Below are 56,655 nucleotides of genomic sequence, written 5' to 3' on the forward strand. Positions count from 1 at the left end.
GTGGGGGCCTCGTGCGCCCCCCCCCGCCCCCCCGCGGGCGGGCCCCCCGTGCGGGTGGGGGCGGCCGTCGTCGTCCGCGGGACCGGAGCGGTGCGGCGGGCGGCGCCGCGGACCACGGGCGCCGGCGCCGGACCCGGGGTGCCGCGGATCAGGGCGTGGCGTCGCCCGGGCCGCCGAGCGCCGCGACGAGGTCGTGCGGTCGGCGCGTCGAGACGATCCAGTACGGCGTCGGGTCCTGCGGGTCGCGGACCTCGACGCGCACGGCTGTGCCGACCCACGCGCGCAGGCACGCGTAGGCCCGGGCGTCGAGCGCCGGGCCGAGCTCGACCCGCACCTCCTCGCGCGTGAGGGCGCGCGGCTGCGCGACGAGACGGACGGGGATGCGCGCCGTGCCGGCGCGCAGCGTGCCGCGCTCGACCTGGACGACCGGCGTGGTCAGGACGGCGACCGCGAGCCCGCCCAGCACCGCGAGGACCGCCACGACCAGCGCGAGCAGGTCGTCGACGGGCAGCAGCGCCACCCCGAGCACGGTGCCGAACAGCACCACGCCGACCCAGCCCAGCGGGCCGGGCCACAGCCGCTCCCGGAACACGGGACGGGCCGGGGAGGTCGCGGGCGTGGCGGCGGTGCCGTCGGTCTCTGCGGGCATGGCCCCAGGATCTCACCGCCCGCACGGGGGTGGCGTCCCGGCGACCGCGCGGTAGGGTCGGCCCCCGTGACCGAGACCGCCCGCGAGCCCGCGGCGACAGCGGACGCCGGTCCGGGGTCGTCCCACGGCGCCGTGCCGGTGCTGCTGCGCCGGCTGGACCCCGACCTGCCGCCCCCCGCCTACGCGCACCCGGGCGACGCCGGTGCCGACCTGCTCGCCCGGGAGGACGTCGTCCTGCCGCCACTGGGGCGCCGCACGGTGCCCACCGGGATCGCGATCGCGCTGCCGGAGGGGTACGCCGCCTTCGTGCACCCGCGCTCCGGTCTCGCGGCGAGGCACGGCCTCACGGTGCTCAACGGGCCGGGGACGGTCGACGCGGGCTACCGCGGCGAGATCGCCGTGACGCTGCACAACACCGACCCCGAGCACGCCGTCGAGCTGCGCCGGGGGGACCGGATCGCGCAGCTCGTGGTGCAGCGCGTCGAGCACGCCCGGTTCGTCGAGGTCGACGAGCTGCCCGGGTCGGTGCGGGGCGCCGGCGGGTTCGGGTCGAGCGGCGGCTGGGGGCAGGCGACGCCGCGGCCCGGCGACGTGCCGGGCTGATCGGGCGCCCGGACGGAACTACCGTCGTCGTCGACGACGTTCATGATGGACGAGGGCGCGCACCGCGCCGGTCGGAGGAGTGGGGATCGTGGGTCTGTTCCGTCGGGGTCCGAAGAAGGCCGAGGGGTCCGAGGCGGCCGACGTCGTCGAGGCCCCGGCCGCGTCCACGGCCGGGCAGGACGACGCGCCGGCCGACGACGCGCCCGCGCCGACGGCGGGAGCGCCGACCGGGGACGCGGCCCGTGTCGGTCCGTGGGACGCCGGTGACGCGCTGCCCGAGCTCCCGCGCGTCGACCTGGGCGCGATCCAGCTGCCCGGGGTGGCCGGCATGGAGGTGCGGCTCGAGGTCGACAAGGCGACGAACGTCGTCTCCGCCGCCTCGGTGCTGCTCGAGGGCTCGTCGCTGCAGGTGCAGGCGTTCGCCGCACCGCGCACCGAGGGCATCTGGGACGAGATCCGCGAGGAGATCGCGCAGTCGATCACCCAGCAGGGCGGCACCGTCGACGACCTGCCGGGGCCGTTCGGCCGTGAGCTGCTCGCACGCCTGCCCGTCCGGACGCCGGAGGGCCGCACCGGCCACCGGCCGGCCCGCTTCATCGGCGCCGACGGCCCGCGCTGGTTCCTGCGCGGCGTGCTCACCGGCAAGGCGGCGGTCGAGCCCGACGCGGCCCGGGCGCTCGAGGACCTGTTCGGCCAGATCGTCGTCGTGCGCGGCCAGGACCCGCGCCCGCCGCGCGACCTCCTGGCGCTCAAGCTCCCGGAGGGCGCGCCGACGCCGCCCGCACCCCAGGACGCCGGCACGCCCGCCCCGCAGGGTGGCCAGGCGCCGCGCTTCCAGCCCCCGGCGCGGGGCCCCGAGATCACGGAGATCGGATGACGCTCAAGGACCGGGTCCGCAAGGCGCTCGCCTCCCAGGCGGAGATCGAGGCGGACGAGGAGCGCGCGGACGCCCTCAACGTGCCGGGCTGCTGCCCGGTCGACCAGCTGACCGAGCGCACGCGCGCGTCGGTGACGGGCGTGCTGCGCTCGGTGACGCTGCGCCCGCGCGAGGGCGTGCCCGCGCTCCAGGCGGAGCTGTACGACGGGACGGGCACGCTCGAGCTGGTGTGGCTCGGGCGCCGGCAGATCGCCGGCATCGAGCCCGGCCGGCGCCTGCGGGTCGACGGGCTGGTGTGCCGCGTCGACGGGCGCCGCACGCTGTTCAACCCGCGGTACGAGCTGCGTCCGCGGCCGGGGGAGTGACGCCGTGAGCGAGAGCCACCGCGAGCGGCCCGCCGAGGAGGCGTCCCTGCTCGACGCGGCCGACGGCGTCGCACCGCCCGAGGACGGCGGCGCGCGCGGCCTGCGCGCCATCACGGCGGACGAGTTCTCCGCCCTCGACGCCGTGGGCGGCGTCCGCGGCATGGTCGAGGCCGTCGCGCCGGGCCTGCTGTTCGTCGTGGTGTACCTCGCGACCGGGCAGCGGCTGACGCCTGCGCTGGTGGCGGCCGGCGGCGCCGCGGTGCTCGCCGTGCTCGCGCGGCTCGTGCAGCGCACGCCGGTGACGCAGGCGTTCTCGGGCGTCGTCGGGGTCGGCATCGGCGTCGTCTGGGCGTGGCGCACCGGCGACGCGTCCGACTACTTCGCCTACGGGCTCTGGGTCAACGCGGCGTACCTCGTCGGCACGCTCGTCACGATCCTCGTCGGCTGGCCGCTCGTGGGTCTGGTCGTCGGCATGTTCCGGAACGACGGACCGCTCACCGGCGGTCCGTGGTCGGCCGTCGTGGACTGGCGGCAGGACCCCGTGCGTCGCCGCCGGTACGCCCTCGCGACGTGGCCGTGGGTCGGCATGTTCGGGCTGCGGCTCGCGGTGCAGCTGCCCCTGTACTGGGCCGGCGAGGTCGCGTGGCTGGGCACCGCGAAGCTCGCGATGGGGCTGCCGCTGACCGCCCTCGTGCTCTGGCTCAGCTGGATGCTGGTCCGCGGGTCAGGAGCTCCTCGAGAGCAGCCTCGTCCGCGTCACGACCCGTGACGATGAGGAGCTCGTCGCGCCCCTCGAGCGTGTCGTCGGGGCTCGGCGCGATGGGCCGCGCGTCGCGGACGATCGCGGCGAGCACCGTGTCGGCGGGCCACGGCACCTGACCCACGCGCACGCCCGCCAGGGGCGAGTCCTCGGGGAGCGTGAGCTCGAGGATGTCGGCCTTCGACTGGTGGAACGTGAAGATGCGCACGAGGTCGCCGACGGCGACGGCCTCCTCCACCATCGCGGTCATGATGCGGGGCGTGGAGACCGCCACGTCGACGCCCCAGGCGGCGTCGAACATCCACTCGTTCTTCGGGTTGTTGACGCGCGCGACCGTGCGCGGCACGCCGAACTCCGTCTTCGCGAGCAGCGAGATGACGAGGTTCGCCTTGTCGTCGCCGGTCGCGGCGACCATGACGTCGCACTCGTCGGCCCGCACCTGGCGCAGCGTCGGCAGCTCGCACGCGTCGGCGAGCAGCCAGTCCGCGTCCGCGACCTGCGCGATGCGCATGGCCGACGGCTGCCGGTCCACCAGGGTGACCTCGTGCTCGTGCAGCAGCAGCTCGCGGGCGATCGACCGGCCCACGGAGCCGGCGCCGGCGATGACGACCCTCACGCCGTCACCGCCGGGGCCGAGGTGAGCACCCGCTCGACGGCGGGCGCGTCGTCGGCGCGCAGCAGCATGTGCACGGTGTCGTTCTCCTGGAGGACGGTCGCGGCGGTCGGCAGGACGCCGTCGCCGTAACGGGTGAGGTAGGCGACGCGTCCGCCGGACGCGTCCTCGAGCGCGCGGACGGGCAGCCCGACCCAGCCGGGGTGGACGTCCACCTGCGACAGCTGGATCTGGCCGGACGCGTCGCGGTACTCGTCGGTGGTGCCCATGGGCAGCATGCGCCGCAGCACCTGGTCCGCGGTCCACCGCACGGTCGCGACGGTCGGGATCCCGAGGCGCTGGTAGATCTCCGCGCGGTGCGGGTCGTAGATCCGGGCGACGACGTTCTGCACGCCGAACGTCTCGCGCACGACGCGCGCGGCGAGGATGTTGGAGTTGTCGCCGTCCGAGACGGCGGCGAACGCGTACGCGTCGTCGATGCCCGCGGTCCGCAGGGTGTCGCGGTCGAAGCCGAGGCCGGTGACCTTGTTGCCGCTGAAGTCGGCGTCGAGGCGCCGGAAGGCGTCGGGGAACTGGTCGATGACGGCCACGGAGTGCCCGCGGGACTCGAGCGACTGCGCCAGCGTGGCGCCCACGCGGCCGCAGCCCATGATCACGAAGTGCACAGCCGGTCACGCTATACCCGACCGCCCGGGCGCACCGCCGGTCGACGGTCAGGGCATACGATCGCTGATCGTGTCCGACCTCGCTGACGCCGCCAAGCGGCTCGTGCTCGGCCGCCCGGTCCGCAGCGACCGGCTCGGCCACACGCTGCTGCCCAAGCGGGTCGCACTCCCGGTGTTCGCGTCCGACGCCCTGTCGTCCGTCGCGTACGCGCCCGACGAGATCCTCCTGACGCTGTCCATCGCGGGGCTCGCCGCGCTGACGATCTCGCCGTGGGTCGGTCTCGGCGTGGTGCTCGTGCTGCTGACCGTGGTGGCGTCGTACCGGCAGAACGTGCACGCCTACCCCTCGGGCGGCGGCGACTACGAGGTCGCGTCGGTGAACCTGGGGCCGAAGGCGGGCGTGACCGTCGCGAGCGCGCTGCTCGTCGACTACGTCCTGACGGTGGCCGTGTCGATCTCGTCCGGGGCGCAGTACGCCGCGACGGCCGTGCCCGCGCTGCGGGGCCACGAGACGACGTTCGCGATCGGGCTGGTCGTGCTGCTCACGCTCGTGAACCTGCGGGGCGTGAAGGAGTCGGGCACGGCGTTCGCGATCCCCGTGTACCTCTTCATGGCCGCGATGGGCTCGCTCGCCGTGGTGGGCGCGTTCCGGTACTTCACCGGCACGCTGCCGCCCGCCGAGAGCGCCGGCCTCGAGGTCGCCGCCGAGGCCGGGTTCGAGCAGGGGCTCGTGGGCCTCGCCGGCGGCTTCCTCGTGCTGCGCGCGTTCGCGTCCGGCTGCGCCGCCCTCACGGGGGTCGAGGCGATCAGCAACGGGGTGCCGGCGTTCCGCAAGCCGAAGTCGCGCAACGCGGCGACGACGCTGCTCCTGCTCGGCGGGCTGTCGATCACGATGATCATGTCGATCCTGCTGCTCGCGCAGGCCACGGGGGTGCGGTTCACCGACCGGCCCGCGGAGCAGCTGCTGCGGGACGGCGTGCCGGTCGGCGAGAGCTACGTGCAGCACCCGGTGATCAGCCAGCTCGCGGCCTCGGTGTTCGAGGGGCTCGACGTGCTCTTCGTCGTCGTGGCCGTCGTGACGGGGCTGATCCTCGTGCTCGCGGCCAACACGGCGTTCAACGGGTTCCCCGTGCTCGGCTCGATCCTGGCCCGGGACGGGTACCTGCCCCGCCAGCTGCACACCCGCGGCGACCGGCTCGCCTTCTCGAACGGCATCGTGTCGCTCGCGGCCGCGGCGATCGCGCTCATCTGGGTGTTCGACGCCCAGGTCACACGCCTCATCCAGCTGTACATCGTCGGCGTGTTCGTGTCGTTCACGCTCTCCCAGCTCGGCATGGTGCGGCACTGGACGCGCGCGCTGCGGACGGAGCCCGAGCCGCGCGCCCGCGCCCGCATGATCCGCTCGCGCGTCATCAACGCGGTCGGCCTCGGGATGACCGCGACCGTGCTCGTCATCGTCCTGGCGACCAAGTTCCTGCTCGGCGCGTGGATCGCGATCCTCGCGATGGCCGCGGTCTTCGTCGCGATGCAGGGCGTGCGCCGGCACTACGAGCGGGTCCGTGCCGAGCTCGCGCTGGGCGACGACACCCAGGCGGCGCGCGCGCTGCCGAGCCGCGTCCACGCCGTCGTGCTCGTCTCGCACCTGCACCGCCCGACGATGCGGGCGCTCGCCTACGCCCGCGCCTCCCGCCCGCACGTGATCGAGGCCGTCACCGTCGGCGTCGACGCGGACGACGTGGCCGCGCTGCGTGCGCAGTGGGACGCGGCGGACCTGCCCGTGCCGCTCAAGGTGCTCGACTCCCCGTTCCGCGAGATCACGCGCCCGGTGCTCACGTACGTGCGCTCCATCCGGCGCGACAGCCCCCGCGACCTCGTCGTGGTCTACATCCCCGAGTACGTCGTCGGGCACTGGTGGGAGCAGCTGCTTCACAACCAGAGCGCGCTGCGGCTCAAGAGCCGCCTGCTGTTCACGCCCGGCGTCGTCGTGGCCTCCGTGCCGTGGCAGCTCGCGTCGAGCGAGGGGCAGACAGGTCTGGAGGACAGCGTGCGAGGACAGGTGAACCGTGGCGTCTGACACCACGCCCGAGGTGGGCGACGTCGTCGAGGTCGAGGTCGGGCCCGTGGCGCACGGCGGCCACTGCGTGGCCCGGCACGAGGGGCGCGTCGTGTTCGTCCGGCACACCCTGCCGGGGGAGCGCGTGCGGGCACGGCTCACCGAGGCGGGGGAGACCGCGAAGTTCTGGCGTGCCGACGCGGTCGAGGTGCTCGAGGCGTCGCCCGACCGGGTGCCGTCGGCGTGGCCGGAGGCCGGCCCGGGCGGGGTCGGCGGCGGCGAGCTGGCGCACGTCGCGCTGCCCGCGCAGCGGGCCTGGAAGGCGACGGTGCTCGCGGAGCAGCTGCAGCGGCTCGCGAAGGTCGACCTCGCGCCCGAGGTGCGTGCCGCGCCCGGCGACGACGAGCGCGGGGGCCTCGGCTGGCGCACGCGGATCGAGCTCGTCGCCGACGCGACCGGGCGCGCCGGCATGCGCCGGCACCGCTCGCACGACGTGGTGGCCCTGGACGCCATGCCGCTCGCGAGCGACGACATCGCCGCGCTCGACCTGTTCGGCGCGCGCTGGCCCGCGGGCAGCCGCGTGGACGCCGTCGCGCCGGCCGACGGGTCCTCCGCGCTCGTGCTCGTCGACGGCGCGCCGTTCGACCGGCACCGCGGCCGCCCGGACCCGCGCCCCAACGCGCGTGCGGCCGTGCGGGAGCAGGTGCTGCTCGGCGACCGTCGGTACGAGTACCGCGTCGCGGGCGCGGGCTTCTGGCAGGTGCACCGCGAGGCGCCGGCGCTGCTCGTGCGCGAGGTGCTGCGCGGCGTCGGCGACGTCGCGGGCGCGACGGTGCTCGACCTGTACTCGGGCGCCGGCCTGTTCTCGCTGCCCCTCGCCGACGCGGTGGGGGAGTCGGGCCGCATCGTGGGGGTCGAGGGCGACGCGCGCGCCGTGCGGGACGCGCGGCGCAACGCGCACGACCGGCCGCAGGTCGAGCTGCACGCCGGCGACGTCGCGGACGCCCTGCGCGGGCGCGGCGGTGCGCCCGTGGCGGCGCACGCCGACGTGGTCGTGCTGGACCCGCCGCGGACGGGGGCCGGGCGCGGCGTCGTCGACGCGGTCGCCGCGCTCGGGCCCGAGCGGGTCGTGTACGTGGCCTGCGACCCCGCGGCGCTGGCCCGCGACGTCGCGCTGCTCGCCGCGCACGGGTACACGGGCCTCGAGGTCACCGGTCACGACCTGTTCCCGCACACGCACCACCTGGAGACCGTGGCGGTCCTGACCCGCTGACCGGCCCGCACGTCGCTGCGACGGCGGGCCCGGGGAGAGGTCTCGCGGACCCGCCTGCGCAGGCCTAGCGTGGGGACGAGGCCCGTGCCCCGCGGGCCCGGACGACGGGAGTGGACCCATGACCGACTCGCAGGACGCGCGACGCCGGCTCGCGGAGGCCAGCCGGATCGTGACGCAGGAGCTGTACAAGCAGGGCACGCCCGACTACGACCACCGCGCGCACGAGCGGGCGGTGGAGGCGGAGCGCCGGGCGGCCGAGGCCGTGCGGGCCGCCGAGGCCACGTCGCCACGCTGAGGGACCGTGCCACGCTGAAGGACCGTCGCGGGACGCCCCGGACCGGCGGCGGCCCGTCCGCGAGGGGCGGCCCGCACCCCGGGCCGCCCCTCGCGGCGCGCCGGTCACGGCGTCGGCGGCGCGCGGTGCGCGGCGGACCGGGTAGGATCTATCTCGACATCAAGATATCTGGACGGGCGTCGGCTGCCGGTGGCAGCGGCCGCACGTCACGCGGTCGCGCCGCCCGGTCCTAGGCTGGACGCCGGCCGCCCCCGCCGGGCCCCGAACCGCCCGGCCACTCGCCAGCGAAGGAGCCCACGTGAGCAGCGTCGACAGCTTCGGATCGAAGGGAACGCTCGAGGTCGGTGACGACTCGTACGAGATCTTCCGACTCTCCGCGGTCCCCGGTGTGGAGCGGCTGCCGTACAGCCTGAAGATCCTCGCCGAGAACCTCCTGCGCACGGAGGACGGCGCCAACATCACCGCGGACCACGTCCGCGCGATCGCCGGCTGGGACCCGACGGCGCAGCCCGACACCGAGATCCAGTTCACGCCCGCGCGCGTGATCATGCAGGACTTCACCGGCGTGCCCTGCGTCGTCGACCTCGCCACGATGCGCGAGGCCGTCGGTGACCTCGGCGGCGACCCGTCGCGGATCAACCCGCTGGCGCCGGCGGAGCTCGTCATCGACCACTCGGTCCAGATCGACGTCGCCGGCCGTCGGGACGCCTTCGAGCGCAACGTCGAGCTCGAGTACGAGCGGAACCGTGAGCGCTACCAGTTCCTGCGCTGGGGCCAGACGGCGTTCGACGACTTCAAGGTCGTCCCGCCCGGCACCGGCATCGTCCACCAGGTCAACATCGAGTACCTCGCCCGCGGCGTCATGGTCCGCGACGGGCGCGCGTACCCGGACACCTGCGTCGGCACGGACTCGCACACGACGATGGTCAACGGCCTCGGCGTGCTCGGCTGGGGCGTCGGCGGCATCGAGGCCGAGGCCGCCATGCTGGGCCAGCCGGTGTCGATGCTGATCCCGCGCGTCGTCGGCTTCAAGCTGACCGGCACCATCCCGGCCGGCGTCACGGCCACCGACGTCGTCCTGACGATCACGCAGATGCTGCGCCAGCACGGCGTGGTCGGCAAGTTCGTCGAGTTCTACGGCGACGGCGTCGCGTCCGTGCCGCTCGCCAACCGCGCCACCATCGGCAACATGAGCCCCGAGTTCGGCTCGACCGCCGCGATCTTCCCGATCGACGGCGTGACGATGGACTACCTGCGCCTGACCGGCCGGTCCGAGCAGCAGCTCGCGCTCGTCGAGGCGTACGCCAAGGAGCAGGGCCTCTGGCACGACCCGAGCGCGGCGTCCTACGTCGAGCCCGTGTTCTCGGAGTACCTCGAGCTCGACCTGTCGACGGTCGTCCCGTCGATCGCGGGCCCGAAGCGTCCGCAGGACCGGATCGAGCTGTCGGCGGCCAAGGAGTCGTTCGCGACCTCGATCCTCGACTACGTCGACCCGCACGAGGCCGCGTCGTTCACGGGTCTCGACGAGTCCGTCGCCGAGACGTTCCCCGCCTCCGACCCGATCGCCGCCGGCGAGCACGCCGACGGCTCCGACAAGCCCTCGCACGTCGAGGGCGGCGACTCGGCCCGGCGCCCGCACAAGCGCGTCCCGGTCACGCTCGCCGACGGCACGACGACCGAGCTGGACCACGGCCACGTCGTCATCGCGTCGATCACGAGCTGCACCAACACGTCGAACCCGTCGGTCATGCTCGCCGCCGCGCTGCTCGCGAAGAACGCGGTCGAGAAGGGCCTCACGGCCAAGCCGTGGGTCAAGACGTCGATGGCGCCGGGCTCGCAGGTCGTCACGAACTACTACGAGAAGGCGGGCCTCTGGCCGTCCCTCGAGAAGCTCGGCTTCCACCTGGTCGGCTACGGCTGCGCCACGTGCATCGGCAACTCCGGCCCGCTCGCGGACGAGATCTCCGCGACGGTCAACGAGCACGACCTGTCGGTCGTCTCGGTGCTGTCCGGCAACCGCAACTTCGAGGGCCGCATCAACCCCGACGTGAAGATGAACTACCTCGCGTCGCCGCCGCTCGTCATCGCGTACGCGCTGGCCGGCACGATGGACTTCGACTTCGAGAACGAGCCGCTCGGCACCACGGAGGCCGGCGAGCCCGTGTTCCTGCGGGACATCTGGCCCGCGCCGGAGCAGGTGCAGGCGACGATCGACGCGTCGATCGACCGCCAGATGTTCGAGTCGGACTACGCCGACGTCTTCGCGGGCGACGACCGGTGGCGGTCGCTGCCGACGCCCGAGGGCGACACGTTCGCGTGGGACGCCGAGTCGACCTACGTCCGCAAGCCCCCGTACTTCGAGGGCATGGGCGCGCAGCCGGAGCCGGTCACGGAAATCTCGGGCGCGCGCGTGCTCGCGAAGCTCGGTGACTCGGTGACGACCGACCACATCAGCCCGGCGGGCTCCATCAAGGCGGACAGCCCCGCGGGCCTGTACCTCGCCGAGCACGGCGTCGACCGCCGCGACTTCAACTCCTACGGCTCGCGCCGCGGGAACCACGAGGTCATGATCCGCGGGACGTTCGCGAACATCCGGCTGCGCAACCAGCTCGTGCCGGGCGTCGAGGGCGGCTTCACGGTCAACCACCTGACCGGCGAGCAGACGACGATCTACGACGCCTCCGTCGCCTACCAGGACGCCGGCATCCCGCTCGTCGTCCTCGGCGGCAAGGAGTACGGCTCGGGGTCGTCGCGCGACTGGGCCGCGAAGGGCACCCGCCTGCTCGGCGTGCGCGCCGTCATCACCGAGTCGTTCGAGCGCATCCACCGCTCGAACCTCATCGGGATGGGCGTGCTGCCCCTGCAGTTCCCCGAGGGCGAGACGGCCGACTCGCTCGGCCTGGACGGCACGGAGACCTTCGACATCGCGGGCGTCACGGCGCTCAACGAGGGCACCACGCCGCGCACGGTGAAGGTCACCGCGACGAAGGGCGACGGCTCGGTCGTCGAGTTCGACGCGGTCGTCCGCATCGACACCCCCGGCGAGGCGGACTACTACCGCAACGGCGGCATCCTGCAGTACGTGCTGCGCTCGCTCGTCGGCTGACGACGGCGCGGCGGACGGCCCGTCGGCCCCGGCATCCCCGGGGCCGGCGGGCCGTGCCGTTTCCCGGGTGCTCGCGTACGCCCGCGACCGACGGCCGCGCGCGTTGCCGTCAGCGCGCCGACCAGCCGCCGTCCGACGCGATGGTCTGGCCGGTCACCCACGCGGACTCGTCCCCCAGGAGCCAGGCGACGAGCCGCGCGACGTCCGTGGGCCGCCCCCAGCGCCCGCCGGGACTCGCGGCCGCGACGGCGGCCTGCGCGTCCGCATCGGCGTAACCGGTGTCCGTGGGACCGGGGTCGACGCAGTTCACGGTGATGCGGCGCGGGGCGAGGTGCACGGCGAGGCTCTTCGTCACGCCCTGGAGGGCGGCCTTCGACGTGACGTACGGCAGCTCGGCGGGCATGGCGCCGTGGTACTGCCCGGACGTGAACAGCACGATGCGACCGCCGTCGCGGGCGTCGTCGTGCTGCGCCGCGAACGCCTGCGCCAGCAGCAGCGTCGCACGCGTGTTCACCGCGTGGCAGCGGTCGAGCTCGTCGGCGGTCAGGTGCTCGAGGTCCTGCGCGGCGGAGCGCGCGTGGTTGGCGACGAGCGCGTCGACGTGGCCGAAGGCGTCCCGCGCGGCCCGGACCAGCGCGCCCGGTGCGTCGGGCGCGGCGAGGTCGCACGCGACGTGCTCCACGCGCCCACCGCCGGACCGCAGCTCGTCCAGGAGCGCGTCGGCACCACCGGCGTCCGCGCCCCACGGCTGCTCGGCGTCGTGCGGGGACCACGAGTGCAGCAGCACCGCCGCCCCGTCCGCCACCGCACGGCGCGCCAGGGCCGCTCCGATCCCGATCCGCCGGCTGGCACCGGTGATGACGACGACGCGGTCCTGCAGCGGCTGGGGGTGCACGGCGCGAGTCTGGGGCCGTCGGCCGCCCGTGGACGACCTCTTTACGGCTGCGCCGGTCAGCGCCGGTCCGCGGCGACCTGCGCCGCGGCGTGCCGGCCGACCGCGGCCATGAGCGGGTACTCCACCGGGTGGGCGAGCAGGACGGGGACGAGGGCGGCCGCCCAGGCGCGGGCGCGCACCCACGTGGCGTCGTCCCACCCGCGCAGCGCGTCGGTGCGGGCGCGGAACGCCGCGCGGCCCGTCGCGTCGAACGTGAGCCACGCCGTCGCGAGGTCGGACGCCGGGTCGCCGGAGGTGAGGTCGCCGAAGTCGAGCAGGCCCGCCAGGGCGCCGTCCCGGCTCACCAGGTTGCCGGGGTGCGGGTCGCCGTGCAGCCAGACCGCCGGCGCGGCCCACGGCGGGGCCGCGAGCCCGTCGTCCCACGCGGCCCGCAGCGCGTCGACGTGCGGGACGGCGTCGGTGAACCGGGGGGCGACCACCTCGTCGCGCTCGGCCAGCGGCACGCCGCGGTAGGGGTTGGGCGGGGCGTCGGCCGGCGCCGGCACGTGCAGGGCGGCCAGGGCGTCGGCGAGAGCCGTCGCCCACGCCGTGCGCGACGTGGGCTCCGTGGCCGCGGCGACGTCGCCGTGCAGCCACGGCACGACGCTCCACGTCCACGGGTAGCGGTCACCCGGGCGGCCGGCCCGCACCGGGACGGGCAGGGGCACCGGCAGGCGCCCGGCGAGCACCGGCAGCCACCGCTGCTCGCGCTCGACGAGCTCGGACGACAGCGCGCGCACCGGGAACCGCACCGCGAGGTCGTCGCCGAGCCGCCACGTGAGGTTGTCCCAGCCGTTGGTGCGACCGTGCAGGGGCAGGTCGGCGAGGTCGGGGTGCTGCTCGCGCAGGAGGGCCCGGGCGAGGTCCACGTCGACGTCGACCTCGATCAGCGGGTGCCGGGGGAGCGGCGCGGTCACGGGGTGACGGTCCGGGTGTCGTCCCACGGCACGGTCCAGCCGAGGGCGTCGAAGATGCCCGACAGCACGATCGCGGTGAAGCCCCACACGAGCACGTCGCCGTCCAGCTGGAACGCGGGCGTGCGCACGCGCCCGCGCCGGACGGGGTGCACGACGACCGCGCGTCGCGCCGGGTCGAGCAGGTCCGCCACGGGGGCACGGAAGACGTCGACGGCCTCGCGGTGGTCCACGGCCGCGACCGCCGACGGGCGCGTCCACCAGCCCACCACCGGCGTCACGAGGTTGTCGCTGACGGGCAGCGCGATCTCGGCCAGCTCTCCCAGGACGTCGACGCCGCTCGGGTCGAGGCCGGTCTCCTCGACGGCCTCGCGCAGCGCCGCACCGACCGGCCCGTCGTCGTCGGGGTCGATCCCGCCGCCGGGGAACGCGACCTGGCCGGGGTGGTGCCCGAGGGTCGCCGCGCGCCGCTGCAGCAGCACGTCGAGGTCGGCCGGCACGTGCCCGTCCCCGCGCCCGTGGGCCGGCACGGCGTCGAGCACGCCGAAGAGCACGAGCACCGCGGCCCGCCGCACGCGCGCCGGGTCCATGGCGAGGCCCGTCGGGTCGCCCGGCCAGCGCACGCCCGCGCCGACCATGCGACGCAGCTCGGCGCGCGCGTCCGGCGACGCGGTCACCCGCGCGCCCGCACCCGGTCGGCGAACGCGCCGAACGCCTTCTCGGCCGCCGGCACCAGCGTCGGCAGGTGCCGCGCGCCGGCCGCGCGGATCGCCTCCGCCTCGCCGTCGTCGAGGTCGCCCGTCATGTCCGGGGTGGCGAGCCACAGGTCGAGCATGGCCGTGTCGAGCTCGGGGTGGAACTGCAGACCGACGGCGGAACCCGCGCGGAACGCCTGCACCCGGGTGACGTCCGACGACGCGAGCAGGGTCGCGCCGTCGGGGAGGTCGACCTCGTCGGAGTGCCAGTGCAGGACGGTGGGACGCGCGCCGACCGCGCCGAGCGCCGCGACCACCGGGTCGTCCGCGACGACCTCGACCGGCGCGAAGCCGACCTCGTGCGCGGTGCGCCGGTGCAGCCCGGCGCCGAGCGCCAGGGCCAGCAGCTGCGCACCGAGGCACACGCCGAGGACGGGCACGTCGGCGTCGACCGCCGCGCGCAGCAGCGCGCGCTCGGCGGCGAGGCCGGGGTGCCCGGCGACGTCGTCGGCGTCCATCGGCCCGCCCATGACGACGAGGCCCGCCAGCCCGGCGGGGTCCGGCAGCCGCGGCTCGGGCAGGTCGAGGACCGTCCGCACGCGGTGCGGCACGCCGGCCAGCGCGCGGCCGATCAGCCCGGGGCCCTCGTGGGGTGCGTGCGTCAGCACGAGGACGGGTCGCGACCCGCCCCCGGGCTCGCGGACCGGCCCGGTCACCAGCCGTCCGGCAGCGGCCGGCCCTCGTCGTACCCCGCGGCGGACTGGATGCCCACGACGGCGCGCTCGTGCAGCTCCTCGAGCGTCGTCGCGCCGACGTACGTCGCGGCCGACCGCACGCCCGCGGTGATGTGGTCGACGAGGTCCTCCACGCCCGGGCGGCGGGGGTCGAGGTACATGCGCGACGACGAGATGCCCTCCTCGTACAGCGCCTTGCGCGCGCGGTCGAAGGCCGAGCCGCCGCGCGTGCGGGCGGCGACCGCGCGCGCCGACGCCATGCCGAAGGACTCCTTGTACAGGCGCCCCTGGCCGTCGGTGTGCATGTCGCCGGGGGACTCGTGCGTCCCGGCGAACCACGAGCCGACCATCACCTGCGAGGCGCCGGCGGCGAGCGCGAGCGCGACGTCGCGCGGGTGCCGCACGCCGCCGTCGGCCCACACGTGCCGCCCGAGCCGGCGCGCCTCGGCGGCGCACTCCAGCACGGCGGAGAACTGCGGGCGGCCGACGGCGGTCATCATCCGCGTCGTGCACATGGCGCCGGGGCCGACCCCGACCTTGACGATGTCCGCGCCGGCCTCGACGAGGTCGCGCACGCCCGCGGCGGTGACGACGTTGCCGGCGACGACCGGGACCTGCGGGTCGACGGCGCGGACCGCGGCGAGCGCGTCGAGCATCTTGCGCTGGTGGCCGTGCGCGGTGTCGACGACGAGCGTGTCGACGCCCGCCTCGAGGAGCGCGGCCGCCTTGGCCTTCACGTCGCCGTTGATGCCGACGGCCGCGGCGATGCGCAGCCGGCCCTGCGCGTCCAGCGCGGGCGCGTAGATCGACGAGCGGAGCGCGCCGACGCGCGTGAGGACGCCGACGAGCCGGCCGTCGCGCACGACGGGGGAGAACCGGCGCCGCTCGCGGTGCAGCTGCTCGTACGCGTCCTCGAGGCCGCGCGCGCCGTGCTCCTCCACGACCGCGAGGTCGAGCGTCGTCGGGTGGGGCGTCATCACCTGCTCGACCTGAGTGAAGAGGTCGACGCCGCGGCAGTCCGCCTCGGTGACGACGCCGACGGGACGCCCGTCGTCGACGACCACGGCGGCGCCGTGCGCACGCTTGGCGATGAGCGTGAGGGCCGCGTGCACGGTGTCGTGCGGGCCGACGACCGTCGCGGTCTCGACCACGGCGTGGCGACCCTTGACGTCGGCGACGACCTCGGCGACCACCTCGGTCGGGATGTCCTGCGGCAGGACGGCCATGCCGCCGCGGCGCGCGATCGTCTCGGCCATGCGGCGGCCGGCGACGGCGGTCATGTTGGCGACGACGAGCGGGACCGTGGTGCCCGTGCCGTCGGCGGACGTCAGGTCGACGTCGAAGCGGGAGGTGACCTCGGAGCGGGACGGGACGAGGAAGACGTCGCCGTACGTGAGGTCGGAGGTGGGCGCGTGGCCCGGGAGGAAGCGCATGGGTGTCCCCTTTCCGACGCAGTCTACCCGGCACGGGCCGGTCGGGACCGGCGCCGGTATCGTCCGGCGCATGCTCGTCGCGCTCACCGGCATCGGCCTGTCCGCGGCCGCGGGGCTCAACGCCTACGTGCCGTTCCTGGTCGTGGCGCTGCTGGCCCGCCTCACGGACGTCGTGCACCTGCCCGAGGCGCTCACGTGGATGGAGAGCTGGTGGGCCATCGGCGTGGGCGCGGTGCTGCTGCTCACCGACGTCGTGCTCGACAAGGTGCCGCTCGTCGACACGGTCAACGACGCCGTGCAGACGGTGATCCGCCCCGCGACGGGCGGCGTCGTCTTCGCCGCCACGGCGGCCGCGGAGGACCTCGAGGGCTCGACCTGGGTGCAGGACCACCCGTGGGTCGCGGTTGTGGTGGGCGTCGTCGTGGCCGCGCTGGTGCACGCGGGCAAGGCGACCGCGCGCCCGGTGGTCAACGCCACCACGGGCGGCGTCGGGGGACCGGTCGTCTCGACCGTGGAGGACGGCGTGTCGGTCGGCCTCAGCCTCGTGGCGGTCTTCCTGCCGGTGCTCGTGGTGGTGGTGCTGGGTCTGCTGGTCGCGGCGTTCGTGGTCGTCCTGCGCCGCCGGCGTCGCCGCGCGCAGCCCACGGGCCGGCCCGGGTCGCCGCCCGCCGTGCCCTGAACGGCGCCCACGCACCCCGGACCTGCACCGTGCCGCGACAGAGCCGCCACTGAGCCGACACTGAGGCCGCACGCCGGCGGGACGACCCCGCGCCCGCGGACGCCTAGACTGATCGGTCACTGAGGACGTCCCGTCGCCGCGCGGCAGGGTCGCCGCACCGGGAGGAGACCTCGTGGGACTGCTGGACCGCATCACGTCGCCGCAGGACGTGCGTGCCCTGCCCGCGGGCGACGTCGACCGCCTCGCCGCGGAGATCCGCGACTTCCTGGTCGAGCAGGTCTCCCGCACCGGCGGTCACCTCGGTCCGAACCTCGGCGTGGTGGAGCTGACGATCGCGATGCACCGCGTGTTCGAGTCGCCGCGCGACACCATGGTCTTCGACACGGGCCACCAGGCGTACGTGCACAAGCTGCTGACCGGCCGCCGCGACTTCTCGGCGCTGCGTCGCCGCGGCGGGCTGTCCGGCTACCCGAGCCGGGCGGAGTCCGAGCACGACGTCGTGGAGAACTCGCACGCGTCGACGGCGCTGTCGTGGGCGGACGGGATCGCCAAGGCGCGCCAGCTGCGCGGCGAGGCCGACCGGCACACGATCGCGGTGATCGGCGACGGCGCGCTCACGGGCGGCATGGCGTGGGAGGCCCTCAACAACATCGCCGCGGACGCGGACCGCCGGCTCGTCGTCGTCGTGAACGACAACGGCCGCTCGTACGCCCCCACGATCGGCGGTCTCGCGCAGCACCTCGACGCGCTGCGCACGACGCGGCGGTACGAGTCGATGCTGTCGTGGGGCAAGTCGACGCTGCGCCGCTCCGGCCCGCCCGGGCGGCTGGCGTACGAGGCGCTGCACGGCATCAAGAAGGGCATCAAGGACGTCGTCGCGCCGCAGGGCATGTTCGAGGACCTGGGCCTGAAGTACATCGGCCCGGTGGACGGCCACGACGAGCCGGCGGTCGAGACGGCCCTGCGCCGCGCGAAGGCGTTCGCCGGCCCCGTGATCGTGCACGTCATCACCGAGAAGGGCCGCGGCTACACGCCGGCCGAGCAGGACGTCGCGGACCGGTTCCACGCCGTCGACCGGATCCACCCCGAGACGGGCCTGCCGCTGGCGCCCTCCCGGTTCGGCTGGACCAGCGTCTTCGCCGACGAGATCGTGCGCATCGGCCGCCGGCGCCCCGACGTGGTGGCGATCACCGCGGCGATGCTGCAGCCCGTGGGCCTCGCGCCGTTCGCCGAGGAGTTCCCGGACCGCGTGTTCGACGTCGGGATCGCCGAGCAGCACGCCGCGACGTCGGCCGCGGGCATGGCGTACGGCGGGCTGCACCCGGTCGTCGCGGTGTACGCGACGTTCCTCAACCGGGCGTTCGACCAGGTGCTCATGGACGTCGCGCTGCACCGTGCCGGCGTCACGTTCGTGCTCGACCGCGCCGGCATCACCGGCAACGACGGTGCGAGCCACAACGGCATGTGGGACATGGCGATGCTCTCGGTCGTGCCCGGGCTGCGGCTCGCGGCGCCGCGCGACGAGGCGACGATGCGGGCGGCGCTGCGCACGGCGGTGGACGTCGACGACGCCCCGACGGTGGTCCGCTACCCCAAGGGCGCGATGGTCGACCCGGTCCCGGCGCTGGACGAGGTCGACGGCGTGGACGTGCTCGCGCGGCACGACGGCGAGGGCCGGCGCGTCCTCGTCGTCGGCGTCGGGCCCATGGCCACGACGGCGCTCGCGACCGCCGACATACTCGCGGGGCACGGGCTCGCGGTCACGGTCGTCGACCCGCGCTGGGTGCTCCCGGTGCCGGCCGCGCTCGTCAAGCTGGCGGGCGACCACGACCACGTCGTCACGCTCGAGGACGGGCTGGTCGACGGCGGCGTGGGCGCCATGCTGGGGCAGCGGGTGCGGGAGGCGAACGTCGTGACGCCGGTGCAGTCGGTCGGCGTGCCGTCGACGTTCCTCGACCACGCGTCGCGGGACGAGATCGTCGACGCGCTGCGCCTGCGCCCGCACGACGTCGCCGCCGACGTGCTCACCGCGCTCGCCGCCCACGGCTGACGGCTCGCCGCCCACGGCTGACGGCTCGCCGGCACGGCCGGCACGGGCCGGGACCGAGGTCCCGAGACATCCCACCACCGCGCTCCTAGCGTCGAGGTATCGACCCCGCCACACCAGGAGCGTCAGATGTCCCTCACCGCCGTGCCCCGCGACCGCAGCGACACCGCCGTACCGGCGGCCTGGCAGGGCTTCGTCACCGGTCCGTGGACCGACACCGTCGACGTCCGCGACTTCATCCAGCGCAACTACACGCCGTACACCGGTGACGCGAGCTTCCTCGCCGGCCCCACCGCCCGCACCACGGGCATCTGGGAGAAGCTCAGCGCGATGTTCCCCGCCGAGCGCGAGAAGGGCGTCCACGACGTCGACCCGACGACGCCGTCCACGATCACGTCCCACGCGCCCGGGTACATCGACCGCGACGAGGAGGTGATCGTCGGCCTGCAGACCGACGCGCCGCTCAAGCGCGCGATCATGCCGAACGGCGGCTGGCGCATGGTCCAGACGTCGCTGGAGACCTACGGCTACGAGGCGCCGCAGGAGATCGTCGACATCTTCACCAAGTACCGCAAGACCCACAACGACGGCGTCTTCGACGTGTACCCGCCGAACGTCCGCGCGGCGCGCAGCTCGCACATCATCACGGGCCTGCCCGACGCCTACGGGCGCGGCCGCATCATCGGCGACTACCGCCGCGTCGCCCTGTACGGCGTCGACGCGCTGGTCGCCGCGAAGAAGCTCGAGAAGGCGTCGCTCGACATGGAGCGCTCGGTCGAGGACGTCATCCGCGACCGCGAGGAGCTGGCGGAGCAGATCCGCGCCCTCGGGGAGCTCAAGCAGATGGCGGCGTCCTACGGCTTCGACATCTCCGAGCCGGCGACCACGGCGCGCGAGGCCGTGCAGTGGCTGTACTTCGCGTACCTGGCCGCGGTGAAGGAGCAGAACGGCGCCGCGATGTCGCTCGGCCGCACGTCGACGTTCCTCGACGTGTACCTGCAGCGCGACCTCGGGTCGGGCGCCCTCACCGAGGAGCAGGCCCAGGAGATCGTCGACGACTTCGTCATCAAGCTCCGGATCGTGCGGTTCCTGCGCACGCCGGAGTACGACAACCTGTTCTCGGGCGACCCCACGTGGGTGACGGAGTCCATCGGCGGCATCGGCGAGGACGGCCGGCCGCTGGTCACGAGGACGTCGTTCCGCTACCTGCAGACGCTGTACAACCTGGGCCCGGCGCCCGAGCCGAACATGACCGTGTTCTGGAGCGAGCGGCTGCCCGAGGGATTCAAGCGGTACTGCGCGCAGGTGTCCATCGACACCTCGGCCGTGCAGTACGAGTCGGACGAGCTCATCCGGGCCTCGTGGGGCGACGACGCGGCCATCGCGTGCTGCGTGTCCCCGATGCGCGTCGGCAGGCAGATGCAGTTCTTCGGCGCCCGCGTGAACCTCGGCAAGGCGCTCCTGTACGCGATCAACGGCGGCCGCGACGAGGTCACGGGCAAGCAGATCGCGCCGGTCACGGCCCCCGTGGACGGCGAGATCCTCGACTACGACGACGTGCTGGCGAAGTTCGACCGCACGATGGACTGGCTCGCCGAGACGTACGTCGACGCGCTCAACTGCGTGCACTACATGCACGACAAGTACGCGTACGAGCGCATCGAGATGGCCCTGCACGACCGCACGGTGCTGCGCACCCTCGCCTGCGGCATCGCCGGCCTGTCCGTCGTCACGGACTCGCTGTCCGCCATCAAGTACGCGAAGGTCCGCGCGCTGCGCACCGCCGACGGGCTCGTCACCGAGTACGCCGTCGAGGGCGACTTCCCGACGTACGGCAACGACGACGACCGTGCCGACGACATCGCGGTGTGGATCGTGCGGCGCTTCATGGAGAAGATCCGGGCGCTGCCGACGTACCGCGACGCGCTGCACACGCAGTCCGTGCTGACGATCACATCGAACGTCGTGTACGGCAAGGCCACCGGCTCGACCCCGGACGGGCGCAAGGCCGGCGAGCCGTTCGCGCCCGGTGCCAACCCGATGAACGGACGCGACACGCACGGCATGCTCGCCTCGGCGCTGTCGGTGGCGAAGCTGCCGTACGCGGAGGCGCAGGACGGCATCTCGCTGACCTCGTCGATCGTCCCGTCCGGCCTCGGCCGCACGAAGGACGAGCAGGTGGGCAACCTCGTCGGCCTGCTCGACGCGTACGTCCTGTCCTCGGGCTACCACATGAACGTCAACGTGCTGAACCGCGAGACGCTCGTGGACGCCATGGAGCACCCGGAGAACTACCCGCAGCTGACGATCCGCGTGTCCGGCTACGCCGTGAACTTCGTCCGCCTGACGCGCGAGCAGCAGCTCGACGTGCTGTCGCGGACCTTCCACGGCGCGGTCTGACCCCGGACGGCGGAGGCCATGATGACCACGACCACCACGGAGCGGGCCGGCGCGCCGGTCGTCCCGCTCGGCACGCCGCTGGTGGGCGGCTCGCACACCCGCACGCACGGTCACGGCACCGCCGGCCTCGAGCCCACGGAGACGGAGCGGGCGGAGCGGCTGGCGGCGGTCCGGGAGGGCCGGCTCGGGTCGGTGCACTCGTGGGAGCTCGTCACCGCGGTCGACGGCCCGGGCACGCGCCTGACGGTGTTCCTGTCCGGCTGCCCGCTGCGGTGCCTGTACTGCCACAACCCCGACACGATGGAGATGCGCCGGGGCACGGACGTCGCTTCCGACGAGATCCTCGCCAAGGTCGCCCGGTACCGCGGCGTCTTCCGCGCGACGGGGGGCGGGCTGACGATCAGCGGCGGCGAGCCGCTGATGCAGCCGGCGTTCGTGCGTCGCCTCGTGGCCGGCGCGGCCGCCATGGACGTGCCGGTCGCGATCGACACGTCCGGCTTCCTCGGCGCGCACGCGACCGACGCGATGCTCGACGACGTCGACCTCGTCCTCCTCGACGTGAAGTCGGGCCTGCCGGACACCTACCGCCGCGCGACGGGCCGCGAGCTGCAGCCGACGCTCGACTTCGGCCGCCGCCTCGGCGCCCGCGGCACGCGGATGTGGGTGCGCTTCGTCCTCGTCCCGGGCCTCACGGACGCCCCCGAGAACGTCGCGGCCGTCGCCGACCACGTCGTGTCGTTCGGGCCGGCGGTCGAGCGCGTCGAGGTGCTGCCGTTCCACCAGATGGGCCGCGACAAGTGGGCGGAGCTGGGCATGCGCTACGAGCTCGGCGACGTCGAGCCGCCGTCGCGCGGGGCCACGGAGGCGGTGCGGGACGTCTTCCGTGCGCGGGGGCTGACGACGTTCTGAGCGTCAGAATGCGCTGACGTCCGCGGGCGCGCGCTGCGGGCGGCTGAGGGTGCGCACGAGGGCCGCCTGGCCGTGCCGGCGCACCGCGAGGTCGGTGAGGGTGTGCAGCACCGGGACGACGGCGCCCGCCGGGAGTTCGGGCGTGGGCAGGTCCACGCTCGAGGCGAGGTCGTCGGCGTGCACGACCATCTCCAGCAGCCGCGTCACGAGGAAGTCGTCCGTGGCCATCGCCGCACCCGTCCACGGGACCAGGACCGTGCGCGCCGCGCCGGCGAGGGCGGCGTCGAGGCCGGCGAGGGTCGCCGCGAGCATGCCGTCGACCGCGGCCGGTCCCTCGGCGGCGGCCTCCTGCGAGCGGGTCCGGACCCCGACGTTCGACGGCCCGTCGAGGTCCTCCTGGATCCACACCGCGTTGCCGTAGTGCGCGTCGACGGTCACGAGCGGCGCGTCGGGCGCGGGCGCGGGTGCGGTGAGCACCTCGACGACGCGACGGGGCTGCAGGGCGAGGTGGTGTGCGAGCGCACCGACGCTCATGCCCGCGCAGGACGACTCGGCGTCCCACGAGTCGACGACCTCCGGCCGCGCGACGAGCGCGGCGACCTCGTGCGTCGCCGCCACGACGGCGGAGCGGTCGAGGGCGTCGGCGAACGTCAGGGGCGGCAGCGTCACGGTCACGGCGTCACCCTGGCGCAGCACCGCGCGCCGTCGCAAGCACGTCCTGGGAGGCCCTGGGCGGACACCCCGCCGCGAGGTCGCGGGAACGTGCCGAGGTCGCGGGGAGGACGGACGTGCGTCGACGTCAGCGACCGGGGACGTTCGCCACGCCGTCCGGGAGGAGGCGGCGGCCCAGCACGCGCTCGCTGTAGCCCGTGCGGTCCAGGTACGGCGTGATCCCGCCGAGGTGGAAGCCCCACCCGGCGCCGAGGATCATGCAGAGGTCGACCTGCTGCGGCGTCGCCACGACCCCCTCGTCGAGCATGTGCCCGATCTCGACCGTGAGGGCCGTGAGGACGGCGTCGAGCACGCCGGCCTCGTCGTGTGGCGTCCCCTGCGCCGGCGTCTCGCGCGCCGCGTCGAACACCGCCTGCACGGCCGGGTCGACGCGCTTGGGCAGCCCCTTGGCGGGCGCCGGCCGCACGACGGACGTGCCGTCCGCGACGAGCTTCTCGAGCCCGGGGGAGCGCGGGAACCGGTCGCCCAGGTCCTCGCGCAGCGACGTCAGCACGTGCAGCCCGACGGCCGGTCCGACGAGGTCGAACAGCTCGAACGGTGGCATCGGCAGGCCCAGCGGGTCGAGCGCGCGGTCCGCGACCTCGACGGGCGTGCCCTGCTCGACCGCCTCGACGATCTTCCCCAGCAGCAGCACGAGCAGCCGGTTGACCACGAACCCGGGCCGGTCCGCCACGAGGACGGCCGTCTTGCGCAGCGTCTGCGCCACGGCGAAGCCCGTCGCGAGCGCCGCGTCGGACGTGCGCTCGGCGCGCACGACCTCGACGAGCGGCATCGCACCCACCGGGTTGAAGAAGTGCAGGCCGACGACGCGCTCCGGGTGCTGCAGGTCGGCGGCCATGCGGGTCACGGACAGCGCGGAGGTGTTCGTCGCCAGCACCGTGTCGGGGCCGACGACCTGCTCGAGCTCCGCGAACACGCGCTTCTTCAGGTCGAGGACCTCGGTGACGGCCTCGATGACGAGGTCGCAGCCCGCGAACACCGACAGCTCGGTCGAGCCGGTGACGGACGCGGTGATGCGGGCACCCGCGTCCGACGTCATCCGGCCCGACGTGACGAGCCGCTCCACCTGCTGCCGCACCGCGGCGAGGCCGTGGTCGACGCGCGCCTGGTCGATGTCCCGCAGGACGACCGGCACGCCGAGCCGCTGCGCGAAGAGCACGGCGATCTGCGACGCCATGAGGCCCGCGCCGACGACGCCCACGCGCGTGACGGGCTGCGCGAGCGACCGGTCCGGGGCGCCCTCGGGCTTCTTGCCGCCCGACACCAGCCCGAACGCGTACACGCTCGCGCGCATCTCGTCGCTCATGATGAGGTCGGCGAGCGCCTCGTCCTCGGCGGCGTACGCCGCGTCGACCTCCGTGTCGCGCGCTGCGGCGAGCAGCTCCAGCGCACGGTACGGCGCCGGGCGTGAGCCGTGCACGGTCGCGTCCAGGCGCTCGCGGGCGGCGGCCGTGACCGCCTGCCACGTCGCCGCGTCGTCGAGCGGACGGCGCTCCACGACGACCGTGCCGTCGAGCACGCGCGCCGCCCACCGCACGGACTCCTCGAGGAAGTCCGCCGCGTCGAGCACGACGTCGACGAGCCCGGCCTGCGCGGCCTGCGCCGCCGTGTACGGCTTGTTCGCCGCGGGGCGCGTGAGCACGACCTCGAGCGCCTTCTCGATGCCGACGAGCCGCGGCACCCGGTACGCCCCGCCCCACCCGGGCACGAGCCCGAGACCCGTCTCCGGCAGCGCCAGCGCACGGACGTCGGCGGCGGCCGTCCGGTAGTCGCACGCGAGGGCCAGCTCGAACCCGCCCCCCAGGGCGGCGCCGTTGACGAACGCGAACGTCGGCACGCCCATGTCGTTCAGCAGCCGGTACGCGGCATGCCCCCCGCGCCCGAGCTCGAGCGCCTGCTCGCGGCTCGTCACGCCCGCGACCTGCGTGAGGTCCGCGCCGGCGGCCAGGTAGTACGGCTTGCCGGTGACGGCGACCGCGGCGACCTCGCCGGCGTCCACGCGCTCGCGGACCGCGGTGAGCGTGGCGGTCAGCTCCGCGACGCCCTGCGGGCCGAACGTCGTCGGCTTGGTGTGGTCGAGGCCGTTGTCGACCGTCACGAGGGCGAGCGTGCCGAGCCCACCGGGCAGGCGGACGTCGCGGACGTGCGCGTGCGTGACGCGCTCGGGGCGGGGTGCGGGCGTGCTCGTGCTCATCGCGCGTCCTCCGTGAAGTGGGGGTTCTCCCAGACGACCGTGCCGCCCTGACCGAGGCCGACGCACATCGTCGTCAGCCCGTAGCGGACCTCGGGGCGCTCCTCGAACTGCCGGGCGAGCTGCGTCATGAGGCGCACGCCGGAGGAGGCCAGCGGGTGGCCGACGGCGATCGCGCCGCCGTAGGGGTTCACGCGCGGGTCGTCGTCGGCGATGCCGAACGCGTCGAGGAACGAGAGCACCTGCACCGCGAAGGCCTCGTTGATCTCGATCAGCCCGATGTCGTCGATCGTCAGGCCGGCGCGCGCGAGCGCCTTCTCCGTCGCCGGCACGGGCCCCAGGCCCATGACCTCGGGCTCGACGCCCGCGTACGCGAACGACACCATGCGCATCCGCACCGGCAGCCCGAGCTCCTCGGCGACGTCCTCCGCCGCGAGCAGGCACGAGGCGGCGCCGTCGGTGAGCGGCGCCGACGTGCCCGCGGTGACGCGCCCGCCGGGACGGAACGGCGTCGGGAGCCCGGCGATCGCCTCGACGGTCGTGCCGGGACGCGGCGGCTCGTCGGCCGTCGCGAGGCCCCAGCCGTGCTCCGGGTCGCGCAGCGCGACGGGCACGAGGTCGGGGTCGATCCGGCCGGCGGCCAGCGCCGCGGCGTACTTCTCCTGGCTGGCGACGCCGTACGCGTCGGCGCGCTCGCGGGTCAGCCCGGGGAAGCGGTCGTGCAGGTTCTCCGCGGTGACGCCCATGTTGAGCGCGTCGGCGGCGACGAGCCGCTCGGCCATGAACCGCGGGTTCGGGTCGGCGTCGAAGCCCATCGGGTGGTGGCCCATGTGCTCGACGCCGCCCGCGATCGTGACGTCCTGCGCGCCGACGCCGATCGCGGCGGCGGTGGTGGTGACGGCGGTCATCGCGCCCGCGCACATGCGGTCGATCGCGAAACCGGGCACGGTCGGCGGCAGCCCGGACAGCATCGCGACGGTGCGGCCGAGCGTGAGCCCCTGGTCGCCCTGCTGCGTCGTCGCGGCGAGCGCCACGTCGTCGACGCGCTCCGGCGGCAGCTGCGGGTGGCGGCGCAGCAGCTCGCGGACGGTCTTCACGGCGAGGTCGTCGGCGCGCGTGTGGGCGTAGAGGCCGTCCTTGCGGGCGCGGCCGAAGGGGGTGCGCACGCCGTCGACGAACACGACGCGGCGGACGGTGGGCGGGGACGAGGTCGGCATCGGTCCTCCTGCGGGACGGCGGTGTCCGGTGGGCGCCCGGCGGGGCCCGGGGCGTGCAGGGACCATCGTCCCCGGACGCGCGAAGTTACTCAAGAGTAACAGCGGCTCCCCGCGCCGGCGGGGGACGACCGCGCCGGTCAGGGGGTCGCGAACGCCTCGGCCAGCCGCTCCGCGACGAGCTCGACCTGCCACTCGCGCGCGCCACCGGCCCGGAGCGCCTCCGCAACCGCGGCGGCGTCCGCCGGCTGCGGCGGGGACCAGCACACCCGGCGCAGGAGGTCCGGCTGCAGCAGGTTCTCGACCGGCACGGACCACTGCTCCGACAGGGCGCCCACCACGGTGCGCGCGGCCGTCAGGCGGCGGGCGGCCGCCGGGTCGCGGTCGGCCCACGCGCGCGGCGGCGGGGGACCGTCGCTCGCCGGGCCGCGGGCCGACGGCAGCGCGCTGTCGGGCAGCGCGACCGCGCGGTCGATCGCGGACTGCCACAGCGCGGCGCGCCGGCGCGTGCCCTTGCCGGCGAACGCCGGGAGGGCGACCAGCTGCCCGACGGTGCGCGGCAGCGCGTGCGCCGCGGCCACGATCGCCGCGTCGGGGAGCACGCGGCCGGGGGAGATGTCCCGCTCGCGCGCGTTCTTGTCGCGCGTCGCGTAGAGCTCGCGGACCACCGCGAGGCGGCGCGGCTCCCGCAGCGTGTGCAGGCCGGACACGCGGCGCCACGGGTCCGTCCGCGGCGCGGGGGGCGGTGCGAGCCGGACGGCCTCGAACTCCTGGCGCGCCCACTCCGCCTTGCCCTGCTCGGCGAGCCGCTCGGCGAGGACCTGGCGGACCTCCACGAGCACCTCGACGTCGAGCGCCGCGTACCGCAGCCACTCCGCGGGCAGCGGCCGGGTCGACCAGTCGACGGCCGAGTGCTCCTTCGCGAGCCCCAGGCCGAGCGTGTCCGCGACGACCGCCGCGAGGCCCACGCGCTCCATGCCGAGCAGCCGCGCGGCCAGCTCGGTGTCGAAGACGCGGCTCGGCCGCATGCCCTGCTCGGCGAGGCCGGGCAGGTCCTGGGACGCCGCGTGCAGCACCCACTCGACGCCGACGAGCGCCTCGGACAGCACCGACAGGTCCGGCAGCGCGACCGGGTCGACCAGCGCCGTGCCGGCGTCCTCGCGGCGCAGCTGCACCAGGTAGGTGCGCTGCCCGTACCGGTAGCCGGACGCGCGCTCCGCGTCGACGGCCACGGGGCCCGTGCCGGCGCCGAACGCCTCGACGACCGCGGCCAGGGCCGCGGGGGTGTCGACGACCGGCGGGACGCCCTCGGCCGGCTCGAGCAGCGGGACGACGGGACGCGCCTCCGGGTCCGGCCGCGCGTCGTCCGGACCGGGAACGCCGGGTGACGTGTCGAGGTCCATGACGTCCACCGTAGGCGACGGCGGGCGGACCGCCGCGCAGGCGGGTGACGCGTCGCCTGCGGCGTGCGTCACCGCCGTCGCGTCGGGCACCACCCCGCGGCGGGTCAGTCGATCAGCCGGTTGCGGATCGCGATGGCGACAAGCTCGGCGCGGTCGCCCGTGCCGAGCTTGCGCGAGATGCGCGCGAGGTGGCTCTTGACGGTGAGCGCCGACAGGCCGAGCTCCTCGCCGATGAGGCGGTTGGTGCGGCCCTCCGCCACGCGCGCCAGGACGCTGAGCTCGCGCGCCGACAGGTCCGCCACGGGGGCGGGCGGCGGCGGGGGCGTCGCCCGCACCGCCGACGCGACGTCGGTGCTCGCCGCGACGCCGCCGCGCAGGCCGCCCGCGAGCAGCGTGCGCAGCTCGGCGCGCCCGGCGCGACGGGCGAGGACGACGACGCGCGCGGCGCCGCGCCGGCGCAGCGTCCGCACCAGGGCCTCGCCCTCGCCGTCGCCAATCTGCGTCACCACGACGCACATGGGGTTGCGGGCCGGGGCCGCCTGGAGAGGCCGGCGGACCGTGGGGACCTGGGCGGCGCCGGGCGCGCGGCGGGCCGAGATCTCGCGGACGTCGCGTCGCAGCGGCTCGATGGTCACGCCCAGTGGATCGGCAGCCCGTCCGGGGGACTTGAGCGCCGGCCGGCTCCGGGGGCGCCGCGCGCCGGTCCGCGGGTGGGTTGCGGCGGGTCTGGGCGGATCTGCCCGCCGCCCCGTGTCCGTACCGCGGACGGCGGTCCCGCGAAGGGGTGACCGGACGAGGTCAGCGGCGCGGCAGCGGCACGACGCCGTCGGGCAGCGGCGGCAGCCCCGCCGCGGTGCACAGCAGCGTCGTCCACGCCGTCAGGTGCGGCGCCAGGTCCTCGTCCCACGCCGTCCACGACGCGCGGATCTCCAGCTCGGTCTGCTCCTCGCGCCGCTCGAGCGCGCCGAAGCTCTGCGACAGCACGCGCGTGACGGTGCCGCCGGTGGCGTGCGGGTCGACGCCCGCCGACGCGAGCGCGTCGCCGAACCACGTCCACGCGACCTCGGCGAGCAGCGGGTCGGCGCCGACCTCGGGCTCGAGGGCGGCGCGCACGAGCGTGACGAGCCGGAACGAGCCCTCCCACGCCTCCTGGCCCTGCGGGTCGTACAGCACCACGAACCGGCCCGACGCCAGGTCCTCGGCCGCCACGGAGCGGCGCGCCGTGCGGACCTCGGCGGTCAGCGCGGCGGAGTAGGGGGCGATGCGGGCGGGGCCGGGCACCTCGTCGAGGACGACCTCGGGGCGGACGGGCACCGCGCGCAGCGACCGCAGCGCCCGCACGAACTCGGCGGGGACGTCGTCGGGTCCGGCGGGGGTCACGCCGGTGAGAGTAGGGCGGCGGGCGTCGTCTCGACGTCCGGCACGCCGGAGGGTGCGCGCCGTTCGTCCGACTAGTCTCGACTCCCGTCACCGCACGTCCGCGTCGCGGCGCCGGCCCAGGGCCGGCGGGCGCGGGTGCACCCTCGCCTCGAAGGAGTCCCGTGATGTCTGTCCCCGCGTCTGACCTGGGCACCGCGCAGATCGGTGTGACCGGACTGGCGGTGATGGGCCGCAACCTCGCGCGGAACTTCGCTCGCCACGGCTACACCGTGGCCGTGCACAACCGCACCTTCGCCCGCACGCAGTCGCTGGTGGCCGAGCACGCCGCCGACGGCACGTTCGTGGCGACCGAGTCCATGGCCGACTTCGTCGCCGCGCTCGAGCGCCCGCGCAAGGTCGTCATCATGGTCAAGGCCGGCCCGGCGACCGACGCGGTGATCGACGAGCTCGTCCCGCTGCTCGAGCCCGGCGACATCGTCGTGGACGCGGGCAACGCCCACTTCCCGGACACGGTCCGCCGCGAGGCGGCGCTGCGCGCGCTCGGCCTGCACTTCGTCGGCACCGGCGTCTCCGGCGGCGAGGAGGGCGCGCTCAACGGCCCGTCGATCATGCCCGGCGGCACGCGTGAGTCCTACGAGTCGCTCGGCCCGATCCTCGAGGCGATCTCGGCCAAGGTCGACGGCGTGCCCTGCTGCACCTACGTGGGCCCCGGCGGCGCCGGCCACTTCGTCAAGATGGTGCACAACGGCATCGAGTACGCCGACATGCAGCTCATCGCCGAGGCCTACGACCTGCTGCGCAACGGGCTCGGCGCCTCGGCGAAGGAGATCGGCGAGGTCTTCGCGGCCTGGAACACGGGCGACCTCGAGTCGTTCCTCATCGAGATCACCGCCGACGTGCTGCAGCACGTCGACGCCGCGACGGGCCAGGCGTTCGTCGACGTCGTCGCCGACGCGGCCGAGCAGAAGGGCACCGGCCGCTGGACGGTGCAGAACGCGCTCGACCTCGGCGTGCCGATCACCGGCATCGCGGAGGCGACGTTCGCGCGCGCCCTGTCGGGCTCGGCACCGCAGCGCGCGGCCGCCCGCGGCGTCCTGCCGGCCGACACCGTCGCGTGGAACGTGCCCGAGCCGGGCCGGTTCATCGAGGACGTCCGTCTCGCGCTGTACGCCTCGAAGGTCGTCGCCTACTCGCAGGGCTTCGACCAGATCGCGGCGGCCTCGCGCGAGTTCGGCTGGGACATCGACCGCGGCGCGATGGCCCGCATCTGGCGCGGTGGCTGCATCATCCGCGCGAAGTTCCTCGACCGGATCACGCAGGCCTACGAGCGCGACGCGGACCTCCCGCTGCTGCTCGCCGACCCGTACTTCACGGAGGCCGTCGCGAACGGCGTGGCCGCGTGGCGGCGGGTCGTCGCCGCGGCGGCGACGCACGGCGTCCCGACGCCCGCGTTCTCCTCCTCGCTCGCGTACTACGACGGCGTGCGCGCCGAGCGCCTGCCGGCGAACCTCATCCAGGCGCAGCGCGACTTCTTCGGCGCGCACACGTACCGCCGGGTGGACCGCGAGGGCGTCTTCCACACCGAGTGGTCGGGCGACCGGTCCGAGACCGCCGAGTGAGCGGCCGTCGTCCCACGGGCGCGCAGGTCCCGCTGCCGGACCTGCTGCCCGTGGTCCTCGGCGGCGACATCGGCGCGTACAGCCTCGCGCGCACGTTCCACGAGGCGTACGGCGTCCGGTCGGTCGTCGTCCCGTCCGTGTCGACGGGGCTGACGCGGCACTCGCGCATCCTCGACGCGGTCGTGGAGCCGGGCATCGACGACGGCCCGACCGTCGTCGCCCGGCTGCGGGCGGTCGCCGCGCAGCACCCGGACCGCCGGCGCATCCTGCTCGGCAGCGCCGACTGGCTCGTGCGGACGATCGTGGAGAACCGGGCGCAGCTCGAGGACCTGTACACGATCCCGTACGTCGACGTCGCTACCCTCGACCGGGTCACGGACAAGGTGCTGTTCGGCGAGCTGTGCGCCGAGCTCGGCATCGACCACCCCGCGACCGTCGTGCACGACGTGCAGGCCGGCGGCACGCCCGACACATCGGCGCTGCGCTTCCCGGTCATCGCCAAGGCGGCCGACACCGCCGCGTACCACCTGGTCGAGTTCCCGGGGAAGAAGAAGGTCTTCACCGTCGACTCGCCCGCGGAGCTGGCGGACCTGCTCGAGCGCGTGCGCGTCTCGGGGTACCAGGGCCGGTTCGTCGTGCAGGACCTCATCCCGGGCGACGACTCGGGCATGCGGATCCTCACGTGCTACGTCGACGCCGACGGGAAGGTCCGGTTCTCGGCGTTCGGCCACGTGCTGCTCGAGGAGCACACGCCCGGCGCGCTGGGCAACCCCGCGGGCATCGTCACGGGGCACGACGCCGAGATCGCCGACCAGGCGCGGCGCCTGCTCGAGCACCTCGGCTGGCGGGGGTACGCGAACTTCGACCTCAAGTACGACCCGCGCGACGGGCGCACGGTGTTCTTCGAGCTCAACCCCCGGCTCGGGCGGTCGAACTTCTACATCACCGCGGGCGGGCGCAACACGGCGGAGCTGTACGTGCGCGAGCACCTGCAGGGCCTCGATCCGCTGCCGGACGGTGCGGCGGACCACCTCACCGCGCCGCACCTGTACACGGTGCTGCCGATGGGCCTGCTGCTCCGTTACGTCACCGACCCCGCCGTGCGGGCGCAGGTGCGCGGGCTGCAGCGCTCCGGCCAGGTGACGAACCCGCTGTGGTACGGGGCCGAGAACCACCCGCGGCGCCTCGCCTACCTGGCGGCGGCGCAGGTCAACCAGGTGCGCAAGTACCGCCGGTACCACCCGTGGCCGGCACGCGGGACGGACGCGTGAGCGGCGAGGTCGGGGTCATCGGCGGCGTGGGCCCGGCGGCCACCGTCAGCTTCCTCGACCTCGTCGTCCGGCACACGGACGCGGGCCGCGACCAGGACCACGTCGACATGGTCGTGCTCCAGCACGCGTCGATCCCGGACCGGACCGCCTACATCCTCGGCGACTCCGCGGACGACCCCGGTCCCGTGATGGCCGCGGACGCCCGGCGGCTCGAGGCGCTCGGCGTCGACTTCGTCGTCGTGCCGTGCAACACCGCGCACCACTTCACGGACGAGATGGCGGCGGCCGTGACCGTCCCCGTGCTCAGCATCGTGCACGAGACGGTCGACGAGGTCGCTGCGCGGCCGGGCACGTCGACCGTCGGGCTCCTCGCCACGAGCGGGACGCTCGCGTCGGGCGTCTACCAGCGGGCGGCCGAGGAGCGCGGGCTCACCGTCCTCGAGCCGGACGCGGACGACCAGCGCGTCGTGATGGGCATCATCTACGACCAGGTGAAGGCGGGACGGCCCGCGGACGTCGACGCGCTGCGGGGCGTCGCCGGGCGGCTCGCGGACCGCGGCGCCGACGTCGTCGTGCTCGGCTGCACCGAGCTGTCCGTCGTCGCGCTCGAGCACGACCTGCTGGCGGACCCGCTTCTCGTCGACTCGCTCGACGTGCTGGCGCGGCGCACGGTCGTACGGTCGGGCCACCGGCTACGGGACGACGCCACGGGTTGACGTGCGGGCGACGCACGAGGAGGGCGGGACCGTCACCGGTCCCGCCCTCCTCGCGTCGGCGTCCGGGACGTCAGCCCAGCTCGCTCGTCCCGCTGTACAGGTGCAGCACCGGGACGTGCAGCTCCTCGCGGGCGCGCGACGCCCAGTCGGTGTGGAACGTGTCCTCGACCAGGTGCGGGTACGTCACCACGACGACCTCCCGCACGTCGCCCCCGGCGACGGCCGTGCGCAGGGCGGGCAGCGGGTCGTCGTCGGTCACCTGGCCGCTCGCCTCGCGCCCGGCGGCGAGGAACGCGGCGACGCTGCCCGCGATCTGCTCCTCCGCCGTCGCACGGGCCTGCGTCCGGCTCGGCTCGCGGCCCAGCGCGCGGTCCCACGCCTCGCGCAGCTCGCCCAGGCTGAGCGCGTCGACGATCCACGGCACGAGGGGCCGGTCGGTGTCGGCGGGCACGAGCACGCGGTAGGTGAGCTCCTCGTCGGCGTGCAGGTCGAGGATGTGGCGGACGTCGGCGTCGGCGAGCGTGTCCTCGGTGAGGACCAGGATGGTGTCGGTCACGCGCCCGAGCCTACGGGCGCGCCCGCCGCGTCGCCGGTCGCGGCGTCGCCGCCCGTGACCGTGCCCGGCACGGCGCCGCCGGACCGGGCCGCGGCGAGGTCCCAGCGCGCGAGCAGCGTCCCGTCGGCGTGCAGGAGGTGCCGCAGACGCGCACCTGCCGGCGGGTCCGGCCGGTACGCGCCGTGCAGGAGCCCCGGCGCGCCCGGGCCCGCGAGCAGCGGGGTCGTCGTCAGGCACAGCTCGTCGACGAGCCCGGCGGCGAGCAGGTCGCCGAGCAGCGCCGGACCGCCCTCCGTGAGCACGTGCCGCAGCCCGCGCGCACCCAGCGCGGCGAGCGCCGCGGCCAGGTCCAGCTCGCCGTCCCGTGCCGGCACGGCGAGCACGCGGTCCGCGCCGACGGCGCGCGTCGCGGCGTCCTGTCCCTCGGGGCCCGTGACGACGAACGGCGGCCGGCCGCCGGGACGCACGTCGGCCGGCACGTCGCCGCGGCGGGTGACGACCGCCAGCGCGACCTGCGGGGCGCGGCCCAGCGCGGCGCGCGCGTCGCGCAGGTGGCCGGCCACCGGGATCTCGCGGTACCCCTCGGCGCGGACCGTCCCGGCGCCGACGAGCACGACGTCCGCCAGCGCGCGGAGCACGCGGAACAGCCGCCGGTCGGCCGGGCTGCTGATGGTCGCCGAGCGTCCGTCGGGCCCGACCCCGCCGCCGTCGAGCGTGCCCACCATGTTGGCCCGCACGTGCGGACGTCCGGGGCCCTCCGCGTCGGCGAACAGGGCGAGCAGGTCGGGCTCGCCGTCCCGCGGGGGCAGGGCGCCGGCGCGGTCGCGGGGGAGCAGGAGGTCGTAGGTGGGCGGCACGCCGTCAGGCTAGGGGGTCGCCGCCGCGGCCGGGACGCCGCCGAGGACCTCGGCGAGCGCCGCGACGCGGCCGACGACCACGACGGCCGGGTTGCGCACGCCGACCTCCGCGGCGCGGGCCGCGATGTCGGCGACGGTCCCGAGCGTGGTCCGCTGCGTGGGCAGCGTCCCGTCCTCCACGACGGCGACGGGCGTCGCCGGGTCGAGGCCGTGCGCGCGCAGGCGGTCCATGTGGTCGCCGATGCGGGCCACGCCCATGAGCAGCACGAGCGTGCCCTGCAGGCGGGCGAGCGTCTCCCAGTCCGTCGCGGCGTCGTGCGCCGAGACGATCGTCACCTGGCGCGCGACGTGGCGGTGCGTCACCGGGACGCCCGCGGCGGCGGGCACGGCGATCGCGCTCGTCACGCCGGGGACGACCTCGACCTCCACGCCGGCCTCGCGGCAGGCCTGGAGCTCCTCGCCGCCGCGGCCGAGGACGAACGGGTCGCCGCCCTTGAGCCGCACGACCCGCTGGCCGGCCTGCGCGCGCTCGACGAGCAGGCGGTTGATCTCGTCCTGGGTCAGCGTGTGCGCGTGCGGCGCCTTGCCCGCCTCGACGACCTCGACGCCGGCCTCGAGCTCCTCGAGCAGCGCCCGCGGCGCGAGCCGGTCGACGACGACGACGTCGGCCTCGGCGAGCGCGCGCCGGCCGCGTGTCGTGATGAGCCCCGGGTCGCCGGGCCCGCCGCCGACGAGCGACACGCGACCGGGCCCGGCGCGGTGCCGGCGCACGGGCAGCGCGCCGGCGTCGAGCAGGCCCTGCACGGCGGCGCGGACGGCGCGCGAGCGCCGCGGGTCGCCGCCGGCGGTGACCGCCACGGTGACGTCGCCGGCGCGCGCGACGGCGGGCGTCCAGGCGGTCGACGCGGTGGCGTCGTCGGCGCGCACGCACCAGGTGCGCGCGGCCTCGGCGTCGGCGGCGACGGCGTCGTCCGTGCGGCGGTCGCCCGTCGCGGTGTGCACGAGCCAGGCGCCGTCGAGGTCGCCCGTCGCGTACTCGCGGGGCTGCCAGCCGGCGGCGCCCGCGGCGACGAGGTCGGCGAGCTCCTCGCACAGCGCCGGCGCGACGACGTGCACGTCGGCGCCGTCGGCGAGCAGGCCGCGCGCGCGCCGGGCGGCGACGGGACCGCCGCCGACGACGACGACCCGCCGGCCCGTGACGTCGACGAGCAGCGGGTGCGACGCGGTCATATCCCCGCCCCGGCGAGCCAGTCGTCGTCCTGCTCGTCGGCGCGCACGGGCGCGAGCCGGTCCAGCAGCGTCGGGCCGACCATGCCGGCGGCGAGCGTGCTGCCGTCGGCGGGGTCGACGAGCAGGAACCCGCCCGTGCGACGGTGCGTGGCGTAGTCGTCGAGGACGACCGGCTCCGCCAGGCGGACCCGCACGCGACCGATCGCGTTGAGGCCGAGGGAGCGGGGCGCGGCGTCGGACGACGTGTCGGTGGCGTCGATGGTGCGGACGGTGTCGACCGGGTCCCACTCCTCGACGGTCAGCGTGTCGACGTCGAGGCGGGCGTCGACCTCGCGCAGCAGCGCCCGCACCGTGCGGGTGCCGGTGCGCACCAGCAGGCGCGCGCCCGCCACCGAGCGCCGCTCGGTGAGCCAGCAGACCGTGCCGACGAGGTCCTGGCCGGTGCGCACGTCCTCGGCCGCCGGCACCAGGACGTCGCCGCGCGCGACGTCGAGGTCGTCGGCCAGCCGCACCGTCACCGAGCGCGGGGCCTCCGCCTGCTGGAGCGGCCCGTCGAACGTGTCGATGCCGACGACCCGGCTCGTGCGGCCCGACGGCAGGACGCGCAGCTCGTCGCCGACCCGCACGACGCCCGACGCGACCTTGCCCGCGTACCCGCGGTAGTCCGGGTGCTCGGGCGTGCGGGGGCGGATGACCACCTGCACGGGCAGGCGCAGCGGCTCCGCGGCGGCGTCGCGCCCGACGGGCACCTGCTCGAGCAGCTCGAGCAGCGTCGGGCCGTCGTACCAGGGGGTGCGGTCCGACCGCAGGACGACGTTGTCGCCGTCGAGCGCGGACAGCGGGACCGCGTGCACGTCCGGCAGCCCGAGCACCCGCGCGTAGTCGGCGAACTCGCGGGCGATCGTCGTGAACGTCGCCTCGTCGAACCCGACGAGGTCCATCTTGTTCACGGCGAGCACGACGTGCGGGACGCCGAGCAGCGCGGTCAGCGCGGCGTGCCGCCGGGTCTGCTCGAGCACGCCCTTGCGCGCGTCGACGAGGACGATCGCGAGCTCCGCGGTCGAGGCCCCCGTGACCATGTTCCGCGTGTACTGCACGTGCCCGGGGGTGTCGGCGAGGACGAACGCGCGCCGCGCCGTCGAGAAGTAGCGGTAGGCGACGTCGATCGTGATGCCCTGCTCGCGCTCGGCGCGCAGGCCGTCGGTGAGCAGCGCGAGGTCGACAGCCGTGCCGTCGCCACCGCGGGCGCGGGTGGCCCGCTCGACGGCCGACAGCTGGTCCGCGAGCACCGACTTCGTGTCGTACAGCAGCCGGCCGATGAGCGTGCTCTTGCCGTCGTCGACCGAGCCGGCCGTGGCCAGGCGCAGCAGGTCCCGCTGCGCGTGGTCGGCGGCCCCGTCGACGGCGGGCGCCGGCCGGGCGTCGGTCGTGGTCTGCGTGCCCATCAGAAGTACCCCTCGCGCTTGCGGTCCTCCATGGCGGCCTCGGAGGCCCGGTCGTCGGCGCGCGTCGCGCCCCGCTCGGTGAGCCGGCTCGACGCGACCTCGGCGATGACCTCGGCCACCGTCGCGGCGTGCGAGTCGACCGCACCCGTGCAGCTCATGTCGCCGACCGTGCGGTAGCGCACGGTGCGGCGCTCGACGAGCTCGTCGGGCCGCGGACCGCCCCAGTCGCCGGCGGTCAGCCACATCCCGTCGCGGGCGAACACGTCGCGCTCGTGCGCGTAGTAGATCTCCGGCAGCGGGATCTCCTCGCGCTCGATGTACCGCCACACGTCGAGCTCGGTCCAGTTCGACAGCGGGAAGACGCGCACGTGCTCGCCCGCCTTGTGCCGCCCGTTGTACAGGTCCCACAGCTCGGGCCGCTGCCGGCGCGGGTCCCACTGCCCGAACTCGTCGCGCAGCGAGAACATGCGCTCCTTCGCGCGCGCCTTCTCCTCGTCGCGCCGCCCGCCGCCGAACACGGCGTCGAACCGGTGCGCGGTGATGGCGTCGAGCAGCGGGACGGTCTGCAGCGGGTTGCGCGACCCGCCGGGCGTCTCGACGACGCGGCCGTCGTCGATGGCGTCCTGCACGCTCGCCACGACGAGCCGCAGCCCGTGCTCGGCGACCGTCGCGTCCCGGTACGCGATGACCTCGGGGAAGTTGTGCCCCGTGTCGACGTGCATGACCGTGAACGGCACGGGCGCGGGCCAGAACGCCTTGCGCGCCAGGTGCAGCATGACGATCGAGTCCTTGCCGCCCGAGAACAGCAGCACGGGCCGCTCGAACTCGCCCGCGACCTCGCGCATCACGTGGATGGCCTCGGACTCGAGCGCGTCGAGCTGGGTGAGGTGGCCCGCGCCCACCGCGGCGGACGGGGTCGTGGTCGTCGTCGTCATGTGTGCAGCCCGCATTCCGTCTTGTTCGTGCCTGCCCAGCGTCCGGCCCGTGCGTCCTCGCCCGCCGCGACGGGCCGCGTGCACGGCGCGCAGCCGATCGACGCGTACCCGGCCTCGCGCAGGGGGTTGAGGACGACGTGGTGCTCGGCGACGTAGGCGTCGACGTCGTCCTGCGTCCAGGCCGCGAGCGGGTTGAGCTTCACCTTCGACCGCTTCGCGTCCCAGCCGACCACGGCGATGTCGCTGCGCGTGGGGGCGTCCTCGCGGCGCATGCCCGTCACCCACGCGGCGTACGGCGCGAGGCCGCGCTCGAGCGGCTCGACCTTGCGCAGCGCGCAGCACAGGTTCGGGTCGCGCTCGTGCAGGCGCGGGCCGTGGGCGGCGTCCTGCTGCTCGACGGTGAGGAGCGGCAGGACGGTCCGCAGCCGCACGTCGGTGAAGTCGGCGTAGTAGTCGCGCGTGCCGATCGTCTCGGCGAAGTGGTAGCCCGTGTCGAGGAAGATCACGTCGATGCCCGGCACGGCCTTCGCCGCGATGTCGACGAGCACCTCGTCGCCCATCGAGGACGCCACGACGAGGTCGCGGCCGAACCGGTCGGCCGCCCAGCGCAGGATCTCCGCCGGGTGCGCGCCCTCCAGGTCGCGGCCGGCCTGCTCGGCGAGGGCGCGCAGCGCGTCGGGGGACAGGTCCGTGACGGGCCCGGTCGCGGCGCTCACCGTGCACCCGCCAGGCCGACGAACCGCAGCGCGAAGACGCGTGCGCACGTGCGGCACTCCCACTCGCCGTGCCGCTCCCCGGCGGGGAAGAGGTCCTCGCCGGCGCAGAACGGGCAGTAGTAGGGCACCGCCCGCTGCCCGGAGCCGTCGCCGCTCATCGCAGGTCCTCCTCGTCCGCGCGCTGCGCCCACTCGGCGAACAGCTCGCCGTCCAGGCGCTGCTCGTCGTACCGGCGCGTGACGCGCTCGACGTAGTCGGGCAGCTCGGTGGCGGGCACGCGCAGCCCGCGCAGGGTGCGCCCGAGGCCGCTGGTCAGACCGAGGCCGCCGCCGAGGTGCACCTGGTACGCGTCGGTCCCGTCCGGTGCGAGGACGCCCTTGAGGCCGATGTCGGCCACCTGGATGCGGGCGCACGAGTTCGGGCACCCGTTGAGGTTGATGGTGATGGGCTGCTCGAAGTCCGGCATCCGGCGCTCGAGCTCGTCGACGAGCGCGGCCGCCCGCGCCTTCGTCTCGACGATCGCGAGCTTGCAGAACTCGATGCCCGTGCACGCCATCGTCCCGCGGCGGAACGTGGACGCCGCACGCACCCGCAGGCCGACGGCCTCGAGGCCTGCGACCAGCGCGTCGACCCGCTCCGGCAGCACGTCGAGCACGACCAGCTTCTGCTCGACCGTGAGCCGGACGCGGTCGGAGCCGGCGGCCTCCGCCAGGTCCGCGACCTGGGCCAGGAGCGGGCCGGACACGCGGCCCACGGTCGGCGCCGCACCCACGTACCGCAGGCCGTCGACCTGCTCGTGCACGCCGACGTGGTCGCGCCGGCCGGACGGCGGCGGGGGCGGCTCGGGCCCGTCGGGGAGGGCGTACCCGAGGTACTCGCGCTCGAGCACGTCCCGGAACACCTGCGCACCCCAGTCGGCGACGAGGAACTTCAGGCGGGCGCGGTTGCGCAGGCGGCGGTAGCCGTAGTCGCGGAAGATCCCGGTCACGCCGGCCCACACCTCGGGCACCTGCGCGAGCGTGACGAACGCGCCGAGCCGCACCGCCAGCTTCGGGTTCGTCGACAGCGCCCCGCCCACCCACAGGTCGAAGCCCGGCCCCAGCTCGGGGTGCACGACGCCGACGAACGAGACGTCGTTGATCTCGTGCGCCACGTCGTGGTGCGGCGAGCCGCTGATCGCGGTCTTGAACTTGCGCGGGAGGTTGGAGAAGGCGGGGTCGCCGATGAACCGGCGCGTGATCTCCTCGACGGCGGGCGTGCCGTCGATGATCTCGTCCTTCGCGACCCCGGCGACGGGGGAGCCGAGCACGACGCGCGGGGTGTCGCCGCAGGCCTCCTGCGTGCTGAGGCCGACCGCCTCCAGGCGGCGCCAGATCTCGGGGACGTCCTCGATGCGCACCCAGTGCAGCTGGATGTTCTGCCGGTCGGTGATGTCGGCGGTGCCGCGCCCGAAGGTCGTCGAGACGTCGGCGATCGCCCGCAGCTGCGGCACGGACAGCGCGCCGCCGTCGCAGCGGACGCGCAGCATGAAGTACTCGTCGTCGAGCTCGTGCGGCTCGAGCGTCGCGGTGCGGCCGCCGTCGATGCCGGGCTTGCGCTGGGTGTACAGGCCCCACCAGCGCATGCGGCCGCGCAGGTCCTCGCCCGGGATCGACGCGAAGCCCTCGCGGGCGTAGACGGTCTCGATGCGGTGCCGGACGTTGAGGCCGTCGTCCTCGGCCTTGAACTTCTCGTTGGCGTTCAGCGGCTCGCGCTGGCCGAAGGCCCACTGGCCCTCGGGGCGCTTCGGGGGAGCCACGACGGGTGTCTGCGCCACGGGGCGCCACCTTTCGGGAGGATCTCGGGGCGTGCTCGCGCGTCCGCACGACGGGGGAGTCGTGTGCACCGGACGCGGACCACGCGCCCGTGCAGGAGGGGACGGGGCGGGGTCAGCGGTTCCGCGGACAGCACGCGCACGGGACCGCGGCGGCGCGACAGCACCGACACATGAGGGTCGTCCCGTGGAAGATCACGGCACGAGAGTGTCACGAGCTGCCGTGACCGGGCACCAGTTGTCCGGATGGCGGAACGCCCATCCGCATGCCGGACACATGTCCAGGGGTGCCGGACGTGCACCGGGACGGCCGGGCTCGCGGGGCCGCCGTATCCTCGACGCCGTGCCCACCCCCTCGCTGACCGCGCGGCAGCCGCACGTCCCCACGGACCGGCTCCTCGCCGAGCTCGTCCCGCCGCGGCACTTCGCCCGCGAGTCGTTCGACACCTACGAGCCGGACCCCGCGCACGCGTCGCAGGCCGAGGCCGTGACGCGGCTGCGCGAGGTCGCCGACGTGCTCGCGCGCCCGGCCGGCCGGTCGGGCTGGTTCGGCCGCCGTCGGTCCGCGGCCGCGCCGGCCGTCTACCTCGACGGCGGGTTCGGCGTCGGCAAGACCCACCTGCTCGCGTCCCTCGCGCACGCCGTCGGCACGGAGCAGGCCGCGTTCGGGACGTTCGTCGAGTACACGAACCTCGTGGGCGCGCTCGGCTTCGGCCCGACCGTCGAGGCGCTCGGGTCCCGTCGGCTCGTCTGCATCGACGAGTTCGAGCTCGACGACCCCGGGGACACCGTCCTCATGTCCCGCCTGCTGCGCGAGCTCGCCGACCGCGGCGTCGCGCTCGCGGCCACGTCCAACACCCTGCCGGAGTCGCTCGGCGAGGGCCGGTTCGCCGCGGAGGACTTCCTGCGCGAGATCCAGGCGCTCGCCGCCCGGTTCCAGGTGCTGCGGATCGACGGCGAGGACCACCGGCAGCGGGCCGCGACGACCCACGCCGCGACCGTGCCCGAGACGCGGCTGCGCGACGTCGTGGGGTCCCGCGACGACGCGACGCTCGACGACCTCGCCGCGCTGCTCGAGCACCTGTCCCGCGTGCACCCCAGCCGGTACGGCGCCCTGCTCGACGGGGTCGGGCTCGTCGCGCTCACCGGCGTGACGCCCGTCGACCGGCAGGACGTCGCCCTGCGCCTCGTCGTCCTCGTCGACCGCCTCTACGACCGGGACGTGCCGGTGCTCGTGGCCCGCGAGGGCGTCACCGACGCGGGGCTCGACCTCTTCACGCCGGAGATGCTGCGCGGCGGCTACCGCAAGAAGTACTACCGCGCGCTGTCCCGGCTCGGCGCGCTCGCGGCCGAGGGCGCGGCGCTCGCCGCGGAGCGCCCCGCCGCCTGAGGCCGCACGCCACGCACGCCGCAGGGGCCCGCAGCCGGTGGCTGCGGGCCCCTGCGCACGGGAGCGCGGGCGTCGGTCCGCCGGGCGTCGGCCGCCGGGCGTCGGCCGCCGGCGGGCGGGTCAGGCGAGGACGACGACGCTGCGCGCCGGCACCTCGACGACGACCGGGCCGTCCGCGTGCTCCGGCGGCTGGACCGCCCCGCCGTCCCACGCCGCGCGGACCGCGACCGGCGCGGACAGCGGCACGGGCACGGCGGCCGGCTCGTGCGCGAGGTTGAGCACGACCCGCGCGCCGCCGCGGTGCAGGACGAGCGCACCCTGCCACGGACCGTCGCCGGTCCCCTCGACGGCGTGCACGTCCAGCGCGGTCCGCGACCGGTCGCCGGACGCGAGGTCCGGGACCTGGCGGCGCAGCGCGACGAGCTCGCGGTACCAGTCGAGCAGCCGCGCGTGCTCGGGGCGGGTCGGCTCCGACCAGTCCAGGCGGCTGCGCTCGAACGTCGCCGGGTCACCCGGGTCGGGCACCTCGATCTCGCCGCCGTACAGGTCCTCCCAGCCGTGCCCGCCGAACTCCTTCGTGCGCCCCTCGCGGACCGCCTCGGCGAGCTCCGGCTCGGGGTGGTCGGTGAAGTACATCCACGGCGTGCGCGCCCCCCACTCCTCGCCCATGAACAGCAGGGGCGTGAAGGGGGAGAGGAGCACGAGCGCCGCCTGGGCGGCGAGCCCGCCGGCGTCCACGCGCGACGACGGCCGGTCGCCGAGCGCGCGGTTGCCGACCTGGTCGTGGTTGGCGTCGAAGACGACGAACCGGTGCCCGTCCACGTCGTCCGGCACGGGGCGGCCCCACGGCTCCCCCCGGAACGTCGACAGGTCGCCCGTGTGCACGAACGCCCCGGTCAGCGCGGTGCGCAGGGTCTCCGGCGCGCCGAAGTCGACGTAGTAGCCGTGCCGCTCGCCCGTGACGAGCGCGTGGATGCTGTGGTGCACGTCGTCGGCCCACTGGCCCGTCATGCCCCAGCCGCCCTCGGACGTGGGCGTCACCGACACCACGTCGTTGAGGTCGGTCTCCGCGACGAGGGACAGCGGGCGGCCGAGCTCGGCCGACAGCGCGGCGACCTCGTCGGAGAGCTGCGCGAGCACGTGCCGCTCGGACTCGTCGACCAGCGCGTGCACGGCGTCGAGGCGGAAGGCGTCGACGTGGAAGTCGCGCGCCCAGCGCAGCACGCTGTCGACGATCCACCGCCGCACGTGCTCCGCGCCGTCCTGGTCGAGGTTGATCGCGGCGCCCCACGGCGTGTGGTGCTCCTCGGTGAAGTACGGCCCGAACTCGTGCAGGTAGTTGCCGGACGGGCCCAGGTGGTTGTGCACGACGTCGAGGCAGACGGCCAGCCCGCGGGCGTGGGCCGCGTCGACGAACGCCTGCAGCGCCTCGGGGCCGCCGTACGGCTCGTGCACCGCCCACAGCGCGACGCCGTCGTACCCCCAGCCGTGCCGCCCGTTGAAGGCGGCGACCGGCAGCAGCTCCACCACGTCCACGCCGAGCGAGACGAGGTGGTCGAGCCGCTCGGTCGCCGACGTGAGCGTGCCGCCGTCGGTGAACGTGCCGGCGTGCAGCTCGTAGAACACCTTGCCGCGCACGTCGACGCCGCTCCAGCCGTCGTCGGTCCACGCGAACCGGCCGGCGTCGAACACCCGCGCCGGGCCGTGCACGCCGTCGGGCAGCCACGCGGCCCGCGGGTCGGGGCGTGCCGGGCCGCCGTCGAGCGCGAACGCGTAGTCGGTGCCGTGCGGCAGGTGGACGTCGGCGCGCCACCAGCCCCGGCCGGCGGCGTCCATGGGGATGCGCACCCCGGCGCCGCGCGCGTCGGCCCGTGCACCGGCCACGTCGAGACCGTCGGGCGCCCCGGAGGGCAGCACGAGGTCGACGCGCGCGGCGGCGGGCGCCCACACCTCGGGGACGTACGTCATGTCACTCCTCGTCGTGCACGAGCAGGGCGACGGGCAGGCGCTCCAGCAGGTCGGAGACCCGCTGCACGCCGCCCGGCACCGGGCGGTCGGTGAGGACGTCGTGCCACGTGCCCTCGGGCAGCGCGACGGTGTGGTCCGCCCAGCCGCCGAGCCGCTCGACGGCCGCCGCGAGCCGCGTCGCGACGACGGCGACGCGGGGCTGGCCCGCGACCGTGCGCGCGTACGTCAGGGTGTGGCCCGACGAGTGCGGCAGCGGGACGAAGCCGGCCTCCGGCCCGACGAAGGCCTCGGGCAGGTCGCGACGCAGGCGCACGGCGCGCGACGTCACGAGCAGCTTCTCCTCGGCGAGGGTCCGCGGCACGGCGCCCGCGTCGAGGCGCGCGAGCCGTGCGGCGAGCGCGTCCGCGTCGACGGGCCGGCGGTTGTCGGGGTCGACGAGCGAGAGCACCGGCACCTCGGTGCCCTGGTACACGTCCGCGACGCCGGGCAGCGTCAGCTGCACGAGCTTGGTGCCGAGCGTCGCCGCCCGGACCGCCTCGTGGGTGCGGGCGTCCCAGTCGGCGAGCAGCCCGCGCACGCGCGGGTCCGCGGCCGCACGGGTCGCGGCGGTCAGCACCGCCTCCTCGTACGCCTCGTCCGGGGCCGTCCACGCCGTGCGCGACTTCGCCTCCCGGATCGCCTTGGTCAGGTACTCGACCAGGCGCTCCTCGTCGATCGGCGCCTCGCCGTCCCACGTGCCGACGAGCGTCTGCCACAGCAGGTACTCGGTGCGCCCGTCGAGCAGCGCACCGCGGTACCCGGCCGTCGCGCGGCGCAGGTCCTCGACGAGGTCCGCCCACTCGGTGGGGAGCTCCGACAGCACGCCGATGCGGGCACGGGTGTCCTCGCCGCGCTTCGTGTCGTGCGTCGACAGCGTCGTCATGCCGAGCGGGGTCGCCACCTGGGCGCGGGACGCCCACGCGGCCAGGTCGGTCGGCGTGAACGCGAACCGGGCGGGCTCGCCGCCGACCTCGCACAGCGCGACGAGGTGCGTCCAGCGGTAGAACGCGGTGTCCTCGACGCCCTTCGCCATGACGGCGCCGCACGTCTGCTGGAACCGGACGGCCAGCTCGTCGCGCCGCGGGTCGCGCGTGCGCCCGGCCGACCCGACCTCGCGCCCGAGCAGCAGGTCGACGAGCACCTGCACGGTCTCGTGCCGCTCGGCGGGGAGCCGACGCCGCGCGCGCCCGGCGGCCGCCTGCATGACGGCGACCTGCTCGTGCGACGGGACCTCGCCCGGCACGACGTACGCGCGGTAGCGGTCGAACGCGACGAGCAGCTCGACGAGGCACTCCTCGATCGAGCGCCACGTGTGGTCGCGCAGGCGCAGGTCCTCGTGGCAGATCTCCGCCGCGATCGTGGTGAGCCGGTGCACCTCCGCGTAGAGGGGACCGTCGACGATCTGGCGCTTGGCCTCGTCGACGAGCCGCTCGAACGCGTCGGGCTCGTCCCCGGTGTACCGGTGCATGAGCGCGCCGAGGCGGCCGGCGCCGCCGGGGTCGGTGAACGTCTGCTGGATCCGCCACAGCGCCTCGTAGCCGGTGCTGCCGGCCGTGTCCCAGTCGCCCGGGAGCTCCTCCTCGCCGGCGAGGATCTTCTCGACGACGACCCACGCGCCGTCCGTCGCCTCGCGCAGGCGCGCCAGGTAGCCGGCCGGGTCCGCCAGGCCGTCGGGGTGGTCGATGCGCAGGCCGTCGATCACGCCGTCGCGCAGCAGGCGCAGCACGAGCGCGTGCGTCGCGTCGAACACCTCCGGCTCCTCGACGCGGATCGCGACGAGCGTGCCGACGTCGAAGAACCGGCGGTAGTTGAGCTCCTCGTCCGCGACCTTCCAGTACGCGAGCCGGTAGTGCTGCCGCTCGACGAGCTCGCCGAGCGGGAGCGACTCCGTGCCGGCGCGGACCGGGAACACGTGGTCGTGGTACCGCAGCACCCACGTGGTCCCGACCCCGGGGACGTCCTCCTCGACGAGCCGCAGCTCGTCGCGCGCCAGCACGGCGCCGATGCGGTCGCCGAGCACCGGCATGAGCACCGCGCCGTCGCCCGCCGACCAGTCGACGTCGAACCACGACGCGTACGGCGACTCCGGGCCGTCCGTGAGCACGGACCACAGCGCGCGGTTGTGCCACACGGGCGTGGGCACCGCCATGTGGTTGGGGACGATGTCGAGCACGAGCCCGAGGCCCGCGTCGTGCGCGGCGTCGGCGAGCCGGCGCAGGCCGCCCTCGCCGCCGAGCACGGGGGAGACCTCGTCGTGGTCGACGACGTCGTAGCCGTGCGTCGAGCCGGGTGCGGCCGTCAGCACGGGCGAGAGGTAGACGTGCGTGACGCCGAGCGACGCGTAGTACGGCACGCGGGCGGCCACGTCGTCGAACGTGAGGTCCGCGCCCAGCTGGACGCGGTACGTCGAGACGGGGACGCGGTGCGGCGGCCGGACGAGACGCCGTTCGGGCGTGCTCCAGGTCTCGGTCACTGCAGGCCGCCGTTCGCGCGTGCGGCGCTCGCGGCCGACGGCGGCGCACCGGTGCCCGGTCCGCCCGGCGTCTCGGTCATCGGCGGGCGCGTGAGCACGACCATCGAGCGCGGGGCGATGTCCAGCGTGCCGCGCGCCGCGATCTCGGTGCCCGGGGCGACCGTCGTGTCCGTGTCGAGGAGCGCCGTCCACGTCGCCCCGTACTCGTCCGCCGGCAGCTGGAACTGGCGCTTCTCCCAGTGGCCGTTGAACAGCAGCAGGAAGCTGTCGTCCACGACGTCCTCGCCACGCATGTCGGGCTCCGCGATGGCGTCGCCGTTGAGGAACACCTGGACGGCGAACGCGTGGTCGGCGTGCCACGCGGCGTCCTCCATGTGCTCGCCGCCCGGCGAGAGCCACGCGATGTCGTGCAGGTCGGACTCGCCGCCGTGGTCGGGGGAGCCCGCGAAGAACCGGCGCTGGCGGAAGACCGGGTGGTCGCGACGCAGGCGGACCAGGCGGCGCGAGAACTCGAGCAGCGCCAGGCGCTCGTCGTCGAGGTCCCAGTCCATCCAGGTGATCTCGTTGTCCTGGCAGTAGCCGTTGTTGTTGCCGCCCTGCGTGCGCCCGATCTCGTCGCCGTGCGCGATCATCGGCACGCCCTGGGACAGCAGCAGCGTGGCGAGGAAGTTGCGCTGCTGGCGCGCGCGCAGCCGGGTGACCTCGGGGTCGTCCGTGGGGCCCTCGACACCGCAGTTCCACGACCGGTTGTGGCTCTCGCCGTCGCGGTTGTCCTCGCCGTTCGCCTCGTTGCGCTTCTCGTTGTAGGACACGAGGTCGGCGAGCGTGAACCCGTCGTGCGCGGTCACGAAGTTGATGCTCGCGATGGGGCGGCGGCCCGTGTGCTCGTACAGGTCCGACGAGCCCGACAGCCGGCTGGCGAACTGCCCCAGCGTCTGCGGCTCGCCGCGCCAGAAGTCGCGCACGGTGTCGCGGTAGTCGCCGTTCCACTCGGACCACAGCGGGGGGAACCCGCCGACCTGGTAGCCGCCGTCGCCGAGGTCCCACGGCTCGGCGATGAGCTTCACCTGGGAGATGACCGGGTCCTGCTGGACGATGTCGAAGAACGCCGACAGGCGGTCGACCTCGTGGAACTGCCGGGCGAGGGTCGCCGCGAGGTCGAAGCGGAAGCCGTCGACGTGCATCTCGGTCACCCAGTACCGCAGCGAGTCCATGATCAGCTGCAGCACGTGCGGCGAGCGCATGAGCAGCGAGTTGCCCGTGCCGGTGGTGTCGAAGTAGTGCGCCGGGTCCTCGTCGACGAGCCGGTAGTAGCTCGCGTTGTCGATGCCGCGGAAGCTCAGCGTCGGGCCCAGGTGGTTGCCCTCGGCGGTGTGGTTGTAGACGACGTCGAGGATGACCTCGATGTTCGCGTCGTGCAGCGCCTTGACCATCGACTTGAACTCCTGGACCTGCTGGCCCGAGCTCGCGAGCGAGGAGTAGGCGTTGTGCGGCGCGAAGAAGCCGATCGTGTTGTAGCCCCAGTAGTTGGACAGCCCGCGCTCCTGCAGCGTCGGGTCGTTGACGAACTGGTGCACCGGCATGAGCTCGATGGCCGTCACGCCGAGGCTCGTCAGGTGCTCGACCACCGCGGGGTGCGCGATGCCGGCGTACGTGCCGCGCAGCTCCTCGGGCACCGCGGGGTGCAGCTGCGTGAGGCCCTTGACGTGGGCCTCGTAGATGACGGACTCGTGGTACTGGTGCTGCGGCGGGCGGTCGTGGCCCCAGTCGAAGAACGGGTTCACGACGACCGACGTCATCGTGTGGTCCTTCGAGTCGTCCTGGTTGCGCTCCTCCGGCGCGTCGAACCGGTAGGAGAACAGCGACGCATCGCCGTCGATCTGCCCGTCGATGGCCTTCGCGTACGGGTCGAGGAGCAGCTTCGAGGGGTCGCAGCGGTGACCCTGCGCGGGGTCGTAGGGTCCGTGCACGCGGAACCCGTAGCGCTGACCGGGGGCGAGTCCGGGCACGTAGCCGTGCCACACGAAGGCGTCGACCTCGGGGAGGTCCACGCGGGTCTCGGTGCCGTCGGGGTCGATGAGGCACAGCTCGACGCGCTCCGCCACACCGGAGAACAGGGCGAAGTTCGTCCCCGTCCCGTCGTAGGTGGCGCCGAGGGGGTAGGGGCGTCCGGGCCAGATCTGCATGGGGGACAGCGTGCCAGCGAGGACCCGGCTCGGCCCGTCGAGCGGGCGCCCGGGCGGCGACGACGACCAAGGTCACAGCGCCGCGCGGCGGCTCAGGCGATCGAGACGAGCGTCCGCACGTCGTCGTCGGGCAGCACGTCGGCGACGGCGGTGACCGACACCGCGTCCAGCACGGCGACCCCGCGGTGCACGCTGAGGAACGCCGTGTCGGAGGCGTCGCGCCCGGTGGCGACCCGCACGAGCGAGGGGCGCGGCGCGAGCGTGGTCGCGTCGACGACCCGCCACGCGCCGTCGACCCACGCCTCGGCGACGGCGTGGAAGTCCATCGGCGCGAGGCCCGGCGCGTACACGGCGACGACGCGCGCCGGCACGTCCAGCGCCCGCAGCAGCGCGACGACGAGGTGCGCGTAGTCCCGGCACACGCCCTGCCGCGCGAGCAGCGTGCGGACCGCCCCGTCGGTCGGCTGGCTCGACCCGGGCACGTACGCCAGCCGGGTCCCGACCCACGAGGAGACGGCCGCGAGCAGGTCGACCCCCGCCAGCCCGGCGAACTCGGCGCGCGCGGTCGGCGCCAGGGCGTCGGACTCGCAGTACCGGCTCGGGCGGGTGGACCACAGACGGTCCGCCTCGCCGTCGCCCGGCGCGACGGCGCCCGTGCCGTGCACGGTCGCGCGGTAGTCGACGACGAGCGCGCCGGGACCCGCGTCGACGACGTGCAGGCGCGTGCCGTGCGGGCCCGCGAGCTCGCGCACGGTGACGGGGGCGCCGTCGAGCGTGACGGCGAGGGCCTCGTCGGGGTCGTGGGCGAGCGCGACGGCGACCTCGAGGACGAGGGTCGCGGCCGAGCGCACGGTGAGGGACAGGTGGGCGGTGACGTCGCGCTGCACGGACCCATGCTGCCGTTCGGGGGACCTGCGCGCCGCACGGGTGTCCTGAAGCGTTTCGAGCGGTTCGCGCCTTCTGCGTTCCCAGGACCGTCGGCTACCGTGACGGCACGTCGCCGTGGACCCCCCGACGGCGCCCCCGACGAGCGTGAGCGAGGCCGAGATGACGGGACCGTCGCGAGGTGGCCCCCGGCTCACCGTCATCGTCCCCACCTTCAACGAGGCGCCGAACGTCGCGGAGCTCGTGCGCCGCGTCGACGCGGCGACCCAGGGGCTGGACGCCGAGCTGCTGTTCGTCGACGACTCGACGGACGACACCGCGGACGTGGTCCGCGCCGTGGCGCCGAGCGCCGGGCTGCCCGTGCGCGTGCTGCACCGCGACGAGCCCGTGGGCGGCCTCGGCGGGGCCGTCGCCGAGGGGATGCGGGCGTCCGACGCCCCCCTGTGCCTCGTCATGGACGGCGACCTGCAGCACCCGCCCGAGCTGATCCCGACGATGGTGGCGCGCGCCGCCGAGGACGACGTCGACGTCGTCGTCGCCTCCCGGTACGTCGGCGACGGCAGCAGCGCGGGCCTGTCCGGCGCGGCACGCCAGGCCGTGTCCTCGACGTCCACGGCGGTCACCCGCGCGATGTTCCCCGTGCGGCTGCGCGACTGCTCCGACCCGATGACGGGCTTCTTCCTCGTGCGGCGCAGCGCCGTCGACCTCGAGGTGCTGCGGCCGCGCGGCTTCAAGATCCTGCTCGAGATCCTCGCCCGGCACCCCATGCGGGTCGTCGAGGTGCCGTTCGTGTTCGGCGAGCGGTTCGCCGGCCGCTCGAAGGCGAACCTCGCGCAGGGCCTGCACTTCCTGTGGCAGCTCGGCGGCCTGCGCTTCGGGCGCATGTCCCGCTTCGCCATCATCGGCGGGCTGGGCGCGCTCGCGAACGTCGCGATCGTCGCCCTGCTCACGTCCCTGGGCGCCGGCTGGCTGCTCGCGGCCCTCGTCGCCGCCGAGCTCACCATCGTCGGGAACTTCCTGATGCAGGAGCGGTTCGTGTTCCGGGACCTGCGCCACGAGGGCAAGGGGCCGTGGGCGCGGTTCGGGCAGTCCTTCACCTTCAACAACGTCGAGACGCTCGTGCGCATGCCGGTCATGGCGCTGCTGGTCGAGACCATGCACGTGGCGGCCGTCCTGGCGACCGCCATCACGCTCGTCGTCGCCTTCGTGGCCCGGTTCACGTTCCACTCCCGGATCGTCTACCGCCCGCGCGCCAGCCGCAGCCGCGTCCGCCTGACGACGCCCGCGGCCGCCGCCGTCGCCGCCGCGGACCAGCCGGACGCGGTCACGCCGATGCTCGACGAGCCGGACGCCGTCGTCCCGTCCGACCGCGTCTGACGGCGACGCCCCGCGCACCCCGCACGAGCCCGCGCGCACCGTGCCGCGGGTCGTTCGCCTGGCGCGACGGTCCCGGGACGAGCAGCATCGACGGCACCCGCGGCCGGTGCCACCGGCCGCGACGGACCACGGCGGCACCGGAGGAGCGATGGGCACCGAGCACCCCGACAGCGACCACCCCGACATCGACCGCACCCTGCTGGCGACCTACGTCGAGGACCACGTCGCCGGTGCGACCGCGGTGATCTCCCGGCTCGAGCGGCTCAGCCGCGTCGAGGAGATCGGCGACATGCGCGAGCCGCTCGGCCGGCTCGCCGCCGAGCTGCGCGAGGAGCGGGCCACGCACATGGCGACGGCGCGCGACCTCGACCTGTCGCTCTCGCGCCTCAAGCGCGTCGGCGCGGTGCTGGGCGAGCACGTCGCCCGGCTCAAGCCCAACGGCCGCCTCGCCGGGCGCTCGCCGATGTCCCTCGTCCTGGAGCTCGAGATCGTCCGGTCCGGGCTGGAGGGCAAGCGCATGGGGTGGGTGACCCTGCGCGAGCACGCCGACGCGCTCGGCCTCGACGTCGCACGCCTCGAGCACTTCATCACGCGCTCGCGGGACCAGGCCGACCGTGTCGAGCACCTCGCGGCCCGGGCCCGGGAGCGCGCCTTCGCGCCGCACCTCGGCACGACGTCCGCCGACGACTGACGCGTCGACCGAGGACCACGGCCGGGGCGGCACGCGTAGGCTCGACGACCGCAGGGCGCCGGCTCCCGCACGCCGGGGCGCGCACCCTCACGACGGGAGACGACGCATGCAGCCGCACACCGACCCGGGGACCGACCCGCACGCCGCCCCGCACGCCGACCCGCTGCCGGAGTGGCTCGCCCACGTCGCCGCCGTCCTCGAGGTGGACCCCGGGCTCGTGCTCGACGCGGCGGACCCCGTCCTCGACATGGTGCGCGACGTCGCGCACGGCGTCGTGCGGCCCGCGGGGCCGATGACGGCGTTCCTCGTCGGCGTCGTCGCGGGACGTGCGGCGGAGGCCGGGGCGGACGCCAGCGGCGTCGGGGCGCGGGTGCGGGACGCGCTCGCGGACGTCGACGACGAGCTGCGGCGGCGCGACGGCGCACGCTGAGCGCGTCGCCGCGGGCGCCGTGCGGGAGGGCGGCCTCAGGGGCCGTCGGTGGCGCCGCCCGGCACGTCGCGCGTGACGGCCCCGGCGACGTCCCGCGCCCGCGCGAGGTCGTCCGCGTCGTCGACGTCGAGGACGGTCGTCGCCGGCAGGTCGACCGTGACGACGTCCAGGTGCGCCCACAGCGCACGGACCGGCCGGTCCGCCACGGGCCCGCGCAGCACGGCGGCCACGGCCGGCACGCGGTAGGCGGCGAGCAGCGGCTGCGGGCGGCCGTCCGGGCCGGCGGCGAGCGCCGCGGCCGCGTGGGGTGCCGCGGCGCGGGCGGCGAGGAGCGCGGGCACGGCCCGGCCGGCGAACGGCTGGTCGCCGGCGACGGCCACGAGCACGGCGGCGTCCGCGTCGCCCGTCGGGGCGGCGGCGGGCCTCGCGGACGGCCCCGCGACGGACCCCGCCGCGAGCCCGGCCGCCAGCGCCGCGAGGGGACCGGCACCCGGCGGGTCCTCCCGGCACCACCGCACGTGCGGGAGCGTCGCCCGCAGCGGGACCGGCGGGGGGTCGGCCACCACGACGGTGCGCCACGGCGCGAGGTCGTGCAGGAGCCGGTGCAGCAGCGGCTGCCCGCCGACGTCGAGCGCGGTCTTGTCGCCGCCGCCGAGACGGCGCGACGTGCCGCCCGCGGGCACGACGACGAGGACGTCCGCGCCGGCGTGCCCGCGGCCGGCCGGCGACCCGCCCGCGCCGCGGTCGCGCCCGGTCACGCGACCACCCCCGGCGGGCGTCCGTCGAGGGCGGCGACGAGGCCCGCGACGTAGGCGGTGGCCGGCGCGGCCGCCACCGCGTGCGGCGTGCCGCGCTGCACGGCCCGCCCGTGCTCCACGACGACGACGTCGTCGGCCAGCGCGAGAGCGTCGGCCAGGTCGTGCGTGACGAGCACCGCCGGCACGCCGGCCGCACGGACGTACCGGTCCACCACCGCGCGGGCCACCGTGCGGCCGGACGCGTCCAGCGCCGCGAACGGCTCGTCCAGCAGCAGGGCGGCGGGCTCCACGGCGAGCGTGCGGGCCAGGCCGACGCGCTGCGCCTGGCCGCCGGACAGCCGGTGCGCCCGCGTGCGTGCGTGCGCGTCGACGGCGAGCGCGGCGAGGAGCTCGTCGGCGCGGCGGCGGGCGTCCACGGCGCGCTCGCCGGCGGCGCGCCGCCCGAACGCGACGTTCTCGCGCGCCGACAGGTGCGGCACGAGCAGGACGTCCTGCAGCAGCACACCGAGCCGGCGGTGCTCGGGCGGCAGGTCGACGCCCGTCGTCGCGTCGGCGAGGGTGCGGGCGCCGAGACGGACGTGGCCGGCGTCGATCCGCACGAGCCCGGCCAGCGCCGCCAGGGCGGTGGACTTGCCCCCGCCGTTCGGCCCGAGGACGGCGAGCACGCGCCCCGCGGGCACGGCGAGCGCCAGGTCGAGGGCGAACGCGCCGCGGCGGACGACGAGCCGGGCGTCGAGGTCGCCGGTGGGCGCCGGTGCGACCCCGCGTGGAGGGCCGACGAGCCCCCGCGGCACGGGCGTCACCGGACGCCTCCCGCCCGGACGCCGGGCGCGGGCTCCCGCGCACCGGTCAGGCCGCCGACCCAGCGGCCGCGCATGACGAGCAGGACGGCCACGGAGATGACGAGCAGGAGCAGCGACATCGCGACGGCGGCGTCCGGGTCGGTGTCGAGCGCGAGGTGCACGGCGAGCGGCATGGTGCGCGTCGTGCCGGGGAAGCTGCCCGCGAACGTCAGCGTCGCCCCGAACTCGCCGAGGGCGCGCGCGAAGCACAGGGCCGCGCCGGCGGCGATCCCCGGTGCCGCGGCCGGCAGGGTGACGCGTCGCACGACGTACCAGCGCGACGCCCCGAGCGTCGCCGCGGCGGCCTCCCGGCGCTCGTCCGTGCCGCCGATCGCCCCCTCGACCGCGAGGACGAGGAACGGGAGCGCCACGAACGTCTGCGCGAGGACCACGGCGAGGGTCGTGAACGGCACGCTCACCCCGAACCACGCCTCGAGCTGCCGCCCGACGGGTGCGCGCCGCCCGAGCAGCAGCAGGAGCGCGACGCCACCCACGACCGGGGGCAGGACGAGCGGCACGGTCACGAGCGCGCGCACGAGCGAGCGCCCGGGCAGGTCGGCGCGCGCCAGCGCCCAGGCGAGCGGCACGCCCACCAGGAGGCACAGGGCGGTGCTCGTCGCGGCGGTGGTCAGGGACAGGCGCAGGGCGTCGAGCACGGCGGGCTCGAGCACGCGCGCGCCGAGGTCGCCCCACGGCGTCGCCGCGACGAGCGCGAGCAGCGGCGCGAGCAGCAGGACGAGCGCGAGGGCCGCGGGGACGAGCAGCACCGCGGGCGCGGGGCGGCGACGCGTCACGGCGTGCCGAACCCGGCCGCCCGCAGCGCGGCGGCGCCGGCGGGGGAGCGCAGGTGCGCCACGACGGCGCGCGCCGCGGCCGGGTGCGGCGCGTCCGGCAGCGCGAGGGCGAGGTAGTCGGTGGCGACCCGGTGCTCGGCGGGGACGTCGAGGCCCTCGACGTCCGGGCCGGCCGCCAGCACGTCGGTGCGGTACACGAGGGCGGCGTCGACCTCGCCGAGGCGCACCTTGGTGAGCGTCGCGCGCGCGTCCTGCTCGAGGGTGTCGGGCGCGGCGACGACCCCCGCGGACGCCAGCACCTGCGCCGCGACGGCGCCGCACGGCACCGACGGGTCGCACAGCGCGACCGTCAGGTCCGGGTCGGCGAGGTCCGTCAGGCCCGTGACGCCCGCGGGGTTGCCGGCGGGGACCGCGATCTGCAGCGTGTTGCGCGCGACCACGACCGGTGCGCCCCCGAGCGCGTCGGTGACCGTGGCCATCGTGGTGCCGCTGGCCGTGACGAGGACGTCCGCGGGCGCGCCGGCGACGACCTGCGCGGCGAGCGTCGAGCTCGCGCCCAGGCTCGTGCTGACCTCGAGCCCCGGGTGCTCCGCCTCGAGGTCCGCGGCGACGGTCGCCAGGACGTCGGTGAGGGACGCGGCGGCCAGGACGACCACGGGGCCCGTGGGACCCGCGTCGGTGCCCGCCGGCGCGGGTCCCGCCACCGGGCCGGCGCACGCCGCGAGGGCCGCGACGAGGGCGGCGGCCGCGCCGACGGCCGGCAGGCGCCCGGGCGTCACGGGCGCTCCACGTGCTCGACGGCCACGTTCGTCGCCTTGACCGACGCCACGGCGACGACACCGGGCTCGAGCCCGAGCTCGTCGGCGGCCTCGCGGCTGATGAGCGACACGACGCGGAACGGGCCGGCCTGGATCTCGACCTGCGCCATGACGCCGTCGCGCACCACCCGCGTGACGATGCCGCGCAGCCGGTTGCGCACCGAGCGGCGGGCACGGTCGGGGTCGGCGGCGGTCTGCTCCTCGGCCAGCTCCTGCGCCAGCCGGGCCAGGTCGACGCCGTCGATCTCGTGCCGACCGGACGCGGTCCGGGTCGAGCCGAGCCGCCCGGCGTCGACCCAGCGACGGACCGTGTCGTCGCTCACGCCCAGCAGGGCCGCGGCCTCGCCCACGCGGTATCGCACGGCCGCAGTCTAGGGTGCGCGCCGCACGTGCGGCGGCTGCGCCGTCAGGATGCCGCACCTGCGGCGCGCCGGTCCGGGACCCGACCACGACGTGCGCGGGCACGAGGGGGCGCCGTGCATCGCGCGTGCGTCGGCGCACGGCGCGTGTGTACTGTCGTACACATCGACGACGCCGCCCGCCCGGCCGCCGAGCCCACGCGCACGCCACCACCCCGCCGGAGCCCCGATGCCCGTCCCCAGCACCGCCTCGCCCGCGCCCCGCGTCCGCCGCGCGCGCGCCGCGGTGGCCACCGTGTTCTTCGTCAACGCCGTCCTCTACGCCAACCTCGTCCCGCGCCTGCCCGAGGTCAAGGACCGGCTCGACCTCGGCAACGCCGCCTTCGGCGCCGCGATCGCCGCCATGCCCGTCGGCGCGCTGCTGTCCGGCCTGCTCGCGCCCGCGCTGATCCAGCGGCTCGGCTCGGCCCGCGTCGCCTCGTTCGGCCTCGTCGCGCTCGCGGCCGCGGTCGCCGGCGTGCCCCTCGCCGGCGCGTGGCCGGTGCTCGCCGCCCTGCTGCTCGTCGCCGGTGCCCTCGACGCCGTCGTCGACGTCGCGCAGAACGCGCACGGGTTCCGGGTGCAGCGTGCCTACGGGCGCTCGATCGTCAACGCGTTCCACGGGCTGTGGAGCGTCGGGGCGGTGGTCGGCGGCCTGCTGGGCGCCGCCGCCGCCGGGCTCGCCGTGCCGCTCGGCACGCACCTGGCCGTCTCCGCCGTCGTGTTCGGCGTGGTGGCCGTCGTGGCGTACCGCTTCCTGCTGCCCGGCCCGGAGGACGCGGAGCGCACGGCGCCCGCCGACGCCGCCGGCGCCGCCCCGGTGCGGCTGCGGCGCGTCGGCGGGCGGACCGTGCTGCTGCTCGCCGCGCTCGGGGTGCTGGCCGCCTGCGGGGCGTTCGTCGAGGACGCGGGCTCGTCGTGGGGCGCGCTCTACCTGCGCGAGCAGGTCGGCGCCGACGCCGCCACCGCGGGCCTGGCGTTCGTGGCGCTCCAGGTCGCCATGACCGTCGGGCGGCTCACGGGCGACCGCGTCGTCGACCGCCTCGGCCAGCGCCGGGTCGCCCGCGTCGGCGGGGTCCTCGTCGCCGTCGGGTTCGGCCTCGCGCTCGCGCTGCCGTCGGTCGGCACGACGCTCGTCGGGTTCGCGCTCGCCGGGCTGGGCGTGGCGACGCTCGTGCCCGCGGTGATGCACACCGCCGACGAGCTGCCGGGCCTGCCGCACGGCGTCGGGCTGACGGTCGTCAGCTGGCTGCTGCGCGTCGGCTTCCTCGTGTCGCCGGCCGTCGTGGGCGTCGTCGCGGACGCGTCGAGCCTGCGCGTCGCGCTGCTGGGCGTCGTCGTGGCGGGTGTCGCGATGCTCGTCGTCGGGCGCGTGCTGCTCACGGCGCCCGCCCCCGCCGACGACGCGGGGCAGCAGGCCCCGGCGGCGCCCGGCGGTCCCGTGCCGTCGTCGCCGCCGTCGCGCTGAGCGTGGGCGCCGCGGCGTCCGTGCGTGCGTGCGCGCCTAGGCTGACGGCGTGACCG

General features: G+C 75.6%; 52 protein-coding genes (1 of these 52 only partly in view). 21 read left to right on the forward strand and 31 right to left on the reverse strand.

The features are described 5' to 3' along the window. Positions 1-148: 148 nt before the first annotated feature. Positions 149-649 carry a DUF3093 domain-containing protein gene (locus ACFUMH_RS03350; protein WP_378200379.1) on the reverse strand — a complete coding sequence of 167 codons (501 nt, stop codon included), beginning with the start codon at positions 647-649 and terminating at the stop codon, positions 149-151. A gap of 66 nt (positions 650-715) precedes the next feature. Here ACFUMH_RS03350 and dut point away from each other — a divergent pair, with 66 nt between their 5' ends. The 4 genes from dut (at position 716) to ACFUMH_RS03370 (ending at position 3,263) form a co-directional block, all read left to right on the forward strand. Then, positions 716-1,252 (forward strand): dUTP diphosphatase, encoded by a 537-nt coding sequence (gene dut, locus ACFUMH_RS03355; protein ID WP_378200381.1) that lies wholly within the window; start codon positions 716-718, stop codon positions 1,250-1,252. 88 nt (positions 1,253-1,340) lie between these two features. Further along, positions 1,341-2,129 (forward strand): DUF3710 domain-containing protein, encoded by a 789-nt coding sequence (locus ACFUMH_RS03360; RefSeq protein WP_378200384.1) that lies wholly within the window; start codon positions 1,341-1,343, stop codon positions 2,127-2,129. After that, positions 2,126-2,494 carry an OB-fold nucleic acid binding domain-containing protein gene (locus tag ACFUMH_RS03365; RefSeq protein WP_378200387.1) on the forward strand — a complete coding sequence of 123 codons (369 nt, stop codon included), beginning with the start codon at positions 2,126-2,128 and terminating at the stop codon, positions 2,492-2,494. The genes ACFUMH_RS03360 and ACFUMH_RS03365 overlap by 4 nt, the downstream gene beginning before the upstream one ends. A gap of 4 nt (positions 2,495-2,498) precedes the next feature. Beyond that, on the forward strand, positions 2,499-3,263 hold the full coding sequence (locus tag ACFUMH_RS03370) for a DUF3159 domain-containing protein (RefSeq protein WP_378200390.1): 765 nt from the start codon (positions 2,499-2,501) through the stop codon (positions 3,261-3,263). Here ACFUMH_RS03370 and ACFUMH_RS03375 read toward each other — a convergent pair. Continuing rightward, entirely contained in the window at positions 3,196-3,870 is a 675-nt protein-coding gene (locus ACFUMH_RS03375) for a potassium channel family protein (RefSeq protein WP_378200394.1), read from the reverse strand. The genes ACFUMH_RS03370 and ACFUMH_RS03375 overlap by 68 nt on opposite strands. Further along, a complete protein-coding gene (locus tag ACFUMH_RS03380; protein WP_378200546.1) occupies positions 3,867-4,517 on the reverse strand; it encodes a potassium channel family protein in 651 nt (216 codons plus the stop codon). Before ACFUMH_RS03380 ends, ACFUMH_RS03375 begins: the two co-directional genes overlap by 4 nt. Positions 4,518-4,602: 85 nt before the next feature. Between ACFUMH_RS03380 and ACFUMH_RS03385 the strand changes: the two genes are divergently transcribed. From ACFUMH_RS03385 to ACFUMH_RS03400, 4 genes are all read left to right on the forward strand, one after another. Then, positions 4,603-6,606: an APC family permease gene (locus ACFUMH_RS03385; protein WP_378200396.1), complete on the forward strand. Its 2,004-nt coding sequence runs from the start codon at positions 4,603-4,605 to the stop codon at positions 6,604-6,606. After that, positions 6,596-7,858 carry a class I SAM-dependent RNA methyltransferase gene (locus tag ACFUMH_RS03390; RefSeq protein ID WP_378200399.1) on the forward strand — a complete coding sequence of 421 codons (1,263 nt, stop codon included), beginning with the start codon at positions 6,596-6,598 and terminating at the stop codon, positions 7,856-7,858. The genes ACFUMH_RS03385 and ACFUMH_RS03390 overlap by 11 nt, the downstream gene beginning before the upstream one ends. Before the next feature lie 118 nt (positions 7,859-7,976). Beyond that, positions 7,977-8,153 (forward strand): translation initiation factor 2, encoded by a 177-nt coding sequence (locus ACFUMH_RS03395; RefSeq protein WP_378200402.1) that lies wholly within the window; start codon positions 7,977-7,979, stop codon positions 8,151-8,153. Positions 8,154-8,451: 298 nt separating this feature from the next. Next, on the forward strand, positions 8,452-11,259 hold the full coding sequence (locus ACFUMH_RS03400; RefSeq protein ID WP_378200405.1) for an aconitate hydratase: 2,808 nt from the start codon (positions 8,452-8,454) through the stop codon (positions 11,257-11,259). 109 nt (positions 11,260-11,368) lie between these two features. On the opposite strand, the gene ACFUMH_RS03405 is transcribed toward ACFUMH_RS03400, so the two are convergent. From ACFUMH_RS03405 to ACFUMH_RS03425, 5 genes are read right to left on the reverse strand one after another with little or no spacing between them, the layout of a single operon-like run. Then, the gene (locus ACFUMH_RS03405; protein ID WP_378200408.1) at positions 11,369-12,154 is read right to left on the reverse strand and encodes an SDR family oxidoreductase; all 786 of its coding nucleotides are present in this window, start codon (positions 12,152-12,154) and stop codon (positions 11,369-11,371) included. 56 nt (positions 12,155-12,210) lie between these two features. Further along, positions 12,211-13,110, reverse strand: a complete 900-nt coding sequence (locus ACFUMH_RS03410) for a phosphotransferase (protein ID WP_378200411.1) — start codon at positions 13,108-13,110, stop codon at positions 12,211-12,213. Further along, a complete protein-coding gene (locus ACFUMH_RS03415; protein ID WP_378200549.1) occupies positions 13,107-13,745 on the reverse strand; it encodes an NUDIX hydrolase in 639 nt (212 codons plus the stop codon). The genes ACFUMH_RS03410 and ACFUMH_RS03415 overlap by 4 nt, the downstream gene beginning before the upstream one ends. 35 nt (positions 13,746-13,780) lie before the next feature. Continuing rightward, positions 13,781-14,518 carry a type 1 glutamine amidotransferase gene (locus tag ACFUMH_RS03420; protein ID WP_378200414.1) on the reverse strand — a complete coding sequence of 246 codons (738 nt, stop codon included), beginning with the start codon at positions 14,516-14,518 and terminating at the stop codon, positions 13,781-13,783. After that, positions 14,515-15,969, reverse strand: coding sequence for a GuaB1 family IMP dehydrogenase-related protein (locus tag ACFUMH_RS03425; protein ID WP_378200417.1), 1,455 nt, complete (start codon positions 15,967-15,969; stop codon positions 14,515-14,517). Before ACFUMH_RS03425 ends, ACFUMH_RS03420 begins: the two co-directional genes overlap by 4 nt. A 70-nt stretch (positions 15,970-16,039) precedes the next feature. Between ACFUMH_RS03425 and ACFUMH_RS03430 the strand changes: the two genes are divergently transcribed. The 4 genes from ACFUMH_RS03430 (at position 16,040) to pflA (ending at position 22,004) form a co-directional block, all read left to right on the forward strand. Further along, the gene (locus ACFUMH_RS03430; protein WP_378200420.1) at positions 16,040-16,648 is read left to right on the forward strand and encodes a DUF4126 domain-containing protein; all 609 of its coding nucleotides are present in this window, start codon (positions 16,040-16,042) and stop codon (positions 16,646-16,648) included. Positions 16,649-16,820: 172 nt separating this feature from the next. After that, positions 16,821-18,698, forward strand: a complete 1,878-nt coding sequence (dxs, locus tag ACFUMH_RS03435; RefSeq protein WP_378200424.1) for a 1-deoxy-D-xylulose-5-phosphate synthase — start codon at positions 16,821-16,823, stop codon at positions 18,696-18,698. A gap of 126 nt (positions 18,699-18,824) precedes the next feature. After that, positions 18,825-21,095: a formate C-acetyltransferase gene (gene pflB / locus ACFUMH_RS03440; RefSeq protein ID WP_378200427.1), complete on the forward strand. Its 2,271-nt coding sequence runs from the start codon at positions 18,825-18,827 to the stop codon at positions 21,093-21,095. 21 nt (positions 21,096-21,116) lie between these two features. After that, positions 21,117-22,004 carry a pyruvate formate-lyase-activating protein gene (pflA, locus tag ACFUMH_RS03445; RefSeq protein ID WP_378200430.1) on the forward strand — a complete coding sequence of 296 codons (888 nt, stop codon included), beginning with the start codon at positions 21,117-21,119 and terminating at the stop codon, positions 22,002-22,004. Between the two features lie 3 nt (positions 22,005-22,007). Here the strand turns inward: pflA and ACFUMH_RS03450 are convergent, their stop codons facing one another. The 6 genes from ACFUMH_RS03450 to ACFUMH_RS03475 all read right to left on the reverse strand — a co-directional run bounded on the left by ACFUMH_RS03450 (position 22,008) and on the right by ACFUMH_RS03475 (position 28,924). Then, complete coding sequence (locus ACFUMH_RS03450) at positions 22,008-22,679, reverse strand: maleylpyruvate isomerase N-terminal domain-containing protein (RefSeq protein WP_378200433.1); 672 nt, start codon at positions 22,677-22,679, stop codon at positions 22,008-22,010. 124 nt (positions 22,680-22,803) lie between these two features. Further along, entirely contained in the window at positions 22,804-24,930 is a 2,127-nt protein-coding gene (locus ACFUMH_RS03455) for a 3-hydroxyacyl-CoA dehydrogenase NAD-binding domain-containing protein (RefSeq protein ID WP_378200436.1), read from the reverse strand. After that, complete coding sequence (locus tag ACFUMH_RS03460) at positions 24,927-26,144, reverse strand: thiolase family protein (protein WP_378200439.1); 1,218 nt, start codon at positions 26,142-26,144, stop codon at positions 24,927-24,929. Before ACFUMH_RS03460 ends, ACFUMH_RS03455 begins: the two co-directional genes overlap by 4 nt. A gap of 137 nt (positions 26,145-26,281) precedes the next feature. Continuing rightward, positions 26,282-27,544, reverse strand: a complete 1,263-nt coding sequence (locus tag ACFUMH_RS03465) for an HRDC domain-containing protein (RefSeq protein WP_378200442.1) — start codon at positions 27,542-27,544, stop codon at positions 26,282-26,284. A 104-nt stretch (positions 27,545-27,648) separates the two neighbouring features. After that, positions 27,649-28,179 (reverse strand): response regulator transcription factor, encoded by a 531-nt coding sequence (locus ACFUMH_RS03470; protein WP_378200445.1) that lies wholly within the window; start codon positions 28,177-28,179, stop codon positions 27,649-27,651. A gap of 163 nt (positions 28,180-28,342) precedes the next feature. Continuing rightward, positions 28,343-28,924: a DUF3000 domain-containing protein gene (locus ACFUMH_RS03475; protein WP_378200448.1), complete on the reverse strand. Its 582-nt coding sequence runs from the start codon at positions 28,922-28,924 to the stop codon at positions 28,343-28,345. A gap of 164 nt (positions 28,925-29,088) precedes the next feature. Here ACFUMH_RS03475 and gndA point away from each other — a divergent pair, with 164 nt between their 5' ends. From gndA to ACFUMH_RS03490, 3 genes are read left to right on the forward strand one after another with little or no spacing between them, the layout of a single operon-like run. Then, entirely contained in the window at positions 29,089-30,543 is a 1,455-nt protein-coding gene (gene gndA / locus ACFUMH_RS03480; RefSeq protein ID WP_378200451.1) for an NADP-dependent phosphogluconate dehydrogenase, read from the forward strand. Then, complete coding sequence (locus ACFUMH_RS03485; protein WP_378200454.1) at positions 30,540-31,814, forward strand: carboxylate--amine ligase; 1,275 nt, start codon at positions 30,540-30,542, stop codon at positions 31,812-31,814. The genes gndA and ACFUMH_RS03485 overlap by 4 nt, the downstream gene beginning before the upstream one ends. Further along, positions 31,811-32,530 carry an aspartate/glutamate racemase family protein gene (locus ACFUMH_RS03490; RefSeq protein WP_378200457.1) on the forward strand — a complete coding sequence of 240 codons (720 nt, stop codon included), beginning with the start codon at positions 31,811-31,813 and terminating at the stop codon, positions 32,528-32,530. The genes ACFUMH_RS03485 and ACFUMH_RS03490 overlap by 4 nt, the downstream gene beginning before the upstream one ends. 70 nt (positions 32,531-32,600) lie before the next feature. On the opposite strand, the gene ACFUMH_RS03495 is transcribed toward ACFUMH_RS03490, so the two are convergent. Genes ACFUMH_RS03495 through ACFUMH_RS03530 form a run of 8 tightly spaced genes read right to left on the reverse strand, consistent with a single transcriptional unit; the run spans position 32,601 to position 40,085 of the window. Further along, positions 32,601-33,086, reverse strand: a complete 486-nt coding sequence (locus tag ACFUMH_RS03495) for a hypothetical protein (protein WP_378200460.1) — start codon at positions 33,084-33,086, stop codon at positions 32,601-32,603. Next, complete coding sequence (locus ACFUMH_RS03500; protein ID WP_378200463.1) at positions 33,083-33,943, reverse strand: dihydrofolate reductase family protein; 861 nt, start codon at positions 33,941-33,943, stop codon at positions 33,083-33,085. The genes ACFUMH_RS03495 and ACFUMH_RS03500 overlap by 4 nt, the downstream gene beginning before the upstream one ends. Positions 33,944-33,952: 9 nt before the next feature. Beyond that, positions 33,953-35,173 (reverse strand): uroporphyrinogen-III C-methyltransferase, encoded by a 1,221-nt coding sequence (cobA, locus tag ACFUMH_RS03505; RefSeq protein WP_378200466.1) that lies wholly within the window; start codon positions 35,171-35,173, stop codon positions 33,953-33,955. Further along, entirely contained in the window at positions 35,170-36,618 is a 1,449-nt protein-coding gene (locus ACFUMH_RS03510) for a sulfate adenylyltransferase subunit 1 (RefSeq protein WP_378200469.1), read from the reverse strand. The genes cobA and ACFUMH_RS03510 overlap by 4 nt, the downstream gene beginning before the upstream one ends. Next, positions 36,618-37,553: a sulfate adenylyltransferase subunit CysD gene (cysD, locus tag ACFUMH_RS03515; RefSeq protein WP_378200472.1), complete on the reverse strand. Its 936-nt coding sequence runs from the start codon at positions 37,551-37,553 to the stop codon at positions 36,618-36,620. Before cysD ends, ACFUMH_RS03510 begins: the two co-directional genes overlap by 1 nt. After that, positions 37,550-38,269: a phosphoadenylyl-sulfate reductase gene (locus tag ACFUMH_RS03520; RefSeq protein WP_378200475.1), complete on the reverse strand. Its 720-nt coding sequence runs from the start codon at positions 38,267-38,269 to the stop codon at positions 37,550-37,552. Before ACFUMH_RS03520 ends, cysD begins: the two co-directional genes overlap by 4 nt. Beyond that, positions 38,266-38,427: a hypothetical protein gene (locus ACFUMH_RS03525; protein WP_378200478.1), complete on the reverse strand. Its 162-nt coding sequence runs from the start codon at positions 38,425-38,427 to the stop codon at positions 38,266-38,268. Before ACFUMH_RS03525 ends, ACFUMH_RS03520 begins: the two co-directional genes overlap by 4 nt. After that, the gene (locus ACFUMH_RS03530; protein WP_378200481.1) at positions 38,424-40,085 is read right to left on the reverse strand and encodes a nitrite/sulfite reductase; all 1,662 of its coding nucleotides are present in this window, start codon (positions 40,083-40,085) and stop codon (positions 38,424-38,426) included. Before ACFUMH_RS03530 ends, ACFUMH_RS03525 begins: the two co-directional genes overlap by 4 nt. A 340-nt stretch (positions 40,086-40,425) precedes the next feature. On the opposite strand from ACFUMH_RS03530, the gene zapE reads away from it, so the two are divergent. Continuing rightward, positions 40,426-41,472 carry a cell division protein ZapE gene (zapE, locus tag ACFUMH_RS03535; protein WP_378200484.1) on the forward strand — a complete coding sequence of 349 codons (1,047 nt, stop codon included), beginning with the start codon at positions 40,426-40,428 and terminating at the stop codon, positions 41,470-41,472. Positions 41,473-41,592: 120 nt separating this feature from the next. Here the strand turns inward: zapE and treZ are convergent, their stop codons facing one another. The 4 genes from treZ to ACFUMH_RS03555 form a co-directional block, all read right to left on the reverse strand. Next, the gene (gene treZ / locus ACFUMH_RS03540) at positions 41,593-43,440 is read right to left on the reverse strand and encodes a malto-oligosyltrehalose trehalohydrolase (RefSeq protein WP_378200487.1); all 1,848 of its coding nucleotides are present in this window, start codon (positions 43,438-43,440) and stop codon (positions 41,593-41,595) included. A gap of 1 nt (position 43,441) precedes the next feature. Continuing rightward, positions 43,442-45,952 (reverse strand): malto-oligosyltrehalose synthase, encoded by a 2,511-nt coding sequence (gene treY / locus ACFUMH_RS03545; RefSeq protein WP_378200490.1) that lies wholly within the window; start codon positions 45,950-45,952, stop codon positions 43,442-43,444. Next, a complete protein-coding gene (gene glgX, locus ACFUMH_RS03550; RefSeq protein WP_378200493.1) occupies positions 45,949-48,138 on the reverse strand; it encodes a glycogen debranching protein GlgX in 2,190 nt (729 codons plus the stop codon). Before glgX ends, treY begins: the two co-directional genes overlap by 4 nt. 92 nt (positions 48,139-48,230) lie before the next feature. Continuing rightward, positions 48,231-49,025 carry a transglutaminase family protein gene (locus ACFUMH_RS03555; protein ID WP_378200496.1) on the reverse strand — a complete coding sequence of 265 codons (795 nt, stop codon included), beginning with the start codon at positions 49,023-49,025 and terminating at the stop codon, positions 48,231-48,233. A 160-nt stretch (positions 49,026-49,185) separates the two neighbouring features. On the opposite strand from ACFUMH_RS03555, the gene ACFUMH_RS03560 reads away from it, so the two are divergent. From ACFUMH_RS03560 to ACFUMH_RS03570, 3 genes are all read left to right on the forward strand, one after another. Then, positions 49,186-50,400, forward strand: coding sequence for a glycosyltransferase (locus ACFUMH_RS03560; RefSeq protein WP_378200552.1), 1,215 nt, complete (start codon positions 49,186-49,188; stop codon positions 50,398-50,400). Positions 50,401-50,548: 148 nt separating this feature from the next. After that, on the forward strand, positions 50,549-51,091 hold the full coding sequence (locus tag ACFUMH_RS03565; protein ID WP_378200499.1) for a hypothetical protein: 543 nt from the start codon (positions 50,549-50,551) through the stop codon (positions 51,089-51,091). Between the two features lie 106 nt (positions 51,092-51,197). Beyond that, entirely contained in the window at positions 51,198-51,521 is a 324-nt protein-coding gene (locus ACFUMH_RS03570) for a DUF6457 domain-containing protein (RefSeq protein ID WP_378200502.1), read from the forward strand. A gap of 35 nt (positions 51,522-51,556) precedes the next feature. On the opposite strand, the gene ACFUMH_RS03575 is transcribed toward ACFUMH_RS03570, so the two are convergent. The 5 genes from ACFUMH_RS03575 to ACFUMH_RS03595 are packed head-to-tail and all read right to left on the reverse strand — an operon-like array spanning position 51,557 to position 55,095. Beyond that, complete coding sequence (locus ACFUMH_RS03575; RefSeq protein ID WP_378200505.1) at positions 51,557-52,279, reverse strand: NTP transferase domain-containing protein; 723 nt, start codon at positions 52,277-52,279, stop codon at positions 51,557-51,559. Continuing rightward, complete coding sequence (locus ACFUMH_RS03580) at positions 52,276-53,082, reverse strand: ATP-binding cassette domain-containing protein (RefSeq protein WP_378200508.1); 807 nt, start codon at positions 53,080-53,082, stop codon at positions 52,276-52,278. The genes ACFUMH_RS03575 and ACFUMH_RS03580 overlap by 4 nt, the downstream gene beginning before the upstream one ends. Continuing rightward, positions 53,079-53,915 (reverse strand): ABC transporter permease, encoded by an 837-nt coding sequence (locus ACFUMH_RS03585; protein WP_378200510.1) that lies wholly within the window; start codon positions 53,913-53,915, stop codon positions 53,079-53,081. Before ACFUMH_RS03585 ends, ACFUMH_RS03580 begins: the two co-directional genes overlap by 4 nt. Beyond that, the gene (gene modA / locus ACFUMH_RS03590) at positions 53,912-54,694 is read right to left on the reverse strand and encodes a molybdate ABC transporter substrate-binding protein (protein WP_378200513.1); all 783 of its coding nucleotides are present in this window, start codon (positions 54,692-54,694) and stop codon (positions 53,912-53,914) included. The genes ACFUMH_RS03585 and modA overlap by 4 nt, the downstream gene beginning before the upstream one ends. Then, complete coding sequence (locus tag ACFUMH_RS03595) at positions 54,691-55,095, reverse strand: molybdopterin-binding protein (protein WP_378200516.1); 405 nt, start codon at positions 55,093-55,095, stop codon at positions 54,691-54,693. The genes modA and ACFUMH_RS03595 overlap by 4 nt, the downstream gene beginning before the upstream one ends. Positions 55,096-55,321: 226 nt before the next feature. On the opposite strand from ACFUMH_RS03595, the gene ACFUMH_RS03600 reads away from it, so the two are divergent. Together ACFUMH_RS03600 and ACFUMH_RS03605 are read left to right on the forward strand one after the other, a co-directional pair. Next, entirely contained in the window at positions 55,322-56,599 is a 1,278-nt protein-coding gene (locus ACFUMH_RS03600; RefSeq protein ID WP_378200519.1) for an MFS transporter, read from the forward strand. Positions 56,600-56,648: 49 nt separating this feature from the next. Beyond that, positions 56,649-56,655, forward strand: the 5' portion of a protein-coding gene (locus tag ACFUMH_RS03605) for a molybdenum cofactor biosynthesis protein MoaE (RefSeq protein WP_378200522.1). 452 nt of this gene lie beyond the right edge of the window; the window shows 7 of its 459 coding nt (coding positions 1-7); it begins with the start codon at positions 56,649-56,651; its stop codon lies off the right edge, out of view.

It is taken from the genome of Cellulomonas sp. NPDC057328 (assembly GCF_042667215.1).
Taxonomy (GTDB): domain Bacteria; phylum Actinomycetota; class Actinomycetes; order Actinomycetales; family Cellulomonadaceae; genus Cellulomonas.

Coding starts and splice junctions, on each gene's coding strand:
- ACFUMH_RS03350 (WP_378200379.1), bottom strand. CDS start 649: ATGCCCGCAGAGACCGACGGCACCGCCGCCACGCCCGCGACCTCCCCG.
- ACFUMH_RS03365 (WP_378200387.1), top strand. CDS start 2,126: ATGACGCTCAAGGACCGGGTCCGCAAGGCGCTCGCCTCCCAGGCGGAG.
- ACFUMH_RS03380 (WP_378200546.1), bottom strand. CDS start 4,517: ATGGGCTGCGGCCGCGTGGGCGCCACGCTGGCGCAGTCGCTCGAGTCC.
- ACFUMH_RS03395 (WP_378200402.1), top strand. CDS start 7,977: ATGACCGACTCGCAGGACGCGCGACGCCGGCTCGCGGAGGCCAGCCGG.
- ACFUMH_RS03415 (WP_378200549.1), bottom strand. CDS start 13,745: ATGGTCGGCGCGGGCGTGCGCTGGCCGGGCGACCCGACGGGCCTCGCC.
- ACFUMH_RS03425 (WP_378200417.1), bottom strand. CDS start 15,969: ATGCGCTTCCTCCCGGGCCACGCGCCCACCTCCGACCTCACGTACGGC.
- ACFUMH_RS03430 (WP_378200420.1), top strand. CDS start 16,040: ATGCTCGTCGCGCTCACCGGCATCGGCCTGTCCGCGGCCGCGGGGCTC.
- pflB (WP_378200427.1), top strand. CDS start 18,825: ATGTCCCTCACCGCCGTGCCCCGCGACCGCAGCGACACCGCCGTACCG.
- pflA (WP_378200430.1), top strand. CDS start 21,117: ATGACCACGACCACCACGGAGCGGGCCGGCGCGCCGGTCGTCCCGCTC.
- ACFUMH_RS03455 (WP_378200436.1), bottom strand. CDS start 24,930: ATGAGCACGAGCACGCCCGCACCCCGCCCCGAGCGCGTCACGCACGCG.
- ACFUMH_RS03460 (WP_378200439.1), bottom strand. CDS start 26,144: ATGCCGACCTCGTCCCCGCCCACCGTCCGCCGCGTCGTGTTCGTCGAC.
- ACFUMH_RS03465 (WP_378200442.1), bottom strand. CDS start 27,544: ATGGACCTCGACACGTCACCCGGCGTTCCCGGTCCGGACGACGCGCGG.
- gndA (WP_378200451.1), top strand. CDS start 29,089: ATGTCTGTCCCCGCGTCTGACCTGGGCACCGCGCAGATCGGTGTGACC.
- cobA (WP_378200466.1), bottom strand. CDS start 35,173: ATGACCGCGTCGCACCCGCTGCTCGTCGACGTCACGGGCCGGCGGGTC.
- ACFUMH_RS03510 (WP_378200469.1), bottom strand. CDS start 36,618: ATGGGCACGCAGACCACGACCGACGCCCGGCCGGCGCCCGCCGTCGAC.
- cysD (WP_378200472.1), bottom strand. CDS start 37,553: ATGACGACGACGACCACGACCCCGTCCGCCGCGGTGGGCGCGGGCCAC.
- ACFUMH_RS03525 (WP_378200478.1), bottom strand. CDS start 38,427: ATGAGCGGCGACGGCTCCGGGCAGCGGGCGGTGCCCTACTACTGCCCG.
- treZ (WP_378200487.1), bottom strand. CDS start 43,440: ATGACGTACGTCCCCGAGGTGTGGGCGCCCGCCGCCGCGCGCGTCGAC.
- glgX (WP_378200493.1), bottom strand. CDS start 48,138: ATGCAGATCTGGCCCGGACGCCCCTACCCCCTCGGCGCCACCTACGAC.
- ACFUMH_RS03560 (WP_378200552.1), top strand. CDS start 49,186: ATGACGGGACCGTCGCGAGGTGGCCCCCGGCTCACCGTCATCGTCCCC.
- ACFUMH_RS03565 (WP_378200499.1), top strand. CDS start 50,549: ATGGGCACCGAGCACCCCGACAGCGACCACCCCGACATCGACCGCACC.
- ACFUMH_RS03570 (WP_378200502.1), top strand. CDS start 51,198: ATGCAGCCGCACACCGACCCGGGGACCGACCCGCACGCCGCCCCGCAC.
- ACFUMH_RS03600 (WP_378200519.1), top strand. CDS start 55,322: ATGCCCGTCCCCAGCACCGCCTCGCCCGCGCCCCGCGTCCGCCGCGCG.